The sequence below is a fragment of the Pseudoxanthomonas sp. GW835-FHT14C01 genome, from assembly GCF_058793715.1.
On record NZ_JBXAGB010000003.1, the window covers coordinates 53,309 to 108,238 of the forward strand.

Consider the following 54,930-nt stretch of genomic DNA (forward strand, 5'->3'; position numbering starts at 1 on the left):
GGCGTCGCGCTGCAACAGGGCCTCGCCGAATTCGCCCATGCCGTCCGGCGGCGCGATCGCCTGCAGGCGCAGCAGTTGTTCGATGGCCGCATCGAACCAGGTATCGGCATTGTCTTCGCTGATCACGTGCGCCAGCGTCGGGCCGCCGAGATCTTCGAGCAGCAGAAAGCCGAGCTCGGTGTCGATGGCCAGCACGTCCGGCACGCGCACGTCGCCGCTGAGCAGCAGGTCGCGCATCGCCAGCCACGGCCGCACGTCTTCGAGCCCCGGCGGGGAGTCCATCACGATCCGTCCGGGACCATCGCCCAGGCTGCGCCAGTAACTGCGGTAACCAGCATCCATCGAGGCGCGTTCCAGCTGCGCATACGGGTCGCCGAGCGCGCCACGCGCCCATTCCAGGCGCTGGGCACCCCGCCCGGAAGGGTCCTGAATCGTCGGGTTCATGCAGTTGCGGCCACGCGGAGGCGATAAGGGCTACAGGGTAAACTGGCGCCCTACCGACTTGCGAGGCTTGCATGGCCAGACTCCAACCCGTGCTGCTGTCCGGCGGCTCCGGCACGCGACTGTGGCCGTTGTCGCGCGAGGCCTATCCCAAGCAGTTCCTGCCGCTCGCCGGCGACGACACGATGGTGCAGGCGACGTGGCGCCGTGTGGAGGCCATCGCCGAACTCGCGCCCATCGTGGTCGCGAACGAAGAGCACCGTTTCCTGGTCGCCGAACAATTGCGGCAGATCGGTGCGCCGGTGCCCGCCATGCTGCTGGAGCCCGTCGGCCGCAACACCGCGCCGGCGATCGCGGCGGCGGCGTTGCAGGCGATGTCCGACGGTGACGATCCGCTGCTGCTCGTGCTGCCGTCGGATCATGTGGTCCGCGACGTGGCCGGTTTCCAGCGCGCTGTACGGGACGCGTCCGCGGCGGCGGAGGCCGGCGCGCTGGTGACGTTCGGCATCGTGCCCGATGCGCCGGAGACGGGCTTCGGCTACATCCAGGCCGAGGCCGGCGACGGGCTGCGCAAGGTATCGCGCTTCGTCGAGAAGCCGGATGCCGCCACAGCCCAGTCGTATCTCGATGCGGGCGGTTACTACTGGAACAGCGGCATGTTCCTGTTCCGCGCCAGCCGCTACCTCGAAGAACTCGCGCGCTTCCGGCCGGACATCGTCGACGCCGTGCGCGCAGCGCACGCGGACGCACGGCACGATGGCGATTTCGTACGCTTGGACAAGGCTGCCTTCGCAGCCTGTCCGTCGGACTCGATCGACTACGCGGTGTTCGAGAAGACCGACCATGCCATGGTGCTGCCGGTCGACATCGGCTGGAACGATGTCGGCAGCTGGTCGGCGCTGTGGGATGTCGCCGATCGCGACGCCGACGGCAATGCGCACCATGGCGACGTCATCGCCGTGGACAGCCGCAACAGCTATGCCTACGCGCAGCGGTTGGTCGCGCTGGTGGGCGTGGACGATATCGTGGTAGTCGAGACCGACGACGCCGTACTGGTCGCGCGCAAGGACCGCGTGCAGGAGGTCAAGCAGGTGGTCGCGCGACTGAAGAAGGAACAGCGCAGCCAGGCGGTCCTGCATCGCGAAGTGCACCGTCCGTGGGGCAGCTACGACTCGGTCGACAATGGCGGCCGCCATCAGGTGAAGCGCATCAAGGTCAAGCCGGGCGCGTCGCTCAGCCTGCAGATGCACCACCACCGTGCCGAACACTGGATCGTCGTCAGCGGCACCGCCAGGGTGACGCGCGGCGACGAGACGCTGCTGCTGTCGGAGAACGAAAGCACCTACATACCGCTGGGCGTGAAGCATCGCCTCGAGAACCCGGGCAAGGTGCCGCTCGAGCTGATCGAAGTGCAGTCCGGCAGCTATCTGGGCGAGGACGACATCGTGCGCTTCGAGGATGTCTACGGCCGCAGCCAGTAAGCCGGCCTGCGGGTCAGGGCGTGGACGTCACGCGCCGCCAGACTTCGCGCTCGACGCGTCTGTCGCCCTCATGGCGTTCCAGCGTCCAGGTGTCGCCTTCGAGCGTGTAGCGGAAGCGTTAGCTGCCGCCATCAACCACCGGGTAGGACGCCATGCGTGGCGTCTCCACATAGGTGCCGGCATCGGCCGTGAAGGTCCCCGAGCCAGCCGCCCAGAAGCGCCCCTCCTGCGTGGTGGTGAAGGAAAAGTGGCCATCCGCCAGCAGCTTGGTGCCCTGCAGTTTCAGGCTGCCGTAGTCCTTTTCCTGGCCTTGTTCGTCGACGAAGCTGCCGGACGCAAGGCGCCATGCGCCATCCAGCGGCGATGCTGCCCCCGCCGATCCGGCCAAGAGGCAGGACATCGCAACGAGCAGGCGGAAGATCGACACGGACATGGACGCTCCTGGGCCGCGGCCTGGAGAAAAAAGAATGCCCCGCGAGGGGGCATCCAGTCGCGTTGTCGCACGGAGGCGTCAGCGCTTCTTCCTGACCACCGCATAGATGACCAGCAGCACGATGGCGCCGACGACGGCGGCGATGAAGCCGGCCGGTTCGCCGGGACCGTACCAGCCGAGCTGGACGCCGACGAAGCGCGCCAGCAGCGCGCCCAGGATGCCCAGTACGATGGTCATGAAGAAGCCGAGCTTGTCGTTGCCGGGCTTGATCGCCCGTGCGAGCAGGCCGGCAAGGAAGCCGATCAGCAAGGTCCAGAGAATACCGCCACCAAAGATCTGTTCCATCGAAGCACTCCGGTTGGGAAAATGGGGGCCTGCGCAGCGTAACCCAGCCATCGGCCGAACGGGCATCGGCGGTGGCCGGGACGAAGCAGCCGGCGGTCGACGGAAAGTATCGTGGAGCGCCCTGTCGAGGCGACGTGAGCTGCGACGGATTCTCCATGGAGCTCTTGTGCCCGTCGTCCTTGCTGCCCGTCCTGCAACGACGAAGGCCGGGTTGCCCCGGCCTTCCGCGTGCGGCAACACCCCTGTGCGGATCAGCAGCAGCCGTGGTCGCCGTGCTGTTCGCCGCCCGCCACGGCAGCCACCCCCGTGGTCTCGCCACGTACGCTGGCCGCGTGGTGTTCGGCGATCACCCGCGCCACGCACGCGGTGACCTTCTTGCCCATCGGGATGTGCAGGAATTCATTCGGGCCATGCGCATTGGAGTGCGGGCCCAGCACGCCGGTTATCATGAACTGCGCACCGGGGAACTTCTCGCCCAGCATGCCCATGAAGGGAATCGTGCCGCCTTCGCCCATGTACATCGCGGGCTTGCCGAAGAACTCGCGGCTGGACGCGTCGATGGCATTCTCCAGCCACGGCGACATCGCCGGCGCATTCCAGCCGGTGCTCGCTTTTTCCAGCTCCAGAGTGACCTGCGCCCCATTGGGCGGATCCTTTTCCAGCAGGTCTTTCAGCAACTGGCCGGCCTGCTTGCCGTCCAGCGTCGGCGGCAGGCGCAGCGACAGCTTCACCGAGGTATAGGGGCGCAGCACGTTGCCAGCCGACGACAGCGGCGGCATGCCGTCCACGCCGGTCACTGACAGCGCCGGACGCCAGGTGCGGTTGAGCACCAGTTCGGCCAGGTCTTCCGCCATCGGCGTCATGCCCGGCAGGAAGGGGAACTTGTCGAACACCGCCGTATCCAGCACGCGCGCCGCTTCCTTCGCCTGCGCCAGACGGGCGTCGGGAATCCCGACCTGCAGGCCATCCGGCAGGATGCGGCCGGTCTGTTCGTCCTCCAGCCGCGACAGCAGCTGGCGCAGCAGGCGGAAGCTCGAAGGCACGACGCCCGACGCGTCGCCCGAATGCACGCCTTCCTCCAGCACCTTGACCGTGAAGTTGCCGCCGGCCAGGCCGCGCAGCGAGGTAGTGCACCACAGCTGCTCGTAGTTGCCGCAACCCGAATCCAGGCAGACGACCAGCGACGGCTTGCCGATGCGGTCGGCCAGATGGTCGACGTAGGCGGGCAGGTCGTAGCTGCCGGATTCCTCGCAGGCCTCGATCAGCACCACGCAACGCGCATGCGGTACGCCCTGCTGCTGCAGGGCCTGGATGGCGGCCAGCGAACCGAAGATCGCATAGCCGTCGTCGGCGCCACCGCGGCCATACAGTTTGTCGCCCTTGATCACCGGCACCCAGGGGCCGAGGTCGTCGTCCCAGCCGGTCATCTCCGGTTGTTTGTCCAGATGACCGTACAGCAGCACGGTGTCGGCGCCGGTTTCCGGTCCGCTGGCGGGAATCTCGATGAGGATCAGCGGCGTACGGCCTTCCAGGCGCACCACCTCGACCTGCATGCCCGGGACGGACTGCGCCTTCGCCCAGCGCTCCATCAGCTGTACGGCCTGCTCCATGTAGCCATTCGCCACCCAGTCCTTGTCGAACATCGGCGACTTGTTCGGGATGCGGATGTACTCGACCAGCTGAGGGACGATGTCGTCATCCCATTTCTCGGCAACGTAGCGGTCGACTTTGGCGGTATCCATGGCAACTCCGGGTACTGAAAGGCAGGCCGCCATTCTACGCCCTGGTCAGGCGTAGGACTTTTCCTACATCCAATCGGGGTGTTTACGGGCAGATTCGCCCGCGCATGGGCGATACCTTGGCCTCCGTCGGAATTGGACACTTTCCCTACCGTCGCAGCCCATCCGGCGCCGACGGAAACATGACGGATGCCAGGACGTATCCGCCATGCATGGAGAGTCCAATGCCACAAGGAGAGTCGTCATGAAGTCGTTCATCCACATCGTGTTTGCTGCCGCCCTGTCTCTGCTGTTCGCCGTGCAGGCGCTGGCTGCGGAGAAGGTCAACATCAACACCGCCGATGCCGCCGCGCTGGACCGCGTGCTGATCGGCGTGGGGCCTGCGAAAGCCGCCGCCATCATCGAGTACCGGAAGGCCAACGGACCGTTCAAGAGCGCCGAGGAACTGGCCATGGTGAAGGGCATCGGCCTGAGCACCATCGAGCAGAACCGCGATCGCATCGAACTGCGCACCGGCACGGCACCGGCAGGCAAGCCGGCGGCCGCCGCGTCGACACCCGCGAAGCCGGTGGCGCGACGCTGATCGAATCCCGTGCAGGGCGCTCCCACAGGAGGTGGGGCGCCAGGCACAGGGGCAGGAAGCCAGGGGAAACAGGCGGGAAGCCGACAAGGACGTATCCATACTGCGCCAAGTGCGCAAAGGTCGGGAACAGGCAGGAGCCTGTACTGGCAGGATGCCGACACGGATGTGGACATCGCCCGGGAGTGCAGGACGCACGCCCGGGCGACGTCGTTTGCGTTCCGCGCGTTTCGCGTCGCCGAAGGAGGGAGCGGCTAGAATCGTGCCGCGCCTTGACACGGAGATACCATGCCGCCACCGTCACGCCTCATTCCCGCGAACGAGTACCGGCGGGAGCGCTGGAAGAACGGCCTGGGCTGGACGCGCGAGATCGTGAGGGTGCCGGACAACGATGCCTGGGACTGGCGGCTGTCGATCGCCGAGATCGAACGTGATGCAGCGTTCTCGTCGTTTCCCGGCGTGGATCGCGAGCTGGTGCTGCTCCGTGGCAACGGATTGCGACTGACGTTCGACGATGGACGCGCTTTCGATCTGATGCCACCGCACGACCGCCTGCGTTTCGCCGGCGAAGACGTGGTGACCGGCGAACTGATCGATGGCACGACGCACGACTTCAACCTGATGTGGCGTCGCGGCCGTGTCCGCACCGAGCTGTTGCATCGCCCGCTGGTCGGTCCGATGCTGTTCTTCACCGAGCCGGGCGTGCACTGGGTCATCCATCTGATCGCCGGGCAGGCGACGTTCGATGCCGGCAGTGGTCTCGGCGCGCTATGGAGTGGTGACACCGCCATTCTCGTGCCGGGCGAGGCGCGCGCGCGCTATGCCCTGCAGGGGGGTGGAGAGCTGCTGGCCATCCGGATCGAGGCGGAAGCCGGCTGACGGTTTCGCCTCAGTAGACGTCCCGGCGGTAGCGGCCGTTGCCGCGCAGCGTCTCTACCCGTTCCTCACCCAGGATGCCACGCAGCGCGGTGTCCACTTCGGGTGCCATGCCGGCAAGGCTGCCGCACACGTACACGGCAGCACCCTCGTCGACCCAACGACGCAACCGGCCCGCCTGTGCCAGCAGCGCATGCTGGACGTAGCGGTGTTCGCCGCCGTCGCGCGAGAAGGCCAGGTCGAGGTGTTCGAGCAGTCCCTGCGACTGCCATGCGAGTACGTCGTCGGCGTGGAAGAAATCACGCGCTCGCTGCCGCTCGCCGAACAGCAACCAGTTGCGCGTGGCGCCGACCTGCATGCGTGCCTTGAGGTGGGCGCGCAGGCCGGCGAGGCCGGTGCCGTTGCCGATCAGGATCATCGGTGTGTCGGCCGCCGGCGGGTGGAAGTTGGGATTGCGCCGTATACGCAATGCGATGGCGTCGCCGGGTTGCGCATGGGTGCAGAGCCAACCGCTGCCCAACCCGGGGGTGCCGTCTGCGCGCCGCATCAATCGCACCAGCAGGTGCAGCGCACCGTCGGCAGGCGTGGAGGCGATCGAGTACTCGCGGTGCGGAAGCGGCGTACAGGCGTCCGCCACTGCCTGCGCCTCCGCCGGCTTTGCCACCGACGCGAGGTCGGGCCAATGGCTGCGCGCGAGCACGTCCGCCAGGGTCCGTGTTTCCTGTTGCCACCGGACCGTCGCATCGCCCTGCGCTCCGGTGCGATGCAGGAAGTCCTCCACGTCGCCGGCGGCATGCTGTGGTCCGATTTCAGCGATGTCGCCGGCTGTCCAGGCCGGAAGACGGCCATCCTCCGGCTCCAGCGCGAGATGGAAAGCGGGTCCGCCCACGCTGCCGGGATTCAGCTCCCTGCGTTGGCGCAGGCGCCACGATTCGTAGCGGGGCGCCGACCAGTCCGCAGCCTCGCTCCCGTCGCCGAGTTGGCCGATGTGGTGCTGCCAGTGGCGCAGCGCGCTGTCGTCCGCATTGTCGACTTCCACCAGATCGAACAACGGTTTCGCGCCCTGGTGCCTCAGCCAGTCGTCGAGCTGGTGGCCGAACGCGCAGAACCGCGCATACTCGCTATCGCCCAGCGCCAGCACCGCGTACTGCAAGTTCTCCAGTGCGAGCGTCTGCGCCATCACCTGACGCACGAAACCCATCGCAAGATCGGGCGGATCGCCTTCGCCGGTGGTGCTGACCACGAACACCGCGCGCTCGATGCCTTGCAGTCGTGCCGCGTCCAGATGCTCGAGGCCCGCGCGGTGCACGCTCACGCCGCCCTGGCGAAGCGAGGCGGCGGTCATGTCGGCAAGTTCCATCGCGAAGCCGGTCTGGCTGGCGTGCACGACCCATACCGCATTCTGCGCGGCCACCGTCGCCGGGTGGTTCACCCGATCGCGCACGTGCGCGCGGTACAGGAACGCGGCCACAAGCCCGGCATAAGCGAACATCGCTGCAACGGCGGCCCGGATCCGCATCGTCGAAGGCGTGGCCTGCCACCAGTCGCCCTCGTGCAGGCCGGCGAGCAGCCCGGCGCCTATGGCCAGCATCAGCATTACCGCGAGGTTGCCTGCCAGCGGGAGGCGTCCGCGTGATGCGGCGGGAGCCGACGTGCTCATGCGGCGAGATACGGCTCGAAGGCAGGCGTCATCGTTTCCCTCAGGCCGTCCGCCGTGCGTTGCAGAAAGCGCGCGGCCAGTCCATGTCGCGTCGCGAATGCATGTCCACGGACGGCCCCCATCACGGTCAGAGCGGTGGCCCAGGCATCGGCATGCATGGCATTTGCGGCGACCACGGTGACAGCGGCGGCCACTTCGGTCACGGGCTCGCCGTTGCGCGGGTCGATCGTGTGCGAATAGCGCCTGCCATCCTGCGCGTAGGCGTGCCAGCGATCGCCCGACGTGGCGACGGCGATGCCGTCCAGCGCCAGGACGCGTGGCTCGAGGCCGTCGCTGTCGGCCTCCTCGTCGGGCGAGGATTCCACCAGAACCCGCCACGACTGTCCGTCAGGCTTCTGGCCGTAGCCATAGAGCTCGCCGCCGACCTCCACGAGGGCGGCATCGATGCCGCGAAGCCGAAGCAGGGCGGCCACCACATCCACGCCATAGCCCTTGGCGATGGCAGAAAAATCCAGCATCACGCCACCGGGCTGCAGGAGGCGGCGATGGTCGGGATCGACGCGCAGTTGCCGCCAGCCCACGCGGGAGCGCGCTGCGACCAGATCCACATCGGCCGGCCGGCCGCGTCGGCCGGCGTGCGCTCCGAAACCCCAGGCCGCGACGAGCGGCGATACGGTGGGGTCGAACGCACCTTCACTGGATGCCGCGATGTCGAGCGCCGTCGTGAGGACCTGCAGGAAGTCATCCTGCAGCGTGAACCATGTGTCCGCCTCACTGCGGTTGAAACGCAGGATGTCCGCATCCGCATCCCACGTGCTCATCTGCGCGACCACCTGGTCCAGGCGCGCCTGCACGGCACCGTGCAACGCGTGCGCATCGATGCGGGTCGCAGTCGCATACCGGACGGACCAGGTGGTTCCCATGGTCTGCCCATGCAACGCATGCACGGCATCCGCTGACGCGGAGGTTGGAGGAGGGAAGGTATTCATTCCGTTGCGCGCCGCGGGCGTGCACCCCGCGGCGCGGCGCAATCCTACTGCGGCAGCACTTCCAGCGTGGCCACGTAGCTCAGGCGGCGCTGCTTGGCCTGCGGCACGGTGGTCTTCTCGTCCTGTGTGCCCGTTTCCAGCCAGTACATGCCGGCCTCGGGCCACGTCACGCTGAACTCGCCATTGGCGTCGGTGGTGACCTTGATCTCTTCCTGCGCGTTGCGATAGCGCGTGCCACCGCGGGTGATCTCGAACTCCAGGCCAGCGGCCGGCTTGCCGTCGACCAGCATCCTGAACTTCGCCGGCTCACCAGCGAACAGATCGTTGGGATGCGTCACCGGCAGCAGCTCGATGCCTTCGCCCGTCGCCTTCAGAGCGGTGTCGTTCGGCGAGCCGTTGGTCACGAAGGTTTCGACGCGACCGATGGACTGCGATACCTGCAGGTTCTTCACGTCCTTCGGCACCTTGGTCGCCAGGTCTTCCGGCTTGGCGCCGCGCAGGCCGCCGGGCTTGCCGTCCGCGCCTTCCCAGCGAACCATCAGGTTCTTGCTGACGGTGGCGATGCGGTAGGTGCCCTGCTGCTTCAGCTCGATGTCGAACACCGTGCGGTACTTGCCTGTCGCCAGGTTCTGCGCATCGACGGTGCTGCCGTCCGGCGCAGTGATCACCAGGCCTTCGGTGCGCAGCGGCACGTGGTTGAAATAGAACAGGTCGTTCGACACCGCGGCGTCCACCGTGATCCACGGATTGGTACCGGCGATGACGGTCTGCGACGGCTGCAGCCAGGCCTTGTGGGCGAGCGCGGTGACGGGGACGACGGAGGCCAGGGCGATGGCCACGGCAAGGGAACGCTTCATCGGGATCTCCAGCTTCGTAAGGGGATGGAAAGGGATATCAGGGCTTGACGGTGAGCGTGACGGCACCGAGTTCGGTACTGCCCTGGGCCTTGCCCGACTGAGGCGCGCCCTTGGCGGGCCAGGTGAAGGGGATCTTCAGCAGCTCGCGGCCACCGACTTCGCGCGCGGCCTCCACGACGAGCGTGTACTCGCCCGGTGCGAGCTTCGCCAGGTGTTGCTTGTCGGTGAAGCTCAGTGCGTGCTTGCCGGCCGGCTTGGTCGGACCGGTAACGCCGTCGACCGGCACCTGCAGCGAACGGCCGGACTTGCGCCACCACTGGCGCATGTCGGGCAGCCACTTCGTACCATGGCCTTCCGAATTGCTGGTCTGCTGGTACCAGACGGACAGGTTGGCGGCGACCTTCTGGTCGGCGCCTTCGATCCACACCGCGACGTAGGGACGGTGGTATTCGGCGACGTTGAGCTTGGGAATCTCGACGTTGACCTCCAGCGTGGCGGCGTACGCCGGTGTGGCCAGCAGGCCGCTGAGCGCGATGGTCAACGTGGTGTGGACGGCGATCTTGGACATGCGGTCACTCGCGTTCGTGAAGGGGAATCAATGGATGAAGAGCAGGGCGATCAGCAGGGGAACCAGCAGGCCCAGGCCGACCATCGGCCAGGTCATGCTGCGCTGCCGCCCGTGCAGGTAGAGCAGGAACAGGCCGGTGATGCAGAACACCAGGCAGGCCAGCGCGAAGATGTCGAGGAACCATCCCCATGCAGGGCCCGCATTGCGGCCCTTGTGCAGGTCGTTGAAGTAGGAAATCCAGCCGCGGTTCGTGCGCTCGTACTCGACCGCTCCGGTCTCGCGGTCGATGCTCAGCCACGCGTCGGTACCGGGGCCCGGCATCGACAGGTAGAGCTCCACGTCGGACCATTCGGCCTCACGACGGCCGATGGCGACAGACAGCTCCTGTTCCAGCCACTCCGCGACCGGGCCGGGCAGCGGCGCCTTGCCTTCCTGCCGCTCCCCCAGCGTTGCCAGGATCGACGCGGGGACCGTGGCGGTGACGTTGGCGACGTCGGGCGTTGCCTCGATCTTCGAGGCGTGGTTCAGCGTGATCCCGGTGATCGCGAACAACAGCATGCCGATCAGGCAGACCGCCGAACTGATCCAGTGCCACTGATGCAACGTGCGCAGCCAGAAGCCGCGGCGTTGTTGCTGGAGGGCAGGGGAAGCGGAAGAGGACAACGGCGGTCTCGACGCAGGCTGGAGCGGTTCGCCATTACATCACAAATGAGAATGGCTCTCAATTGACAGGCGTTCCCACCCCGTCGCGAGGTGGGAACGCCTGTCGGGCTCAGAAGTTGACGTTGAAGCTCACCCAGAGGCTGCGCGCCTTGTCCTTGTTGTTGTAGTGGTCGAAGAACAGGGCCTCGTTGCGTCCGCTGCCACCGACGTTGACGTCGAGATAGTCGCCGTCTCCGTTGAGGTCGCGGAACTCGGCATCGTAGGTGGTGAAGTCGCGGTCGAGCAGGTTGTTGATGCGCGCGTTGATGGTCAGCCATTCGGTCGCCTTGAATGACGCGCCGAGGTGAAGGACTTCGTAATCCTTGTAGTACAGCTCTTCGCGCGTGATGGCATGCAGGCCGCGGTACCGCTTGGAGCGCGCTTCGACCGACAGGAAGACGTTGAACCGTTCCGATGTCTGCCAGTCCAGCGTGGCATTGGCCATGTGGCGCGCGCTGTTGCCCAGCGGCAGGCCCGCCTCCACGCCGCTCTTCTGTTCGCTGTCGGTGTAGGTGTAGTTGGCACGGAAGCCCACGGACGAGGCGATCTTCCAGCGGCCCGCCAGTTCGGCGCCCTGGATCACCACCTCGTCGATGTTGACGGTCTTGCTGTTCGTCGCGTAGCCCAGCTCGGCATAGTCGCCGGTACTCGAACACGCCAGCGTGGTGCCCGGGCCGCAGGGTTGGCTGGCGATCTTGTCGTCGAAGGTGTTGTGGAAGAGGGTGGCGTTGAAGCCATGGCCGTCGGGATGCTGCCAGTACACCGCCAGCTCGTTGCTGGTACTGGTTTCCGGTCGCAGATCCGGATTGCCGAACATCGGTGACACGCCCTGGCCGCCGAATCCGGTGACGCCGTCGTACAGCTGGGTGGTCTTCGGAGTCTTGAAGCCCGTGCTCACGCCGCCCTTGACCGTCCACCGCTCGTTGATCGTGTAGACGCCATACAGGCGTGGGCTGACTTCGCTACCGAACACCTTGTGGTCGTCGTAGCGCAGGCCGGCGGTGATCGCCAGCGGTGCGACGACATACCACGTGTCCTCGGCGAACAGCGAGTACATGTCGTGCTTCTGCACGGCGCTGGGCGTGCCGTTTTCCATGCCGAACACGCCATCGGTCAGCTCGCCGCGGATGACTTGCGCGCCGATCACGGCGGTGTGGTCGCCTGCCAGCTGGTACGGAATATCGAGCTTCGCATCCAGCGTGTACTGCGCGCTTTCCAGTGTGCGCTTGGGGCGTGGCAGGAAGGTCTGCGCGGCGATCTCGCGGCGCTGCGCGGTGGTCAGGCCGGCGTAGGGGCCGGTGCCATCCCACATCTGCTGGAGATGGTTGCGCTCGGCGACGGTAAAGGGCAGTGTGCGGCCGTCATTGTTGGTGGCCACGTGCGACAGCGAGACGAAGCTGTTGCCGAATCCCCATTTGCCTTCATGCGTCAGCGACCACGCGTCGCGGGTGAACGCCTGCGTCGGGCTGTAGCCCACTTGCGGCGCCACGCGGGTGACACCATTGACGTTGGCCGCGCGCCAGATCGAATTGATGTTGTCGACCGTGCCGACCGGGTATTCCTGCGCGCCCGAATCGTTGGTCTTGATCGCGTTGTCGTATTCCTGACGCGATGTGTCGTAATCCAAGGTTACCGTCTGTGCGTCGGTCGGCGTCCACGTCAGGCTGACACCGCCGGCCTTGTTGGTGTTGTCGACGGTCTTGCCGCCACCGCCGAAGCCCAGCGGGCGCGGGTGCTCCCTGCCGCTCGGGTCGGTCAACGTTTGGTAGGTCGGATTGGAGGCTTTGCGGTCGTACCAGCTGCCGCGCGCGCTGAGGTCGAGCTTGCCCGCGACCAGCGGGCCGGTGACGAAAAAGTCGAACGTGGAGTCGTCACCGAACTCGCTGGCTTCGAACGTGCGGCCCACGCTGGCCGATCCATGCCAGCTGTCGAGCGAACGCTTGGTGATGATGTTGATCACGCCCCCCATGGCGTCGGCGCCATAAAGCGTGGAAGCCGGGCCGCGGATGACCTCGATGCGCTCGATCGCATCCAGCGGCGGGATATGGTTGAACTGGTTGCCGCCGAAGTTGTTTGGATAGATGTCGCCGTGGTTGTTCTGGCGCTTGCCGTTGACCAGGATCAGCGTGTAATCGGACCCCATGCCGCGCATGGAGATGGTGCCCTGGCCCGTCTTGTCGCGTGTTTCGCCCACGTCGACGCCTTCGATGTCGCGCACGGCATCCAGCAGCGTCATGTAGGGGCGCTGGCTGAGGTCCTCGCGCGTGATCACGCTGATGCTGGCGGGAGCGTCGGTGATCTTCTGTTCGAAGCCGGCGGCGGTCACGACTACCGTATCGAAGTCGGTGGCGCCTGCGCCATTGGGGGCTACTTGCGAGAATGCCGGTGCTGATGTCAGGGCGAACACGGCGAGGGCGAGGCGATGGCGGCGCAGGCCGCCGCGCCCGGAGGTGCGGGTGTGGGTCATGGAGCTCACGAAGGCAAGAAGAAGGAGATGACGTAACGCAACCGGCAGCGGCCGGCGCGACGGGAGAAGTCAAAGAAGGTGAGCCAGCTCAAGGCTGGCTGCACGCATCAGGCAGCGTCGGGAGGCGCCTGACCCGGATGCAGGCGAAGCGCAGGGTCATCGCGATGCAAGCCCCAGACCGAATCGATGTGGGGGATGAAGATGCGCGGAGCACGCGTGGCATCCGCTGCATACAGAAGGAGCGACACTGACGATGCGGAATCTTTGGTCGGCTCCGTCTGGATCAGCAAGGCCTTCAAGCGGGGCTTCTTCGCCGGTGACTCCCGGAATGCGGGATCCGGCGGGGGATCGCCATCGCTCAGGTCATGCTCGACTGCACTCGGCCCCGCGACGGCGGCTGGCGTTGCCTGACCGTCGGTCCGCCGCGTCGCAGCCATCGAAAGCAGCATGGCAAGCATCAGCAGGGCCAAGCCCCCGATGATCGCCGCACGCCAAGCCTTGGATGCGCGAAGCCGAGAGGCGCGCGCAGGAAGGCTGGAGCTGGGCGATGGATGAATCAAGCAGGTCCCCTGGCCGGCCATGGTGGCGGGCTGACGGGACATATTTTAAATGAGAATACTTATCAAGTGCAAACAAGGACGAATCGTATTTGAGGCGACTCAGACGTCACTCCACTGTCTCAGTAGATTGTGATACACGCCAGTGAGTTGAACCAAGGCCGGGTGCTCCGGCACGTCCTGGGTCAGGCGCCGGATCGAGACGTCCAAATCGAACATCAGCCGGCGGTGTCCGTCATCACGCACCATGCTCTGTAGCCAGAAGAACGACGCCACACGTGCGCCGCGGGTCACCGGGGTGACCTTGTGCAGGCTGGTGCCGGGATACAGCACCATGTGGCCGGCGGGCAGCTTCACGGTCTGCGTACCGAAGGTATCCTCGATGATCAACTCGCCGCCGTCGTACTCGTCGGGCGCACTGAGGAAGAGGGTCGCCGACAAGTCGGTGCGCACGGGATCCACGCCTCCCCGGCTGCGGTCGTAGCGGATGGCATTGTCGACGTGGTAGCCGAACGACTGGCCACCGGCGTACCGGTTGAAGAGCGGCGGGTAAATACGTTTGGGCAGCGCGGCAGAGAAGAACGTGCTGTTGCGGGACAGGGCATCCAGTATCACCGCCCCGATTTCGCGTGCCTCGGGAGCATCTTCCGGTAATTGCGCGTTGTCTTTGGCCTTCGCCGATTGGTAGCCAGCGGTGATGCGGCCATCGGCCCAGTCGGCGGCGTCGAGTCTGGCTCGCGCATGCGCCACCTGGACGGGGGTGAGGACATCGGGAATCGCCAACAACATATCGGTCGACCTCGTAATCGAAACGCCCCGCCCATTGTGCACGGGCGGGGCGGAGAGGAGCTACGGCATCGTTCGGATCAGAACTTGAATGTCGCCGTCAGTACCGCAGAGCGCGCATCGCCGGGCGTCGCCCAGCCATTGTTGCGGATGCGTGTGTAGTACTCCTTGTCGAACAGGTTGTTGACGTTCAACTGCAGTCCGATCTGGCTGCTGATCTGGTAGCCCACCATGGCGCGATGGGTGACGTAGTCGGGTGACTTGTACAGCACGGCCGGCGTGGTGTTGCTGATCGGGTTGGTGGCCGGCAGGACATTGTTGTTGAGGTAGATCTCGCCGAGGTAAGTGACGCCATAGCCGAATGTCCAACTCCCCAGTTGATAGGTCGTCCAAAGATTGGCGGAGTGCTCGGGCGTGGCCGTCAACGGATTGCCCTTCAACGGATCGGGGAAATGCGTGCTGTTGCTGCAGTTCACGTTATCCGCATTGACAGGGCCGCCGTTGAGGAGGTGATTGTTGGGATTGGCGGCGCAGTAATCGGACACGCCATTCAGGACTTCGCTGTCCAAGTACGTGTAGTTGGCGAAGATCGACCACTCACGCGTGATGTTGCCGGCGACGCCAAGCGCGACACCCTGCACGCGCGCCTTGCCATCCAGCTGTTGTTCGCCGGAAGGATTCAACGGATTCGCCGGGTCGGCGACCTTGTAGTTCTGACGCTCATTGCGGAACAGCGCTGCCGTCAGCGCCAGACGGTTGTCCAACAGGTCCCATTTGGTACCCAGTTCGATGTTGACGGCGGTTTCCGGATCCACTTCACAGGTCTGCGCTGTGCAGGCGCCGTTGACTGAGGCCTTCGACGGCGTCTTGGCGTTGGCGTACGACAGATAGATCGAACTGTTGGCGGTAGGCTTGAACACCAGTCCGGCACGGTAGGAGAACAGATCGTCTTCGTTCCTGAAGGTCGTACCCTTGCTCAATACGTTGCCGATGCCCGTGTTGTCAGGGTTGGGGTTTGCTGTCGTGGGGGCCGTGTACTGTTTGATGTTCCACGAGGCCGTGTCGCCTTCATTGCGCTCATAACGGGCGCCCAGATTGAGCAGAAAGCGCTCGCCGAATTTCAGGGTGTCGAATACGTAGACCGCCTGATTGCTCAACGTGCCTTCCGTGCGACCGGTCAGGGTGTAGTTGACCGGCCCGGTCCAGGTCGAGTCGGGGTTGTAGAGATCCATCCTCGGCAGGGTCGCGGGAACGCCAGCTGACGTGCGCAGCAGGCTGCCGACATCGAGATCGAACGTTTCGCGCGAGAACGAAACGCCCGCCACCAGGGCATGTTCGACCGCGCCCGTGTTGAAACGGGTGGTGAGGTCGGTCTGGCTGATGGCGATGGCGTTGCGGGTGTCGCGCGAGTAGCCGCGCGGGCCGCTCGGCTGGTACGTACCTGTCGGCGTGCACGTGGCGCCAGTGGCGGGATTGATGCCGTTCGCTAGGCACCAGGTGCCTTGGGTGGCGTCCACCACCGAGAGTTGATCGACCTTCTGGAAGCGGGCGAGGCTACGCAAGGTGGTCGCGCTGCCGAAATCGCGCTCGAACACGCCGGTCACCATGTCCACATCGATCTCCTGCTCATCGATGTTGTGGTAGCCGTAGTAGTTGCGGGTATCCAGCCGGGGCAGCGGACCCTTGTTGAATGCGTTCATGTAGTACGGCACGCCGTACTGGGGCAGATTCTCATCGTGCTGGTGGAAATAGCTCAGCATCAGCCGGGTGTCCGAGCCGATGCCGAAGGCCACGGACGGCGCGAAGCCCCAGCGCTTGAACTCTTCGTAGTCGCGGCCCGGCGCGTCGTTCTGGTGCGCCATCGCATTGAGGCGCACGGCAACGCCATTGTCGAGGGAGAAGTTGCTGTCGGCGGTTGCTCGCCCGTAACCATCGGTGCCGGCGCCGAGCGTATAGGTCTGGAAGTCGCCTTCGCGCGCAACCTTGCTGGCAAGATTGATGTTGCCGCCCACCGAGCCCGCACCGGACATGGCCGAGTTGGCGCCATTGATCAATTCGATGGCGTCCAGATTGAAATTGTCCGTACGGGTGTACTGCGCGCTGTCGCGCACGCCATCGGTCGTGATGTCGCTGCTGGCGGTGAAGCCGCGCAAGTTGATGCTGTCTCCGTAACCGCCACCGCCCTCACCGGCGCCGAACGTGATGCCCGGCAGGGTGCTGAGCACGTCGCGCAGCCCCAGCAGGTTTTGCTGTGCCATCACTTCGCTGGTGACCATGGTGATGGTCTGTGGGGTGTCGACCAGTTCTTCGGTGTACTTGGGGGAACTGGCCTTGCGCACGCGTTCGCCGTGGACTTCAACGGTGTCGAGCTGCTTGGCCTGGCCCGAAGCATCGGCGGGCGTGTCGCCGGCGGGAGCGGCAAAGGCAGGGGCGGCGATGGCCAGCATCAGCGCGGTGGCAAGCGGGGAATGACGAAGGTTCATGAGCATCCTCAAGGTGATGGAAACACCCGTTGGCGAAGGCTGGCGGGAGAAGGGGGAATCGCTGGCACGGCCGCGATCGAACGACGACCGAGGGGAAAGACGGATCAGGAGGCAACGCGAGCGCGCACGTCGGCGACGTGCGTGGACTTCAGATCACGCGCGGGGGGCCACGACCCAGGGGCGTGTCGCGGCGTGCAGCACAGGTGGCATCTTGGAGGCTCGCTGGCATGCAGGGTGCCAGTGCGCTTCGCACGAGCCTCGGGCTGTCGAGCGAGAGCTCGGGCTCCGCTTCGGCTTTTGCAATCTCGGAGTCGGGGATCTGCTGGATCGCCGGCGTCTTCGAGCAGGACGCATCATCGCGATAGGCGTGACCTGGTTCCTCGAACGCCATCGCTGACGTGGACGACAGGACGGCTGGCGTCCCTGTGGCACCGGTGCTGCCAGCGGCCGTCACTACCCCGGCCACGACCAGCAGCACCCAGCCAAGCAGCAGGCGGGTGGCAATCCGGGCAGCGAAGGCGGGGAGAGGGGTCAAGCGGATCCAGGCACGGGGCTGCGACGGTCGGTCGCAGGCGGGGCGCCAGAATAATGAGAATTATTCGCGATTGCAACGGAACTTTTACAAGCCGTCCGGGCGGGTCCCCAGCCGTGGGCGGCTCAATCGCGGTCGTCGCGCGTCCAGATCCCGCCGTGTTCGTGCTTGGTGGGGAATTTCGCCACCGGCGAGTAGGCCGGCGCACACAGGGCCCGCCCGTCCCGGACATCGAAGCGCGCGCCATGCAGCACGCATTCGATGCTGGCCTCCGTCGGGTCGTAGCTGCCGGAGGAGAGCTCGAAGTCCTCGTGGCTGCACTTGTCCTCGAGTGCGTACAACTGGCCATCGTGGTTGACGACGAGAATGGGCGTCCCGGTGACCTCGTCGAAGACGGTCTTCATTTCACCCGGCAGCAGTTCCGCGACGGCGCAGACGAAGGTCCAGGTACCGCTCATGCCACGCCTCCCGCCAGGGTCTTTTCCAGTACTTCGAAGCGAAGATCGTCGCGCTTGGGGATGCCGTAACGATCGTCGCCGTACGGGAACGGCTTCTTGATGCCGGTTCGCACGTAGCCGCGGCGCTCGTAGAACGCGATCAGTTCGTTGCGGATGTCGATCACGGTCATCCGCATGGCAGGCAGTTCCCACTCCTGGCTGGCGACGCGCTCGGCTTCCGCCAGCAGCGCCTTGCCTGCGCCGCCGCCCTGCAGGTCGGGACGGACGGAGAACATCCCGAAGTACCCCGCGCCGTCCTCTTCCGCCACGTGCGCACAGGCCAGCAGCACGCCGTCGCGTTCGGCGATGATGATCCGGCTACGGGGGCGCTCGATGTCGTGGCGAAGCACGTCGGGATCGATACGCTGGCCGTCGAGCATGTCGGCCTCGGTGGTCCAGCCCTGCTTGCTGACGTCGCCACGGTAGGCGGACGTGACCAGGGCGACAAGGGCCGGAATATCGCCGTGGACGGCGGGGCGGAAGGTCAAGGGTTCCATGCCGCCCATTGTAGGGCGGCAGGGCGTTCCGCCGCAGCGTCAGGCCAGCAGGCTGCGCGCCTTCTTCAGCGCGGCGATGAAACGTTCCACTTCCTCGTGCGTGTTGTAGAACGCGAACGAGGCCCGCAGCGTGGCGGCAACGCCATAGAACTGCAGCAGCGGATGGGCGCAGTGCTGGCCGGACCGGACGGCGACACCCTCCAGGTCGAGCAGAGTGGCCAGGTCGTGCGCGTGGGCGCCTTCGATCAGGAAGGAAATCACCGCCGCCTTTTCGGGCGCCCGCCCGAAGATGCGCACGCCGTCGATCCGGTCCAGTTCCTCGGTGGCATGCGCCAGCAGGTCGGCTTCGCGGGCCTCGACGTTCGCCATGCCCAGCGCGTCCAGGTAGTCGACGGCCGCGCCCAGGCCGATGAAGCCGGCGATGTTCGGCGTGCCGGCCTCGAACTTGTGCGGCGCGTCGTTGAACACGGTGCCGTCGAAGCTGACCTCCTTGATCATCTCGCCACCGCCGATGAAGGGCGGCATGGCCTGCAGGTGCTCCTTGCGTGCCCACAGCGCACCGGTACCGGTCGGCCCGCACATCTTGTGGCCGGTCAGTGCGTAGAAGTCGCAGCCGATCGCGGCGATGTCGACGGCGCGGTGCGGTACGGCCTGTGAGCCGTCCACCACGGTGACGACGCCGCACTTGCGTGCCTCGCGGCAGATATCGCGGACGGGATTCACGGTCCCGAGGACGTTCGAGGTGTGGGTGATCGCCAGCAGCTTCACGTCGCCGGTCATCGCGGCGACCAGCGCGTCCAGGTCGAGCGTGCCGTCCTGGTGGATCTCGGCGACCCGGACCGTGGCGCCAGTGCGTTGCGCCACCAGTTGCCACGGCACGATGTTGGCGTGGTGCTCCATGCGCGAGACGAGGATCGTGTCTCCGGCCTTCAGGCGCGGCAGCGCCCACGAATACGCGACCAGATTGATCGCGAATGTCGTACCGCTGCACAGCACCAGTTCGTCCGGCCGAACATTGAGGAAGCGCGCCAGCGTCCTGCGAGCGCCTTCGTAGGCCTCTGTGGCTTCCGTGCCCAGCGTATGCACGGCGCGGCTGACATTGGCGTTGTGCTGGCGATAGAAATCGTCGACGGTCTGGATGACCGACGCCGGCTTTTGTCCTGTGTTGGCGCTGTCAAGATAGACCAGCGGCTTGCCATTGACCTGGCGCGCCAGCAGCGGGAAATCCGCGCGCACACGCGCCCAGTCGATGGTGCTTTCCGACACCGGTGCGTGGACGGCATCGTGGTTCATGCGGCGCCCAGTGCCGCCAGCGCGGCGTCCACGCGGGATACCAGCAGCTCGCGCAGGCCGGGCTCCTCGATCGCGGACAACGGCTCGCGGCAGAACGCGGCGGTCAGCAGTTGCTGTGCTTCGGCCTGCGGCAGACCGCGCGAGCGCAGGTAGAACATCGCTGTCGCGTCGAGCTGGCCGACGGTGGCGCCGTGCGCCGCTTTCACCTCGTCGGCGTGGATCTCGAGCACCGGCTGGGTGTCGATTTCCGCGTTGGCCGACAACAGCAGGTTCTTGTTCGACAGTGCCGCGTCGGTGCCGTCCGCGCCTTCGCGGATCAGGATGCCGCCATGGAACACGGCGCGGCCACGGTCCGCCCCCAGTCCGCGCCACGTCAGCTCGCAGGCCGTGTCGCGGCCGATGTGGTCGATGCCCAGACGGGTGTCGACATGGCGACGGCCATGCGCCAGCAGCACGCCGTTGGCGACCAGGCGGGCGTTGTCGCCTTCCAGACGGACATTCAGTTCGTGCCGCGACAGGGCGCCGCCGAGCTCCAGGTCGACGCGACGGTATTCGGCATCACGGGCGAGCACCGCATCGGTACGCAGCAGCGTGGTGGCGCGCTCGCTGTCAGCCTCAACGCGCGCGTGCGTCAGTCGTGCATCCTTGGCCAGGTGCACGTGGCTCAGGGCATTGATGAAATGGGCGTGCCTGTCGAGCGCCAAGTGATGCTCGACGACCGTCAGCGCGGCGCCGGCGCGCAGTTCGATCAGATTGCGCAGGTGCCACGCACGGTCCGCGCCGTCGGCGATGCCGATGAAGACCAGATGCAACGGCTGTCGGCTACGGGCCTCCGGTTCGGCGCGCAGCAGCACGCCTTCGGTGGCCAGCGCGGCATTGAGGCGCGCGAATACCTCGTCGCTACGCTCGAAGCGGCGTTGCAGGAAGCGCGCCGCATCACCGCCGTCGGCCAGCGCCTCGGAAAGCAACTGCAGGCTGACGCCGTCCGGCAGGTCGGTGGTCAGCGACAGTGCCACCGAGTAGCGGCCATTGACGAACACCGCGCGTGGCGCCGGGATGTCGGCCAGCAGCATCGGGTCCAGCGCCGGCAGCGCGTCGACCGGCTGGAAGCTGCGACGCTCCAGCTGGCGCAGCGAGGTGTACTTCCAGGCTTCGGTCCGTGGGCCGGGCAGGCCGTCGCGCAATGCCTCGTCCAGCACCGCACGGCGCGCAGCGTCGCCGTTGAAGCCCGTCGACAGGGAATCCAGCAGCGCGCTCATCACGCTGCCTGCTCCGGCGCCACGCGGTCCTTGATCCACGCATAGCCGTGCTGTTCCAGTTCGAGCGCCAGTTCGGGACCGCCGGTCTCGACGATGCGGCCGCCAGCCAGCACGTGCACCACGTCCGGCTTGATGTAGTCGAGCAGGCGCTGGTAGTGGGTGATGACCAGGAAGGCGCGGTCCGGCGAACGCAGCGCGTTGACGCCGTCGGCGACATTCTTCAGCGCGTCGATGTCCAGGCCGCTGTCGGTCTCGTCCAGGATCGCCAGCTTCGGTTCCAGCACGGCCAGCTGGAAGATCTCGTTGCGCTTCTTCTCGCCGCCGCTGAAGCCTTCGTTGACGCCGCGGTGCAGCAGCTCGTCCTTCAGGTGCAGCACGGCGAGCTTGTCGCGCACCAGCTTCAGGAACTGCATCGAGTCCAGCTCCGCCTCGCCACGTGCCTTGCGCTGCGCATTGAGCGCCGCGCGCAGGAAGTAGGTGTTGTTCACGCCGGGGATCTCGACCGGGTACTGGAACGCCAGGAACACGCCCGCGGCGGCCCGCTCTTCCGGCGCCAGTTCCAGCAGCGGCCTGCCGTCGAACTCGACGCTGCCGGCGGTGACCTCGTAGCCCTCGCGGCCGGCCAGGATGTTGCCCAGCGTGGACTTGCCGGCGCCGTTGGGTCCCATGATGGCGTGCACTTCGCCGGGCTTCACTTCCAGCGTGAGGCCCTTGAGGATGTCCTTGCCGGCGACGCTGGCGTGGAGATTGTCGATCTTGAGCATGTTCGTTTCCGTTTGATTCTTTTGTGCCCCTCTCCCATCGGGAGAGGGGGTGGGGTGAGGGTTGGACGGAATCATCGGCGGTGAATCCTCACGATGTCCGTCGCACCCTCATCCGGCGCGTCGCGCCCCCTTCTCCCGGAGGGGGGAGCAGCGATTATCCGACGCTGCCTTCCAGCGACACTTCCAGCAGCTTCTTCGCTTCCACCGCGAACTCCATCGGCAGCTCGCGGAAGACCTGCTTGCAGAAGCCGTCCACGATCATGCTGACGGCGTCTTCCTGGCCGATGCCGCGGGCGCGGCAATAGAACATCTGGTCGTCGCTGATCTTGGAGGTGGTGGCCTCGTGCTCCAGTGTCGCCGTCGGGTTCTTCACCTCGATGTAGGGGAAGGTGTGCGCGCCGCACTTCTTGCCGATCAGCAGACTGTCGCACTGCGTGTGGTTGCGCGCGCCATCGGCGTTGCGGTCCACCTTCACCAGGCCGCGGTAGGTGTTCTGGCCACGGCCGGCACTGATGCCCTTGCTGACGATCTTGCTCTTGGTACGCTTGCCGACGTGGATCATCTTGGTGCCGGTGTCGGCCTGCTGCCGATGGTGGGTCAGCGCGACCGAATGGAACTCGCCCACCGAGTCGTCGCCCAGCAGTACGCAGGACGGGTACTTCCAGGTGATCGCCGAACCGGTTTCGACCTGCGTCCACGTCACCTTGCTGCGCGCACCACGACATTCGGCGCGCTTGGTCACGAAGTTGTAGATGCCGCCGCGACCTTCCTCGTCGCCGGGGTACCAGTTCTGCACCGTGCTGTACTTGATCTCGGCGTCTTCCAGCGCGACGAGCTCGACGACGGCCGCGTGCAGCTGGTTCTCGTCGCGCATCGGCGCGGTGCAGCCTTCCAGGTACGAGACGTAGGCCTTGTCCTCGCAGATGATCAGCGTGCGCTCGAACTGGCCGGTGTGGCCGGCATTGATGCGGAAGTAGGTGCTCAATTCCATCGGGCAACGCACGCCCTTGGGGATGAACACGAAGCTGCCGTCGGAGAACACGGCCGAGTTCAGCGCGGCGAAGTAGTTGTCGCCGACCGGCACCACGCTGCCCAGATACTGTTTCACCAGTTCCGGATGTTCCTTGATGGCCTCGCTCATCGAGCAGAAGATCACGCCCTTCTCTGCCAGCTCCTTGCGGAACGTGGTACCGACGGACACCGAGTCGAACACCGCATCCACCGCCACGCCGGCCAGCTTGGCGCGCTCGTGCAACGGCACGCCCAGCTTGTCGTAGGTGTCCAGCAGTTCCTGCGGCACTTCGTCCAGCGAGGCGTACTTGGCCTTCGGCGCGGAGTAATAGCTGACGGCCTGGAAATCGATCGGCGCGATCTTCAGCTTGGCCCAGTGCGGCACCGGCATGGTCAGCCAGTGGCGATAGGCCGCCAGGCGCCATTCGGTCATCCACTCGGGTTCGTCCTTCTTGGCCGACAGCGCGCGCACCACCTCCTCGTCGAGGCCGGGTGGCAGCGAATCGGATTCGATGTCGGTGATGAAGCCGGCGTCGTAGCGACGTCCCAGCTGTTCCAGGATTTCAGCGTTTTCGGTGGCCATCGGGCTGCCTAAGGTTCAACGGGTCGCGACCTGCACGGCGATGGGGCGCCTGCGCACGTCGTCGGAAGAGGAGGGGGGCGGGGCGAGCATCTGGGCGAGGGTGAAACCGCGCAGGGCGTCGGCTACCACGTCGTTGATCAAGCGCCAGTTGGCGCGGGCGCCGCACTGGTGGGCGATGCCGCACTGGCTCTCGCTCTGGCTGCACTCGGTCATCGCCAGCGGACCTTCCATCGCCTCGACGATCTCCACCAGATTGATGTCGGAGGCGTCACGGCTGAGGCGGTAGCCGCCATGCGCACCACGCAGGCCTTCGACCAGTCCGGCCTGGGCGAGCGGTTTCAGCACCTTGCTGACGGTGGGCGTCTCCAGGCCGGAGTGATCGGCCAGGTCGGACGCGCTGAGCACCTCGCCCGGACGTGCGGCGAGCACGGTCAGGACCACGGTGGCGTAGTCGGTGAGCTTGGTGACACGAAGCATGGGGAGGGAGGTCCGTAAAACGTACCGAAATTGTACGCTTTCGCGCCGTCCGGCTCAAACCCCGGGGTTTTCCCTGTTCAGGGGGCGGCTCCGGGCTGACGAATGTCACCCGCGATGGCTGATGGCTGCGACTGATGCGGGACGGGGCGGATCGGGAACATGGGCCCCGTCCACTCCGGACGCCCTTTTCGAGGATCGCCACCATGAGCACCACCCACTCCGCTTCCGCCCCGACCGACCGCGGCCCGATGGACCAGCGCTTCCTGTGGCGCGTGCTGCTGGCCATCGGTGGCGTCTACCTGGCGGTGAAGCTGTTCCGCGGTCTGGGTCAGGTGTTCTGGACGGTGTTCGGCCTGGCGTTGGGCCTGGTATGGATGTTCAACGGTCGCCTGCTTTCTTGGGGCTGAGGCGGTGCCGGCCGCTCACTTCGCGGCCGGTGCCTCTGGGGTGGCCGGCAGCACCATGCCCAGGTAAGGCGCCGGGGGTGTCGTTCCCGGCGGCAGTGCCTCAGGCGCCGGCTGGCCCGCCGCACCCAGCGCATGCACGAAGCGGTAGATCGCGCGGCGGTCGTCTTCGCTCATCGCGCGGACAGCGAAGTCCGGCATCATCGGGCGCGTGCGCAGGGTGGCGCTGTATTCCATCCATTGCGCTTCAGTCAGCTGCTGCATACGCAGGCGCAGGTTGCTGGGGTAGGTGGTTCCCCAGGGTCCGTTGAAGCCCATCGGCGAGCCGACCAGCCAGGTGTCCTTGCTGGCTGTGCCGCCGGATTCCGCGTAGCCCGGCGTATGGCAGTCGTTGCAGCCCGTGATGCGTACCAGGTACTCGCCGCGCGCCAGCAGATCGGCGTCCGACGGTTTTGCGGCAGGCAGCGCTGTCTGCGCATGCGGTGATTCCGGCTGGCAGGCGGCCAAGGCCAACGCCAGGACGGGGATGAACAGGGAACGGATAGGGTGCATGGCGAGGGCTCTGCGAGGGGAATCCGCCATCGAACGGGCCGCCTCACGCAGACCGGCCATGTCGCGATCGGCACCCCCAGGTCGCGGATTTGGGAATCCTGCAGGCTTGGGCGAGAATCCCCCTTTCGCTCCCCCTGCTCCCATTGGATACCGCATGCCCCGCAAGATCGAAGCCCGCCAATCCGACATCCACGGCAACGGCGTGTTCGCCATCGCCCCGATCGAGAAGGGCGAGCGCGTGGTGGAATACAAGGGCAAGCGCCGCACCCACGAGGAAGTGGACGAGGACGATACCGGCGACGTCGATTCCGGTCACACCTTCCTGTTCACGCTCAACGACGACTACGTCATCGACGCCAACCACAAGGGCAACAAGGCGCGCTGGATCAACCACAGCTGCGATCCGAACTGCGAAGCCGTCATCGAAGAGCACGATGGCAAGAACCGCAAGAAGGACAAGGTCTTCATCGAGGCCATCCGCGCGATCAAGCCCGGCGAGGAACTGACCTACAACTACGGCATCGTCCTGGCCGAACCGCACACGGCCCGGTTGAAGAAGATCTGGGCCTGCCGGTGCGGCAGCAAGAAATGCACGGGCACGATGCTGCAACCCAAGAAGGGCCGCTGATCCCGGCCAACCCCCTTCGCAGGCACGGATGCCGCAGCAAGCACGAAGGTTGAAATGACCGAAGGCAGGTGTGGTCCGTCCCGCACGTCGCTACCTTGCGCGCACCGGACCACCCCCTCGCTTGCCATGACCCTCTTCCGCTTCGCCTGTGCGCTCGCCCTGGTCGCCCCCTGCAGCCTCGCCCACGCCGTCGAGATCGACGGCCGCATCGACCCCGCCGAATGGCAGGGCGCGCGCCACGTCACCGATTTCCGCAAGACCCAGCCGCTGACCGGCGAGCCCGGCTCGCTGCCGACCGAGGCCTGGATCCTTGCCACGCCCGACGGCCTGGCGATCGCCTTCCGTGCGACGCAGCCGGCCAGCGTGCCGCGCACCCGGCAGAAAGTGCAGCGCGACTTCGATGCGCAGGTCGACCGCGTCAACGCCTTCATCGACTTCGATGGCGACGGTCGCACCGGCTACGCCTTTACGGTCAGCTCCACGGGAGGCATCGCCGACGAGATCATCACCAACGAGAACCAGTTCAGCAACGACTGGGATGGCCAGTGGCGACACGCCGTCAGCGAGGACGATCAGGGGTGGTCGGTCGAACTGCTGATCCCGTGGCACACCGCGCCGATGCGGGATGGCACCGACGGCCAACGCACGTTGAAGGTGTTCCTGGCGCGCGTCATCGGGGCTACCGGCGAGCGCATGGCGTGGCCGCAGGCCAGCTTCGAGCGTCCCCGCTTCCTGTCGGACTTCGCGGCGGTCACGGTCCCCCGGTACGACCAGTCGTTGCTTGCGATCACGCCTTACGTATCCGGGCTGTACGACAACGGCGGCGGGCGCAGCGACTTCAATACCGGTGCGGACCTGTTCTGGAAGCCGAACGGCCGCTTCCAGTTGACCGCCACGCTGAAGCCGGACTTCGGCCAGGTGGAGGCCGACGACCTGGTCGTCAACTTCAGTGCTACCGAGACCTTCATCAGCGACAAGCGTCCGTTCTTCACCGAGAACCAGGGCATCTTCGAACTGACGACGCCCTCGGACGACAGCCAGCAGCTGTATACGCGCCGCGTGGGCAGCACCGGCGACATCACCGCGGCGGTGAAGTTGAACGGCAGCCTCGGCCAAGTGAACTACGGCCTGTTCTCCGCCGATGAGGACGGCACCACCGGGCGCAGCTACCATGCGCTGCGGCTGGTGCGCGACTTCGAGACGCAGAACCTCGGTGCCATGCTCACCCGCGTGGATGATCCCTGGCGCGACCGCGAGGCGACCGTGCTGGGCGTGGACCACAACTGGCGGCCGACCGCGCGATGGAACATCCGTACCCGCTTGCTCGGCAGCCGCATCGACCAGGCCGGGACCGAGACCGACGATGTCGGTGCGACCGTGTGGGCCGACTACGAAATGGATCGCGGTTGGCGCCAGCAGTGGATCGCCATGCATTTCGGCAACGACCTGCAGCTCAACGACTTCGGCTACCTGTCGCGCAACAGCACCAACTACCTGCACTGGGAAGTACGCAAGCGCTTCACCGACCTGCCGGAAGACTCGCGCTACTCCTCCAAGGACTGGCGCTGGCGTGTCAGCAGCAGCCACAACAACCACGGCGACAAGCTCAACGACCAGTTCCGCGTCAGCCGGCAGGGCCAGTTGCGCAACGGCAGCTACGAGTACGGCCAGATCAACGTCAACAGCGCCGGCCTGAGCGACATGCTCCTGCGGGGCAATGGCGTGGTGCGGGTGCCGGCGAACTTCAACACGTATTTCGAGTACGAGCGGCCTCGCAAGGGCGACTGGGCGCACGAGACGGAAATGGAGGTCGTCAGTGGCGGGCTGGCGGGCAACCGCAAGCTCGGCGGCGGTGCCGGCTACACCGGCACTTACTTCATCAACGATGCGTTCAGCGTCTACGGCGGCTTCTACGCGCTCTACACCCCCGACTGGCTGGTCTGGCAACGCGAAAACCTGGTGGGCGGCTTCAAGCGGCGCCAGGTGAGCCTGGATGCCGGCGTGGACTGGGTGATCGATCCGCGCCACGAGTTGCGGGTGAAGATGCAGGCCATCGGTCTGGACGCGCGCGTGCAGGATGCCTGGCGCTTCGATGCGCAGGGCCATGCCCTCGCTGCGAGCGATACGGTGGACGACTTCAGCGTGCGCAACCTCGGCTTCCAGATCCGCTACCGCTACGAGCTGGCGCCGCTGTCCTACCTGTACGTGGTGTATGCCCGCGGCGGCTATGAGCAGCGCAGCGGCACCGAAGGCGTCGACGGGCTGCTGCAGGACAGCCTGCGCCTGCGCGACGACGAACAGCTGGTGGTCAAGCTGAGCTACCGCTTCGAGATCTGACTGCCCCGCCGTCGCGAGGCGGCGAGGCGTGCTTGCGTTCCCTGGCTCAGGGCGTGGCGGCCGCGCCCAGCGTGAGTTCCACCTGACCATCGCGGATGCGCAGCGACTCGGCTGTCAGTGTGCCGGGAACCTGCGCCAGGTCCTCGTCCGTCAGCCGGTAGAGTGGCCGGCTGTTGGCGTATTCGCGGATCAGGTCCTGCAGCACCTCGCGCGAACCGCCCGGCAGGCCGCGTCCGGCCGCACCGGTGCCGATGTGTTCCAGCACCGGATCCACCAGGTGCAGACCCCGGGTGGCCGGGTCGTACCGCAAGCCGCTGCTGACCACCACGTTGCCGTTCTCCAGCCGCTCACCGTTGGCCAGCTGGATGCCGTAGTTCAAGCGCAGGTTCAATCGTTCGCCGGGCGCGGGGATGCGTACGTCCGGATCGCTCAGCGTGAGCGAGGCGAAGCCCTCCAGCAATGCGTGCTGCATCGGGAAGCCGGTGCGCGCCGCGCTCTGCAGCTGCGCCGCGTTGAAGCGCAGTGTGTTGGACGCATCGGCCATGGCCAGGACGGGCAGGGCGCAGAGGGCCAGCAGCGTCAGGCGGGGGAACAGGGGATTCTTCATCGTCGTCCTCACTGCAGGTGGATGACCACGCGGCCGTTGTCGATCTGCGTGCTGCCGATGCGCTTGCTGGCGGGCAGGCGCTTCAGCACGTCGCTGTCGATGCGGTAGACCGGCTCGCTGCGCGCGTATTCGGTGAGCACGGTATTGACCAGCTGGCGCGTGCCGCCGGACATCAGCGAGCCGGAACCGGGCACGTCCACCGACAGGATCTCCGGATTGTCCAGGTGCAGGCCCTGGGTGGCAGGGTCGTAACGCAGCCGGCTGGCGAGCGCGAAGTGCCCGCGGCTCACGTCCCGCGCGCCGAGCGCGCTGACGCCGATATCGAAGTCCAGCCGCAGGCGGTCGTCCCCCGACGGAATGCTCAGGCGAGGATTGGTCAGCGTGGCGGAGACGAGTCCGCCGAGCTTGTCGAACTCGCGCGGGAAGCTCTGGTTCAGATAGCGCTGCAACTGCGGCTGGGTGAAATTGATCTGGTTGCCCAGCAGGCCGGACACGGCATTGAGTGTGCTGCAGCCGGCCAATGCCAAGGTGGCGCCGGCGGCGAGGGTGGCGACCAGGAAACGGCGGCGTGTACGCATGGACGGCTCCGGAAGGAATGCCGCACCTTAGCCGGCGCCGCCTGTCCGAAACCTAACCGGCCACTGCTGAAGGGATGTCGCTTCCGCTCTTCTTCGTAGTGCTACCACGGCCCCGGATCGCCGCCTTCCATCAAGCGCGCGGTCGCGATGAAGGCATCGCACACGCAAGGATCGTGGCGCTGGCCGGTGTTAGCGTCGAGACGTGCATTCAACGCGTCGGGATCCTGGCCCAGCAGGTCGCGCGGGGATGCGATGCGGGGGCCGCGCAGGTCGTGGGCGATGGACAGGCCGATGTCGGGAATCTGCTCCAGCGACTGCGCGTCGGTGGCGCCTCCGGACTGTCAGCCGGCGTCGCGGGTGCGCTCCTTGAGCGCGGCGATGAACGTGCCCATGTGCGGGCGCAGCGGGGCGAACAGATCATCGGCGTCCTTGCGATGGTCCAGCATCAGTCCACTGAGCAACTTGGTACCGACCACCAGCGCGGCACGCTCGTCGCCGCTCAGGCCGCGCTGGCGCTGGATGGCTTCGAGGATGCGCATCCAGTCGTCGTGGCAGGTGTGCTCGAATTCGATGGTGCAGCGGCCGTTGCACTGCAAGCCGTCGTCCTCGATCGGCGTGACGGTAATGCGGTAGCGGTGGGCGTCGTTGGGCATGGCGGCGGGGAGGCGCGGTGGGGACCGGGTCAAGATAGGCCTGCGCACCCGGGTGAACGAGGGCCTTCGCCGCGATGGACTGTTCCGTCCGATGCCGCTGCGGTTCAGTCAGTCGTTCACCGTCGAAGCCGTGTCCGCCCTGAACAGCGGCAACGGATCGTAGGCGCCTTCTGCACGATAGATGCCGTAGTGCAGGTGCGGTGGCGTGCCCTGTGCGTTGCCGGTGGTGCCGACGAACCCCAGGACGTCGCCCGGCTGCACGACCTGTCCGGTGGACAGGTCCGCCGCCCAGTCGTCGAGATGGGCGTAGTAATGCCGTTCGCGGCCCGGGCCGAGCACCCACACCTGGCGGCCGCCGAGGCCGCCGTCGCGAACCGACACCACGACACCGCGTGTGGCGCTGATGATCGGCGTGCCGCGCTTGGCGAAGATGTCCACGCCCTGGTGCGTGCGATCGCGTCCGCGAGGTGCGCCGAAGGTGTCGGCGATCTGGCGCGCACGCACGCCCTGCACGGGCACCGGCAGCGAGGTCGGGGGCGGCGCGCGCGAGATGTCCCACATCATGCGTGCGGAGGCCATGAACGGCTGTCCCCACGCCCATGCCAACAGCGCGCCCAATGCCACCAGCCACAGCAGCGTCCAGGCTATCCGGCGCAGGCGGCGTGCGGCCCGACGCATCGGTCAGGACTGCGGCGAGGACGGCATCTGCGCCAGCTGGCGTTCCAGTTGTGCCTTCAGTGAAGGGTCCAGCTTCAACTGCTTCGCCAGTTCGTCCAGGTAGGCGCGTTCCATGAAGCTCTGATCGTCGGCCACCATCAGGCTGGCGAGATACATCTCGGAGGCGATCTCGGGCGTGCTGCCGGCGCGCGCGACCTCGGCCGGGTCCAGCGGCTTCTCCAGTTCGGCATGCAGCCACTGCTGCAGGTCGCTGTCGGTATTGATGCGGGCGAACTCGCCTTCGATGACCTGGCGCTCGCGTGCGTCGATATGGCCATCGGCCTTCGCCGCCGCGACCAGCGCGGTGAGGATGGCCTGGCTGTGCAGTTCCACCTGCGGCGGCGGCAGGCGGTCGACGGTCTGCGGCGTGGCGCCGGCAGCGAAGCCGCCCTGCTGTTGCTTGTATTCGCCGTAGGCGCGGTAGGCCATCACGCCGATCGCCGCCAGGCCGCCGTACGTGGCCAGCTTGCGCGTGGTCTTGTTCTTGCCGAGCAGCAGGCCCAGTGCGCCACCGGAAATCGCCCCCTTGCCGAAATCGGCATTGAGTACGCTGCCGGTGCCGCTGGAGGATTTCAGCAGATGGTCGAGGAAGCCCTGGATCTTCATGCGGTCGATGCCTTGCGTGGGAGGACGTCCCATCGATCTGAGGGCAACCCGCCGTCAGGACAAGGGTGACGGATGGCAGGGGCGGCGTAGAGTCGAGCTTGCCCGACGGCCTTTGCCGGCTTCCGCGTACCGGCCCGAAAAGCAGCAGAGCAAGCTCTGCTCTACCAAGGCAAAAAAGAAGGGACGGCCAGGCCGTCCCTTCTCGCAATCATGGAAAGCGCAGCGATCAGGCCGCGGCGTCCTTCAGCTTCTTCAGCGGGCGCACCTTGACCTTCACCGAGGCGGGCTTGGCGGCGAACCACTGCTCTTCCTTGGTGAACGGATTGATGCCCTTGCGCTTCGGCTTGGCCGGCACGTTGACGGCGCTGATCTTCAGCAGGCCCGGCAGGGTGAAGGAACCGGCGCCCTTCTTGTTGACGGAGGCGTGCACGGCGCTTTCCAGCGAGGCCAGCACAGCGCGGACGTCCTTGGCGGCGACGGCGGTGGCTTCGGCGATGTGGGCGACGAGGCCCGACTTGCTCAGCGCTTCCTTGATCGGCTTCGGCGCGGCCGGCTTGGCGGCGGCCTTCGGTGCAGCTTTCTTGGCGGCCTTCTTCGGCGCGGCCTTCTTGGTGCTCTTTGCCATGTGTCCTGTCTCTACTGTCGAGTGGTTGGGTAATCGGGCCGATCGCATCGGCAAGCGAAATGTAGGGCAAAGAACTGGCCGCGCCAAGGGCAGATGGACCCCGAAACGCCTTTTTTTTCGCTTTTTTCGTGTTTTTCGATCACCGCGCGTCGGAAATCGCCCGGCGGCATGACGAAATCACCTCTCGCATATGCACCGGAAGCAGCGTCCGGCACGCGTCGCGCGACCGGATGCCGCACCCCCGTGATGCTCAATCCTCGTCGTGCCGCGGCCGGTATGCGTCCACCAGCTTCTGCTGCACACCGGGCGGTACCGGTTCGTAGTGGCTGTAATCCAGGCTGTAGCGGCCCTGGCCGGCGGTCATGGATTTCAGTTCGGCTGCGTAGCCTTCCAGTTCCGCCAGCGGCACCTGCGCCTTCACCACGATCTCGCCGCGCACCGCGTCGGTGCCGTTGATGCGGGCGCGCTTGCCGGCCAGATTGCCGGTGATGTCGCCAACCTGCGCTTCCGGTACCGCCACCTCCAGGTCGACCACCGGCTCCAGCACCTGCGGCCGTGCCTTGGCGATGGCGTCGAGGAAGGCCTTCCTGCCCGCCGCGACGAAGGCGACTTCCTTGCTGTCCACCGCATGATGCTTGCCGTCGTGGACGACGACGCGGATGTCCTGCAGCGGATAGCCCGCCACCGCGCCGCTGCCGAGTACCTGGCGCACGCCTTTCTCCACCGCCGGGAGGAATTGCCCGGGAATGGTGCCGCCCTTCACTTCGTCGACGAATTCGAATCCCGCGCCGCGCGGCAGCGGCTCGATGCGCAGGGCGACCTCGCCGAACTGCCCGGCGCCTCCGGTCTGCTTCTTGTGCCGATGATGGCCCTCGGCCTTCGCCCCGATCGTCTCACGGTAGGCGATCCGCGGCGGTCGCGTCTTCACCTCCACCGCATGCCGGTCCTTCAGTCGTTCCAGCATCACCCGCAGGTGCAGGTCGGACAGGCCGCGGATGACGGTCTCGTTCAGTTCGGGCTGGTGTTCGACGACGAAGGCAGGGTCTTCCTCAGCCAGCTTCTGCAGCGCGATCGACAGTTTCTGTTCCTGGCCCTTGCTCGCGGCTTCTATCGCCAGGCCGAACATCGGCTTGGGAAACGCCACCGGCGCCAGGTGGATGTGGTCCTCGTCGTGGCTGTCGTGCAGCACCGCATCGAAATGCAGGTCGTCGACCTTGGCCACTGCGGCGATGTCGCCCGGAATCGCTTGGTCGACTTCCACGTGGTCCTTGCCCTTGAGCTTGAACAGGTGGCCGACCCTGAACGGCTTCTTGCCGTCGTCGACGAACAGCTGCGTGTCCTTCCTCAGCGTGCCCTGGTAGACGCGGAAGATGCCCAGCTTGCCGACGAAGGGATCGTTGACGATCTTGAAGACGTCGGCGATGACGTGCGCGCGCGGATCCGGGACGGCTTCGATCGGTTGCGGGCCGCTGCCATTGGACTTCACGAACGGCGGCGGATTGGCTTCGGCCGGGTTCGGGAACAGACGCTCCGCCACGTCCAGCAGTTCCTTCACGCCCGTCCCGGTGCGCGCGGACACGAAACACACCGGTACCAGGTGGCCTTCGCGCAGGCACTGCTCGAAGGCGTCGTGGAGTTCCTCGCCGGACAGGCCGCCTTCGCCCAGGTCCAGGTAGTGCTCCATCACCGTTTCGTTGATCTCGACGACCTGGTCGATGATCTTCTGGTGCCAGTCGGCGACCGGTCCGAGATCGGAGTCGCCGGCGGCCTGGCCGAAGCAGTCGATCACCGCCTTGCCGCCGTCCGCGGGCAGGTTGAGCGGCAGGACTTCCGGCCCGAACGCCTCGCGCAGTGCGGCCAGCACGCCGGCACAGTCCGCGCCTTCATGGTCGATCTTGTTGACGACGATGGCGCGGCACAGGTTGCGTTCGCGCGCACGCTCCATCAGCCGGCGAGTGCCGTGCGCGACGCCGGCATCGGCATCGACGACGATCAGCGCGGTTTCCACCGCGGACAGCGCCGACAGCGCCGGGCCGCGGAATTCCGGATAGCCGGGCGTGTCGATCAGGTTGACGTGCATGCCGCCGTGGTCGGTGCTGGCGATGGCGGTGTCGATGGAGTGGCCGCGGGCCTTCTCGATCGGATCGTGGTCCGAGACGGTGGTGCCGCGTTCGATGGTGCCTGCCACCTGGAGGGTGCCGCCGGCATGCAGCAGGGCTTCGAACAAGGTTGTTTTGCCGGCGCCGGGGTGGCCCGCCAGGGCCACGTTGCGGATCTGTTGCGTGCTGTACGACATGAGGCCGTTCCTCCCGAGGGTGGGGGTCGAAGGGCCGTCATGGCTGTCCGGGCCGAGCGCATCCCGTGAGCGTGGCGCTCGGCGGGCGGTCATGGCGGACGGCCAGCATCGGCACGCGGGTGGGCGGGGTCAAGCCGCACTGCGGTACATGCCGTGAACATCCCCGGGTGTACCCTGCGTTCCCCTGACCCGATGGAGCACGACCATGGCTTTGAAGCGTTATGCGGATGCGGTGTGGAGCGGCGACCTGCAGTCCGGCAAGGGCACGTTGAGCACGCCGCAGAGCGGACTGTTCGAAGGACAGAACTATTCCTTCAAGACCCGTTTCGGCGACGAGAAGGGCACCAACCCGGAAGAACTGCTGGCGGCAGCGCATGCCGGCTGCTTCACCATGGCGCTGTCGGCGGTGCTGGGCAAGGCCGGGTTCACCCCGGACAAGCTGCAGACGCGAGCCGAAGCCACGATGGAGCCGGGCATGGATCCGGGCCCGACGGTCACCGGCATCAAGCTGACGGTGTCGGCGAGCGTGCCGGGCATCAGCGCGGCACAGTTCGAGGAGATCGCACAGCAGGCGAAGGCGGGCTGCGTGATCTCGCGCGCGCTGTCGGTGCCGGTGTCGCTGGAGGCGACGCTGCTTTGACGGCGCTACGGGCCGCGCTGCTGGTGCATGGCGCCGGCGGTGGCGGCTGGGAATGGAACATGTGGCGTGGCGTGTTCGAGGCGGCGGGCATTGCCGTGGCCACGCCCGATCTGCAACCGGTGGCCGCAGGACTCGCGGCCACCGGGTTCGACGACTACCTCCAGCAGGCGCGCGATGCGCTGCAGGCGTTGCCGCGTCCGCGCGCCGTGGTCGGCGCCAGCCTGGGTGGCCTGCTCGCGCTGGGCATCGCCGATGCCGCCGACGCGGTGGTGTTGGTGAATCCGCTGCCGCCGGCGCCGTGGCATGCGTCGCTGCCGGCGCGGACATGGCCCGACGTCGTGCCGTGGCGTCGCGATGCACGGCTGGACGGCACGCGTCGCGCCCTGCCCGATGCGGATGAGGCGACGACGCTGCTCGCGTTCCGTCACTGGCGCGACGAATCGGGGTCGGTGCTGCGTGCCGCTTACAGCGGTGTACCCGTGGTGCGTCCATCGTGCCCGCTGCTGCTGATCGCTTCGCGCGAAGACAAGGATGTGCCGCCCGCGACCGTGCAGGCGATGGCCGCCGCATGGCAGGCCGAGGTGCTGCAAACGCTTTCACCTTCGCACGTCGGTCCTTTGCTGGGACGCGACGCCGCCGGCATCGCCGGACAAGCTGTCGAATGGCTAAACCGCACGGTTCAGTCCGGTTGAGTTCAGCCCGATTTCACCCGACGGGGCCGAGCATGCGCTCACGCCAATCCGGCGTGGGGGAGTACCCGACATGAAGCGTCTTTCCGCTGCCGTGCTGGCCGTGAGCCTGTTTGCCACCGGCGTGGTCTCCGCGCAGTCCACCCGGCACTACGGCACGTCCGACCGTTACGGCGACGAGCCCTATTACGACTACGCGCGTGTCGTCCGTGTCGATCCCGTCATCGAGGGCGGCTATCGTGAGCCGGGCCGCACCACGCAGCAGCAGTGCTACTACCGCGACGCAGACGACGTGTACGCACGTGACGGGTATCGCGACGATGTGTATTCGAATCGCGGCTACGACGACGTGTACGACAACGGCGACTATCGTGATGTCTATGGCCAAGACGGCTACGGCCAGCGTCGCACGTCCACGGGTGGCGCCGAGGCCGGACGTACCGTGGCCACGGTGATCGGTGGCATCGCGGGTGCGGTGTTGGGCAGCAAGGTCGGCGACGGTAGCGGCCGTTATGTCGGCACCGCAGTCGGTTCGATGGTCGGCGGCATGGCCGGCCGTTCCATCTATGACAACAACCAGCGCAACCGTCAGGTGCAGCGCGGCCAGGTGCGTGTCTGCGATCCCGTGCCGGTGAGCGACGGCCGCTATGGCGATGATTACTACGGCGACGGGCGTGTATCCGGTTACGACGTCACCTATGAATACGGCGGACGCACCTACCGCACCCGTACCGGTTATCACCCCGGCGAGCGCATGCGCGTCCGCGTGGATGTGCGGCCCGAGTGACCACCGCGTTGCGCGGAAACCCGGGGCGGTAAGCAACGAATGCCGCGAAAGAGGCCGCTAGGCCCCTTTTTTGCGCCCGTTGCCGTCGCGCGCGCCACCGCGCATAGTCCGCCGCTGGATCAGCGCGGGAGCGAGGCATGCGGTATCTGGCATGGGGAATGGGTGGGCTGTTGTTGTGTGCGGGTGCCGTGCAAGCACAGGTCCAAGTGGTGACGGCGGCGCGCGTGCACACCTCCGATCCTGCGCAACCTGTGGCAGAGGCAGTGGCCTGGGACGCGCAGGGCCGTATCCTGGCGGTCGGTGGCACCCGCGAACTGTTGGAGCGCTATCCCGGTGCGACGCGCATCGACGCCGCCGGCAAGACAGTGATTCCCGGGCTGATCGATGCGCATGGTCATGTCATGGGACTGGGTTACGCGCTGATGCGCGCGGACCTGGTCGACGCACGGGACAAGGCGGACGTGGTTGCGCGCCTGCGTGCATTCGAAAAGCAGCTGCCGCCGAATGCCTGGTTGCTGGGTGGCGGCTGGGACCAGAACGACTGGCCGGAGAAGGTCTTTCCGACCGCCGCAGATCTGGATGCCGCCTTCCCGGATCGCCCGGTCTGGCTGGAGCGCGTGGACGGCCATGCCGGCTGGGCCAACAGCGCCGCCCTGCGCGTGGTCGCGTCCCATGCCACGCGTTCGATGGATGGCGACTGGCAGCCGGAGGGTGGACGTATCGAGCGTGTCGATGGCAAGCCCAGCGGCGTATTCGTCGATGCGGCGATGTCGCTGGTCAACAGGGTGGTGCCGGCGCCCGACGCGTCCTATCGGCGGCAGGCGTTGGAAAAGGCGACGCAGGCCGCCGTGCGGAACGGCCTGACCGGCGTGCACGACATGGGCGTGTCGCGCGAGGACCTTGCGCTGATGAAGCAGTTCGCCGACGAAGGTCGCCTGCCGCTGCGCATCGACGCCTACGCCGACGGCGATGGCGCCGCGCTGGCCGATCTGTGCGCGCAGGGGCCCTACCGCCATGCCGGCGGGCGCCTGCAGATGTCGGGCGTGAAGCTGTACGCCGATGGCGCACTGGGCAGCCGTGGCGCGGCACTGCTGGAAGACTACAGCGACGATCCCGGCAATCGCGGCCTGCTGGTGACCGAGCCCGCAGCGCTGGAATCGGCGATGCGCAAGGCGCGCGGCTGCCAGGTGCAGGTGGCGACGCATGCGATCGGCGATCGCGGCAACCGCCTGGTACTTGATGCCTATGAACGTGTGCTCGGCGACGGGTCCAAGACCGACCACCGCTGGCGCATCGAGCATGCGCAGGTGGTGGCGCCGGAGGAGTTTCCACGCTTCGCCGCGCTCGGCGTGATCGCGTCGATGCAACCGACGCACGCCACGTCCGACATGCCGTGGGCGCAGGACAGGCTGGGGCCTGTGCGCATCACCGGTGCCTACGCCTGGCAGCGCCTGCAGGGGAGTGGCGTGAAGCTGGCCCTGGGTTCGGATTTTCCGGTGGAGTCGGTCGACCCGCGGCGCGGCCTGCATGCCGCGGTGACGCGGCAGGACGGAAAGGATCATCCCGACGGTGGGTGGATGCCGGACCAGCGCCTGAGTGCCGTCGAAGCGCTGCGAGGATTCACCGCGGACGCCGCATGGGCGGGCCACGACGAGGCTGACGTGGGTCGGCTCGCTCCGGGGCTGCGCGCGGATTTCGTGATCCTCGACGAAGATCCGCTGGCGATCCCGGGCGAGCAACTCGATGACCTGCACGTCCGTTCGACGTGGGTGGATGGAAAGCCGGTTTACGAGGCCGAGTAGCCGTTGCTTCGTGTAGGAGCGACGTCAGTCGCGATCACGGATATCGAGGACTCTTATCCATGATGTGTGCATTGCCTACACACATCAGGCTGTAAGGGAGCGGAAGTCTCCGGGTCGCGACTGACGTCGCTCCTACAGTGAAAGCGAGCGTCACCAGTCGATCCGGCCGGTGACGATCGTGCGCACATGCCCGCCTGACCATACATCGCCGGCGTTATCGACGCGCAGTTGCAGACGCGCGTCGTAGCCGACTTCGCGCCCCTGGCTGACGACGTAGCGGCCGTCGCGGCCGGGCAGCGCGTCGCGCGATGCCAGCCAGGCGGCCAGCGTCGCGTTGGCGGCGCCGGAGGCCGCGTCTTCGAACGCCGCCGGCGCGCCGACGAAGGCGCGCACGGCGAGGTCGTAGGACTGTCCCGGTGTGCGGGCATAGGCGCACACGCCCATGCTCTCGGTGGCACGGGCAAGGGCACCGATGGCATCCCAGTCCGGTGTGGCACCACGCAGCGTGGCTTCGTCGCGCACTTCGGCCAACCACCACCGGCGGCCGCCATCGACCAGGGCAGGCGGCAGGGCGCCGGCGGGCAGGGCCGCGAGCGCCGCGCGCAGGCCGTCATCGTTCACGGGATCGCCCACTTTCACCACCTGCGCGCGCGGCGTGCGCACGGCGATCGTGCGCATGGTGTCTTCATCATCCACCCGCAATGGCAGCACGCCGACGGCGCCTTCCTGCATCAACAGGCCGTCGACAGGTGCGGCAAGCCCCGCATCGAGCACGACGTGCGCGGTGCCGACGCTGGGATGGCCGGCGAACGGCACTTCGCGGCGCGGGCTGAACATGCGTACGGCATAGCTCGCGCCCGGCTGCGTGGGGGCGAACACGAACGTGGTTTCCGGCAATCGCGTCCAGCGGGCGATGGCCTGCATGGCGGCGTCATCGAGACCGGCAGCGTCGAGCACGACGGCCAGCGGATTGCCGGCGCCAGGGCGGTCGGCGAATACGTCCAGCTGGACGTAGCGGCGGAGGGTCATGGGGGGCGTTGTCGCGTGGGGGTCGGGCAGCTTACCAAGTCGCGGGCCGGGCGACGGCGGGCTCGCCCCGGCCTTCGCGCTCCACAGGGTGCGCGGAACCGATTCGTTGCATGCGGTACGGTCCGGTCGCGCGTGGGGGCTTCGGCTAGAATCGGCGGTTCACGCCCGAAGGGTTCGGGCATTCCACTTCATTACTCTCCATGCCCTCTGCCACCCCCGCGTCTGATCGTTGGATCGTCCTCAAGTTCGGCGGCACCTCGGTGTCCCGCCGCCATCGCTGGAACACGATCGGCACGCTGGCGAAAAAACGGGCGGAAGAGAACGAGGCCCGTGTTCTGGTGGTGGTGTCGGCCCTGTCCGGCGTGACCAACGAACTGACGGCCATCGCGGACGGCGCCGCTGACAGCGGCGAGCGCGTGGCCAGGCTGGAGCGGCGGCACCGCGAGTTCCTCGCCGAACTGGAACTCGACGCCGACGCCGTGCTGGGCGATCGCCTGGCCGCGCTGCGCAACCTGCTCACCGATCCGCGGGCCGCGAGCCGTGCGCTGGACTGGCAGGCCGAGGTGCTGGGGCAGGGCGAACTGCTCTCTTCGACGATCGGCGTCGCCTACCTGCGCGCGCAGGGACTGGACTTCGGATGGGTCGATGCGCGCCACTGGCTGCAGGCGAACTTCCTGCCTAACCAGAGCCCATGGGCGCAGCGGCTGTCGGTCTCGTGCAACACCGCGCCCGACCAGGACTGGCGCCGCGCCTTTGCCGGCCAGCCGGCGGCGATGCTGCTGACGCAGGGCTTCATCTCACGTCATGCCGATGGCGGCACCGCCATCCTCGGTCGCGGTGGCTCGGACACCTCGGCCGCGTACTTCGGCGCCCTGCTGGGTGCGCAGCGCGTGGAAATCTGGACTGATGTCCCCGGCATGTTCAGCGCGAACCCGCGCGAGGTGCCGGATGCGCGCCTGCTGACGCGCCTGGACTATTACGAGGCGCAGGAAATCGCGACCACCGGCGCCAAGGTGCTGCATCCGCGTTCGATCAAGCCCTGCCGCGATGCCGGTGTGGCGATGGCGATCCTGGACACCGAGCGCCCCGAACTGCCGGGCACCACCATCGACGGCACCGCGCTGACGGTGCCCGGGGTCAAGGCGGTCAGCCGCCGCAACGGCATCGTGCTGGTGTCGATGGAAGGCATCGGCATGTGGCAGCAGGTCGGCTTCCTGGCCGACGTGTTCGCGCGCTTCAAGAAGCACGGCCTGTCGGTGGACCTGATCGGTTCGTCGGAGACCAACGTCACCGTGTCGCTGGATCCCAGCGAGAACCTGGTCAACACCGACGTGCTGGCCGCGCTGTCGGCCGACCTGGCGGAGATCTGCCGGGTCAAGGTGATCGCGCCGTGCACGGCGATCACCCTGGTCGGCCGTGGCATGCGCTCGCTGCTGCACAAGCTGTCGGACGTCTGGGCGATGTTCGGCCGCGAGCGCGTGCACCTGATCTCGCAGTCGTCGAACGACCTCAACCTGACCTTCGTCATCGACGAGGCCGATGCCGACGGCATGTTGCCGCTGCTGCACGAGGCGCTGATCGAAAGCGGTGCGATGCCGGCGGATGAGGCCAGCGTCTTCGGCCCGAGCTGGCGCGAGATCAACGGCGCGGTCCGCCAGCGTGGCGTGCGCTGGTGGAGTGCGCCCGCGGCGCGGGAACGCCTGTTGTCGCTCGCGCAGGGCGAGACGCCGCGGTACGTCTACAACCTGGACGTGGTGCGCGCACGGGCGCGCGCGCTGACGGGTATCGGTGCGGTGGACCGCCGCTTCTTCGCCATCAAGGCCAATTCGCATCCCGACATCCTGCGTACGCTGGTGGAAGAGGGATTCGGCCTGGAGTGTGTCTCCCGCGGCGAACTCGAGCGCGTGTTCGAGGTGGCGCCGTCGCTGCCGATGGAGCGCGTGCTGTTTACGCCGAGCTTCGCGCCGCGCGCGGAGTACGCCTTCGCGCTGGAGCGCGGCATCAACGTCACGCTCGACAACGTCGAGGCGCTGCAGCAGTGGCCCGAGGTGTTCCGTGGCCGCCGCCTGTGGCTGCGCGTGGACCTCGGGCGCGGCGACGGCCACCACGACAAGGTCAAGACGGGCGGAAAGAGTTCGAAGTTCGGCCTGCCGCTGGCCAAGCTGGACGAATTCCTCGCCGCCGCGCGTGCGATCGACGTGCGCATCACCGGCCTGCACGCGCACTTGGGCAGCGGGGTGGAGAGCGCGCAACACTGGAACCAGATCGCCGATGAACTGGGTGGACTGGCCGACCAGATCGGCACCATCGAGACCATCGATATCGGCGGCGGCCTGCCGATTCCGTACGCGGAAGGCGACGAACCGTTCGACCTCGCCGCGTGGGGCGAGGGGCTCGCTGCGATCAAGGCCGCTTACCCGGCCTACCAGCTGGTGATCGAGCCTGGCCGCTACCTTGTCGCCGAATCGGGCGTACTGCTGGCACACGTCACCCAGGTCGTCGAAAAGCTCGGCATCCGGCGTGTCGGCAGCGATGCCGGCATGCACACGCTGATCCGCCCCGCGCTGTACGACGCCTGGCACGACGTGGCCAACCTGTCGCGACTGGACGACACGGCACAGGAGCCGTTCGATGTGGTCGGCCCGATCTGCGAGTCGAGCGATATCTTCGGCAAGCGCCGCAGGCTGCCGTCGGCGACGGCGGAAGGCGATGTGCTGCTGTTCTCCGACGCGGGGGCCTACGGGTTCGTGATGGCCAGCCACTACAACCTGCGCGGGCTGCCAGGGGAAGATGTAATGGAAGGGGTAACGGGCGATGTCGCCGCGGGCTGAGTTCATCGGATCCAGCCTGCTGGTGGCGGTAGTGCTGACCGTGGGCGTAGCCCTCGTGCTTGGCGCCGGGCCTTACGTCGGGGGGCGGGGCATACTGTCCGCGCTGCGGATGGCGCCTGCGGTGCTGCTGGCGTCGGGCATGGCCGCATGGTGCGTCGTCCGCTGGCATGCGCGTGCCGCGGCGAACGGCCGGCACTGGCGTGCAGGAGGCATGACGCTACGCACCTTGCGGGTGGCGTTCCTGTTGTTTCCGCTGATGCTGGCTGTATGGGCGGGGATCGCACTGACCCTCGATCAGGTGGCCGCCACTGCGCCCGGCGGCTTGCGCGATGCCCTAGCCTGGTTGCCCCTCGCTGTTTTCTATGGCTCGCTGGCCGTGATCGTGTTCGGCGCTGTGCCCGCTTTCCTCCTTGAATACTTCGCCTGCCGGCGCTACCTGCGACGCGAGGCCGTTCCTTCCCTGGATCACGCATGACGAATTTCGACAAATCCACCATCCGCACCTTCCGCTTCGTCCGCTGTTCCTTCGAGGCGGAGACGGGTGTCGCGCGGTTGGTGTACGCCTTCGATGAAGGCCCGGAGCTGACGGAAACCGTCACGGTTCCCGGTGCCCCCTTCACCCTCGACGCCGCCCGGGCGCAGGCCGTCGAACAGGCGGTGCGGTTGCTGCACCTCATCACCGGCGTCAGCTACTACAAGGCGGCGGTGCCGAACGAGATCCGTATCGAAGGCTATGCCATCGATGCGGCGACGGCGGTGCTGCTGGAGCAGGTCTACGTGCACGGGCTGGGCGAGTTCGCCTACCGCAACGGCCTGAGCCTGCATGGCCGCGTGCGCTTCCCGGTCGGCGCACCGGCGCGGGCCGTCGCACCTGCTGCGGGACTGCACCCGCACGCGCTGGTCGCCATCGGCGGCGGCAAGGATTCGCTGGTCAGCATCGAGGCGCTGCGTGGCGCCGGTGTCGAACAGACGGTCACCTGGATCGGCGGCTCGCAGCTGATCGCGGCCTGTGCCGCGCGCACCGGCCTGCCCACGCTCAACATCGGCCGGGCACTGGCCCCGGAGCTGTTCGATTACAACCGCCAGGGCGCGTGGAACGGCCACATCCCGGTCACTGCGATCAATTCGGCGATCATGGTGCTGGCCTCCCTGCTGCACGGCGTGGACCAGGTGGTGTTCTCCAACGAGCGCTCGGCCAGCTACGGCAGCATGATCGCCGGCACCGGCGAGGTGAACCACCAGTGGTCGAAAGGCTGGGCGTTCGAGCAGGCATTCGGCGACTTCGTACAGTCGCATGTCGCCGCCGACCTGCACTATTACTCGCTGCTGCGTCCACTGTCGGAACTGGCGGTGGCGCGGCAGTTCGCGCGTACCGACCACTACGACGCGCATTTCTCCAGCTGCAACCGCAACTTCCACCTGCTCGGCGAACGCCCGACCAACCGCTGGTGCGGTGTCTGCCCGAAATGCCATTTCGTGTTCCTTGCGCTGGCGCCGTTCATGCCCAAACCGCGGCTGGTCGGCATCTTCGGTCGCAACCTGCTGGATGATGTGAACCAGACGGCCGGCTTCGATGCGCTGCTGGAGTACCAGGATCACAAGCCGTTCGAATGCGTCGGCGAAGGCCAGGAGTCGCGTGCGGCGATGGCCACGCTGGGCGACCGGCCGGAGTGGCGCGAGGATGCGATCGTCGCGCGCTTCAACCAGGAGATCCGCCCGCAGCTCGATGCCGCCGAACTGGCGGTGGCATCGCTGCTGGAAATCGGCGGCGAACACCGCGTTCCCGCCGCGCTGTGGGAGCGCCTGCGTGCGAATTTCGCAGCTTGAGGGAAGGCGGGTCGCGCTGTGGGGCTGGGGCCGCGAAGGTCGTGCCGCCCATCAGGCGATCCGTGAGCGACTGCCGGTGCTGCCGCTGACGCTGTTCTGCAACGACACGGAGGCGGTCGATGCCGCCGCGTTGGGCGATGGGGGCCTTTCCATCGAAACGCAGGTGACGGCCGAGCGGCTGTCGGCGTTCGAGATCGTCATCAAGTCGCCGGGCATCAGTCCCAACGGCCCCGCGGCATTGTCGGCTGCAGCCTCCGGGGCGCGTTTCGTCGGTGGCACCAGCCTGTGGTTCGCCGAGCATGCAGGCGACGACGGGATCGTGCCTCATAGCTTCTGTGTTACCGGCACCAAGGGGAAAAGCACGACGACCTCGCTGCTGGCGCACATCCTGCGCGCATCCCGTCGTCGCACCGTGCTGGCCGGCAACATCGGCCTGCCGCTGCTGGAGGTGCTGCACCCGCGACCGGCGCCCGATGCGTGGGCCATCGAGCTGTCCAGTTACCAGACCGGTGATGTTGCGGCGAGCGGTGCGCATCCCGATGTCGCGGTGGTGCTGAACCTGTTCCCCGAGCATCTGGACTGGCATGGCAGCGAGGCGCGCTACATCGAGGACAAGCTGAAGCTGGTCACCGACGCGCATCCGCGCGTCGCGGTGCTCAATGCCGCAGATCCGCGACTCGCCGCACTGGAGTTGCCGCGCAGCGATGTGCGCTGGTTCAATCGTGCGGACGGCTGGCATCTGCGCGAGGACGATCTTTACCGTGGCGACACGTTCGTCATGGATACACGGCCGTTGCCGCTGCCCGGCCGCCACAACCGCGGCAATCTGTGTGCCGTGCTGACCGCCCTGGAAGCGGCGGGAATCGATGCCTTGCCGCTGGCGCCGCATGCGCAGTCGTTCCGCCCGCTGCCGAATCGCCTGCAGACGATGGGGGCGCGCGACGGGCTCACCTGGGTCAACGACTCGATCAGCACCACGCCGCACGCGACGCTGGCTGCACTGGACTGCTTCGCGGGCCGGCGCATCGCGCTGCTGGTCGGCGGACATGACCGCGGCGTGGACTGGTCGGATTTCGCCGCGCACATGCGCATCGATGCACCCGCCACGATCATCACGATGGGGGCCAACGGTCCGCGCATCCACGCCTTGCTCGCGCCCCTGGCGCAGGAGGCCGGCTTCACGCTGATCGCCGCCGAGACCTTGCCGCAGGCTGTCGCCGCTGCGCGCACCGCGCTGGGAGACGAAGGCGTCGTGCTGCTGTCGCCGGGTGCGCCCAGCTTCGGCCAGTACAAGGACTACGTGGCGCGTGGCCGCCATTTTGCTGAACTGGCGGGCTTCGACCCGGATGCCATCACCGCGATCCCCGGTCTCGGAGTCGCCTGACACGCAGTCTCTCGACACCGGCTTGCACGCCCCGCCGTACACTCGGCCAGTCCCCTACGAGGAGATCCGCCATGCGCCGTCGCCTGTTGCTGTCCTGCCTGCTGTCCCTGTTGTGGTCGCCCGTCCTGCTGGCGGCTCCTGTCGCCAAGCCGATCGAATGGAAGATCGGTGGCGACACGTTCTCGGGATATCTCGTCTACGACGACAGCGTGACGACGCCGCGCCCGGGATTGGTGATGGTGCCCAACTGGAAGGGCGTCAACGAGTCCGCCATCGAGAAGGCGCATCTCGTCGCGGGTGACGACTACGTGGTGCTGGTCGCCGATGTCTATGGCAAAGGTATCCGCCCGAAGACCGACGCCGAGGCAGGCCCGGTCGCGACCGCGATGCGTGCCGATCGCCCGAAGCTGCGCGCCCGGGTGCAGAAGGCAGTGGAAGTGCTGAAGCAGCAACCGGGCACGCTGGTCGATCGCGCGCGCATCGGCGCGTTCGGCTACTGCTTCGGCGGCAGCACGGTGTTGGAACTGGTGCGTGCAGGCGACACGCTCGCCGGCGTGGTCAGCCTGCATGGTGGCCTGGCGACCGACCTGCCGGCGGCGGGCGCGGTGAACTCGCCGGTGCTCGTGCTCAATGGCGCCGACGACACTTATGTGTCGGCCGCGGAAATCACCGCGTTCCAGGACGAGATGCGCAAGGCCGGGGCCGACTGGCAGTTCGTGAACTTCAGCGGCGCGGTGCACTGTTTCGCCGAATCCGATGCGCAGAACCCGCCCGGCTGCGTCTACCACGAGCGCTCGGCCAAGCGCGCCTATCGGATGATGGCGGACTTCTTCAGCGAGGTCTTCGCGAAATGACGTGCGGCGCGGGTCAGTGCCCGCGCTCCACCGCATAGCGTGCCAGGCCGCGCAGGGCGGCCAGCGCATCGGATTCGGGCAGGCCATCGAGGGCCTGTTCCGCCAGCGCAGCATAGTGATGCGCGCGCTCGCGGCTGTATTCCAGTCCGCCGGTCGCACGGATGGCGGTGAGCACTTCGGGCATCGCGGCGGCATCGCCTTCCTGCACGATGGTGCGCAAGCGGTCCGCAACGATCGCGTCGGAATGGCGGATGGCATGGATCAACGGCAGCGTGGCCTTGCCCTCGGCCAGGTCGTCGCCCAGATTCTTGCCGAGCGCATCGGCGTCCGCCGTGTAGTCGAGCACGTCGTCGGCGATCTGGAAGGCGTAACCCAGTGCCATGCCGTAGTCGTAAAGCTTCTGCTGGGTCTGCGCATCGGAACCCGAGGCCATCGCGCCAAGCTGCGTGCCGGCAGCGAACAGGACGGCCGTCTTGCGTTCGATCACGCGCAGGTAGGCGGCCTCGTCCGTGTCCGGGTTGTGGACGTGAAGCAATTGCAGCACTTCGCCTTCGGCGATGCGGTTGGTGGTGTCAGCCAGCAGGCGCATCACGTCCATGCGGTCCAGTTCGACCATCAGCTGGAAACTGCGCGAATACAGGAAGTCGCCGACCAGCACGCTGGGCGCGTTGCCCCACAGCGCATTGGCGGTGCTGCGGCCACGGCGCAGGTCGGATTCGTCCACCACGTCGTCGTGCAGCAGGGTGGAGGTGTGGATGAACTCGACGATCGCCGCCAACTGGTGGTGGTCCGGCGCGGTAGGGCCGCAGGCTTGTCCGGCCAGCACCACCAGCATCGGGCGCAGGCGCTTGCCGCCGGCGGAGATGATGTGATCGGCGATCTGGTTGATGAGTGCCACGTCCGACGCCAGCCGCGCCCGGATCAGGGCGTCGATGGCGGCCATGTCGGCCTGGGCGAGCGACTGGATGGCGGGCAGGGTCAGGGCGGTGCGGGGGGAGTCGACGACGGACATGAGGCAAGAGGCCGGAAAGTCACGGAATTATAGGGGCTGGCGTGCGGCAATGCCCTACATGTGAGCCGGCTGGAGGCCGATGGCGGGGGTCCGGCGGGTATACTCCACTGGTCTTTGCCCGCGCTCGGCGGGCATCCCTGAACGGATATCGATATGGCCCGCGGCATCAACAAAGTCATCCTGGTCGGCAACCTCGGCAACGACCCCGAAACCCGCTACACGCAGGGCGGCATGGCGATCACCCGGATCAGCCTCGCCACCACCAGCGTGCGCAAGGACAAGGACGGCAACCAGCAGGAACGCACCGAATGGCACCGTGTGGTGTTCTTCGGCAAGCTCGGCGAGATCGCTGGCGAGTACCTGCGCAAGGGCAGCTCGGTGTACGTGGAGGGCTCCATCCGCTACGACAAGTACACCGGCCAGGACGGGCAGGAGAAGTACTCCACCGACATCATCGCCGACGAGATGCAGATGCTCGGCGGTCGCGAAGGCGGTGGCGGTGGCGGTGGCGGTGGTGCGGGCGGTGGTGATCGTCCGGCCCGTGCCCCGCGGCAGGACTACGGCAACCAGGGTGGTGGCCAGCGTCGCCAGGCACCGGCACCTGCCTCGCAGCCGCCGGCGATGGACGACTTCGCGGACGACGATATTCCGTTCTAGGACCTACCTCAGAATCTTATGTTGCATTTCATCAGAGGCCCGCTTTTTAGCGGGCCTTCTGATTTTAAGGCGTGACTTTTTCTATTATACGGTCTAGGTTATAGCTACCGTGACGCAAATGTTGCGAATAGAGGTCGTCCATGAGCGTGCGTGACTTCTCGATCCCATTTGTCGTTTTTCCCGATGGCGAGCGATTTCCAATGCTGGTCGATGCCACGGGATCACCAAATTGGTACTCGACGCTGTTCGCGACAACGCAACTTCGAAATTCCAGTCAAGCCGCCAATACGATTCACGCCGCGCTTTCTTCGGTTAGACATCTCTTTACGTGGGCGGAGCAGAACGCAATTGATATCGAGGAGCGCTTCGCATCACGTGAGTATCTGACTTTCGGTGAAATTGAGGCGCTCTCGGCACATGCGCAGAAGCGGGTCTCTGAGACCGAACAGGGTGCTGGTGTAGTCATTCAAATGCATGTCAGCCCAAATCGAGTTGGGGCGCGATTCAATTCGCCAGTTAAGAGAGTGTCGTCTAAAACACAGTACAACCGCCTCTCATACATGGCGGAATACCTGGAATGGTTTGCTATATACGTTCTCGAACGTGAATCCCGGAATGTTGATGCAGATACTCTAAAAGCAATCAAGCTGATGAGTAGCAGAATTCATTCAAAGCGGACAAGAAGAAAAAAATCAATAGTCAATGCAAAAAAAGGGCTGAGCAAAGAGGGTCAATTTGAACTACGTAATGCAACGCGCGTTGGCTCTGGCAAGAATCCTTTCACTGGTGCAGTCCAATCAAGAAACGAACTGATCGTCAATTTATTCGCTTTGGGTTTGCGCTCTGGAGAGCTGCTTGCGCTGCAGGTCCCAGATTTTGATTTTCAGAAGAACGAAGTTCTGGTGGCGCGAAGACACGATGACAAGAGTGATCCAAGGGCAAGGCAACCGGTCGCGAAGACTCGTGACCGAGTGCTTCCGATGACTGAAGCGCTCTCTCGTAAAGTCTACGAATATGTCATGGCAGTCCGCAGGAGTTTTCCGGCGGCGAAACGACATAAGTTTCTGCTGGTGACCCATCAAGCAGGGCCATATCAGGGCGCTCCGTTGTCCGCGAAAGGGTTGGGAAAAATATTCCGGGTTATCAAGAGTGTTAGTTCTGATGCTCTGAAGGATCTGTCTCCACATGTGTTGCGTCATACTGCAAATGATGAGCTATCAGAGCTAATGGATGAGGCTCATGTTAAGCCGGCCGATGAAGAAAAGATGCGTTCATACATGATGGGCTGGCGCGAAGGATCGGGTACTGCAGCGACATATATCAGGAGGCACACGCAGAAGAAGGCTCGCGAAGCATCCCTCAAGCTGCAGCAGAGAATCGGAGGTAACAATGATTCCGAAAAATGATGAGAGGGACAAGGGCTCGATTTTATCTCGCGAGGGTTACGAGATCAGCATAGTTAGCTCAAGATGGAGGCTCTCTCGCGACGTAATCGTTGGGCTTGAGTGGGTAGCGGATCTCTTGGATGAGAGGCTGCAAGAGAGCTATATTTCCTTGATGGCACATTACGCTGCCAAATTTGCGCCAGGGACTACCGAAGCAGCTAACTCGTCCTTCAAGGCGTTCGCGAGACACGTGGTTTCAAGTCGTGGTGCTATCGGCGTGATAACGCCTTATGACCTTATCAATTACCGTAGCGCAATCGGTGCGACTGCTGAGCCGCGTCTGGGAGTTCTCGGGACACTACTCAAAATTTGGTCGAATCTCGATCTGCCGGGAGTGGATGGCGAGGTGCTGGAATTGCTGGAAGGCTGGCGAATAAAAGGTTGGCGCAAGGGTGTGGCTGTGCAGACCATGTGTCCGCTAACAGGACCACTAAGTGAGCTCGAGTACGAGGCACTCTGCTTTAGTTTGGTCGACGCCTTTGAAGCAGATAAAATTAGTCTTGAAGAATTCGTTCTAGTCGACTTATTCATCGCTACTGGGCGAAGGCCGGTTCAGTTGGGTGATCTGAAGGTGCGGGACATCATATGCGCGGACAATGATGTCGAGGTGAAAGAAGTAATCCTGAATGTGCCAAGGCGAAAGCAAGGAGATCCGTGGCGCACTGAGTTCAAGCCTATTTATTTGACTCCCGAGAAGGGGGTGGCAGTCCAATTGCTTGTAGAAGAAAGCATTACAAAATTTCGACATAAATATCCGTTCATTATTAATGAAGATGTCGGGGATATTCCATTATTTCCCAGTTGGAGAAAGGTCGCGGCTGTGGCCGAAGAATCATCCGATCTTGTTGTGAGATTGCTGCCAACTGAGATGTTTCATCTAAATACCTCTACGATCAGTTATCGTCTTGAAACCATCATTGAAAGCCTCGATGTCTCATCAGAGAGGACAGGAGAGCGCCTTCGCGTTTTCCCTCTTCGCTTACGTCGGAACGTCGCAACTAGAGCGGCGAGACAGGGATACGGGACGGTAGTTATTGCCGAGTTGCTCGACCATACGGATGACCAGAATGCCAGGGTGTACACAGAGAATGTTCCCGAGCATGTAGATGCGATCAACGAGGCAGTGGCTAGGCAGTTGGCGCCAATCGCCCAGGCGTTCTGTGGAATTCTCGTGGATCACGAATCTCATGCCATTAGAGGTCAGGATCCAGCCAGCCGAATTAGAGCTGACAATGGCACTGGAGTGGGTACATGCGGAATGCATGGTTTCTGTGGCGCGCTAGCTCCGATAGCTTGCTATACATGCAAAGCTTTTCAGCCTTGGCTAGATGGGCCCCACCAAGAAGTAATGGATGGACTCCTGTATGAGCGCGAGAGAATTTGTGAGCTGACGAGGGATGAATCGATGGCCGCAATCAACGATCGTACGGTTGTTGCCGTGGCAGAAGTGATTCGCCGTTGCGAGGAGAGGCGGAGGGAGTTGGACGCTGAGGTGGTGAATGGCTGAAATATTTCACTTCAGTTCTCGCGCGGATCTCGACGCCGCGGATACTTTAGATCTCTTCATCCAACGCTGCCGAGAAGATCTCAAGGTCTTCGGCCGTGATCTCGACTGGGAAGCTAATTACTGGACTCGGGCAGGCGTTGCGTTCGGAAACATCGACCATAAGGCGAGGGTACTTAAGGATGAGCATGTCCTGCGGAAACCCTTCTTGGATTTCGCCAAAGCGTACTTCCGCTACCAACAAGGACATAAGCCAACCGGTGCAAAGAATGAGATGCGTGCGCTGAAGGCCCTTGAGCGAGCATTGATAGAGCGTACCGGGGGGGCATGTGTGTCTGAAGTCGACCATGGCACATTTGATCTTGCTGCTGTTCTGGCTCGTGATGCGTACTCTCCTGGGATGAGCTATCACGCAGGTCGGGAACTAGAGCGTCTAGCAAGATTTCTCGTTAAGTTTCGTTTAATTTCGCGTCAACTTCAGTGGGTAAGCCCCATCCGGCGCCCCGTGGATACGGTCAGAACTGGAAAGACTGCGCGTGCAGAACGAGAACGGAAGCTGCCTTCCGATGAGGCTCTGGATGCACTCGCAGAGATATTTTCACGAAATCCTGATTGCAATCGCGACATTTTCACAACGAGTACAACGGCGTTACTGCTTAGCGCGCCATCTCGCGTTTCAGAGGTGCTGGCTTTGAGTGTCAACTGTGAGGTTGATGAGCCCAAGGCTGATGGAACGCGTGCTTATGGGTGGAGGTTCCTTCCGGGGAAAGGTGCTGCACCCATGATCAAGTGGATTCCTGATGCCATGGTCTCTGTGGCAAAAGAGGCGATACGTAGAGTCCGCATCCTAACAGCGGATGCGCGCTGGCTGGCCCGCTGGCTGGAAGATAGGCCAACAGAGTTTCCTCGGCATACTCTTTGCCCTGACGTCTCTGAGGATGCGCCGCTAACTCGTGTTGAAGCGGCGCGAGCAATAGGCATTGATACCGAAGATGACAAGTACCGCTCCAGTGAATTGACTCGCCTTGGCCTTTCACGTGTCGATGGTGGAAATACACTGAGATCGTTGAATGTATGGGTGCGATCACAGCTTCCTGAAGACTTCCCTTGGTATGACCGAAGTCGAGGAATTCGGTTCGCGGATGCCCTGTACTGCATGACGGCTAGGCGGCTTGACACCATTCGAAGGACATCTCCAGTTATCCTCTGGAAGGTTACGGCCAACATTCTAAACAGTGATCTGTGTTCTCGCGAAGTCGGACGAGCACAGCTTGCTCCATCAATTTTCGACAGGCACGGCTTTAACACAGGTCTGCGTTCCCGGCTGAAGATAACGTCTCATCAGTTTCGCCATTTGCTTAACACGCTGGCGCAGCGAGGAGGGCTTGGTCAGGCGGAAATTGCAAGGTGGTCGGGTCGCGTTGATGTAGGTCAGAATCGCGATTACGATCATATGTCAGAGTTTGAGATCGTTGACATGCTTAGGGCGCATGATCCTTCGCTTCGACTGGATCAATCACTGCGAGAGCTTGTTGATGAGATTTCCAAGAAGCTTCCAATAACTCGGGAAGAATTCGAGCTGCTCGTAATCCCGACGGCGCATATTACGGAATACGGGTACTGCGTCCACGATTACGTGATGTCACCATGTCAGCGTTATCGTGATTGCTTGAACTGCAGCGAGCAAGTGTGCATTAAAGGCGATCACAGGATTTCCAGGCTGAAGCAGCGCTTAGAACTGATCCGTCAGCTCATCGCTCGCGCGGAAGCGGAGATCGCTGATGGTGTCGCCGGTGCGGATCGATGGTATGAGATTCACAAGCTGACGGAGTCTAGGCTCAGTGAGCTGATCGCGATTATGGAGGATCCGTCTGTCCGAGATGGAACGATTATTCGTTTGCGTAACGAAGCTGAGTTCAGTCCACTGCGGCGGGCTCTTAACATCAAGCTTTTGGGTGGGGCTCAGGCGCTTGGGCCGGCGTGCTCTAGTCTTAAGCTGGCGGGGAAGTATTGATGGGTAAGCACTTGTCTGATCGCGACATCGATAAGGTAGTCGGAGTGCTAGACGGGTGGCGCGATGAGCTCACATGGGAGTTGCTGTGCTCTGCCTGCCATAGTGTGATTGGAACGACGCCTGTGCGCCAGACTCTTTACCGAATCGAGCGTATTAGACACGCATACCTAGCCGCAAAGGAGCGCGTTAGGAATAGCGCTGGGAATTTGCCAATCCCTGCCTCTTTACGGATAGCGGCTGAGCGTATTGCGCGGCTTGAAAGCGAGAACCAAAGACTGAAGCGAGAGCAGGCCGCCCTGCTGCATCAGTTTGTTGTGTGGCAGTACAACGCCCATGTTAAGGGCCTTACAAACGTTGACTTGAATAGAGCGTTGCCAACCATTGATCGAGGTAAAACCGAAGTAGATTAGGCCTTAAGGCCCGAAGTTTTGGGGATTCATGGCTGGTTTCCGACTCGAATCTACCTCACGCGCAACAGGTCGCTCCACTTCGTCGTATACGCAGGCGACAATGCCCGCAGCGTGGGGCGCCAAAGCACTTCCTTCGTACCACGCCGGCTCTCTTGTGGACTGACGCCACCTACGCGCCAGCCGACGGTGCCGACACCCATGGTCCCGCGGCCCCATTTGGCGTTGATCTTATCCAACACCGCCATGGCGCGTTCGGCTTTTTCATCGGGCCCGAAGAAGAGGTCCGCTTGTCGAGCGTCGGCGCACACAAGATCGGTCAGGCCAACGCCGCCGCGCTTGAAGGCTTGCGCATTGCGACGCTTGCCCGCCTGATCCATGATCGACTTGGCCAAGAACCGGACAGCCCGCAGCACTTCTGCCGTGTCCTGAGTAGGGAAGGGGAAGGGCACAGCACGGCTGGCGTGGAAGGTGTCGCCCTTGAATGGATTGCCATCCAGCCACACCCACAGGGCGCCCGCTGCAAGGCCACGCTTGCGCAGCTTTTCGCACGCCACGGTGGTGAAGGTCGACAGCGCCTCCATCGGGTCTACAACGACCCGTCCGAACGTGCGGCTCACTACCAGTTGCTTGCGTTCGGGCTCTTCCAATTCCAGATCGCCGCACGGTACGCCACTTAACTCCGTGGCGGTGCGCGCCAGCACCACGCCATAGCGGGCGCGCACATGGTCAATCGGTAGGGCGGCCAGGTCGGCCGCCGTCTGTACCCCTTCGGCATTCAGTCGGGTCGCGTAGCGCCGCCCGACACCCCACACGTCCTCGATTGTAAGCGCGTCGATGTTCTGTGGGGTGGCATGAAACACGGCCAGGCGCCCCGCGTTCGTGGCGCGTTTGGAGCGGTCTTTGGCCATTTTGTTGCCAGCCTTTGCGAGTGTGCGAGTGACGCCTAAACCGGCGCAGCAGGGAATGCCCACCCACTTCAAGATACGTTCGCGCGCTTCCAGACACGTGGCGAATGGATCTTTTAGGCCTTCCACGTCCACGAAGTTTTCATCGATTGAGTAGACCTCCACGCGTGGAAACAGGTCCGTCAGTATCCGCGCGATCCGAGCCGACAGGTCACCATACAAAGCGAAGTTGGCGGACCTGACTTGGACCTGCGCGCGAATGTCTTTGGGCACCTGAAAGATAGGCGTGCCGATCTTCAAGCCCAACCGTTTGGCCTCCGATGACAGGGCAATGCAGCACCCGTCGCCATTGCCCAACACCACCGTGGGTTTGCCGCGCAATGAGGGGTCGAACACCCGTTCGCACGACACATAAAACGTGTTGCCATCGATCAAGGCGAAGCGTGGAGGTTCGGGTTCAATCGGCGCGATCATGTAAGCGCATGATCAGAGGTGGAAGTGGACGTTGGAGCGCACCACGCCCCAGACATCGAGTTCGATGTCTTCCGGCACGATGATGGGCGGGTAGCCCGCGCCACTGGCCAGCACGATCCGGTTGCCCCGCACGTACAGCTTCTTGCACACGAACCCACCTTCCCACAGCGCGATCACTGTGTGGCCTGGGCGAGGATTGATGGCGCGGTCGACGATGAGCAGATCCCCGTCCTGGATCCCGTAGTCGACCATTGAGCCACCGCAGTCCGCCTTCATGAGGAAAGTGGCGGGCGGGTTGGCGATCAGGCGCTCGTTGAGGTCCAGTCGATCGTCTTCCCGAAAGAAGTCTTCAGCCGGGCTGGGAAAGCCACAGGCGGCGCGCGTGCCCAGCAAGGGCAGGGTGCGGGCGGTCAGCGTGGCGACGGGGCCCAGGAACGTAGGGGGATGGGGAATGAACTTGGCGAGCATGGCGGCACTTTCGGGTTGGTCTGACTCACCCGGTGAGAACGCACCAGAACAGTCTGGTCGCCGTCGCCGGGGTGGAAGGATAGCCCCGGAAGTAGTAAAAATACTAACAACTTGATTTGACTGGCCTTGGGCCAGTCTGAATAGGCTACCGGCCCAAACGAGGTCCCAGTTCGTGGATTTGCCGATACAACGGACCCGTACGCTCAGGGTCATAGATCAGCCCAATCCAGGCGATCCCCATGGCGGCCACGCCACTCATGCGCTGCACGTTGTCCAGCAGCAGCAAGATCTTGCCGGCGTCGTAGTCCGGCACCAGGT

The 54,930-nt window shown here is 65.2% G+C and carries 54 protein-coding genes (2 of these 54 only partly in view); 19 read left to right on the forward strand and 35 right to left on the reverse strand.

Features of this window, described 5'->3' with window-relative positions; all coding sequences use genetic code 11:
* Positions 1-444, reverse strand: partial view of an aminoglycoside phosphotransferase family protein gene (locus tag AC1Q5B_RS13620; protein WP_492632150.1) — the start only. 573 nt of this gene lie to the left of the window's left edge; only the first 444 of its 1,017 coding nucleotides appear in the window; the start codon lies at positions 442-444; its stop codon lies beyond the left edge, outside the window.
* Between the two features lie 71 nt (positions 445-515).
* On the opposite strand from AC1Q5B_RS13620, the gene AC1Q5B_RS13625 reads away from it, so the two are divergent.
* Positions 516-1,922, forward strand: a complete 1,407-nt coding sequence (locus AC1Q5B_RS13625; RefSeq protein ID WP_492632151.1) for a mannose-1-phosphate guanylyltransferase/mannose-6-phosphate isomerase — start codon at positions 516-518, stop codon at positions 1,920-1,922.
* 118 nt (positions 1,923-2,040) lie between these two features.
* Here AC1Q5B_RS13625 and AC1Q5B_RS13630 read toward each other — a convergent pair whose 3' ends face one another.
* The 3 genes from AC1Q5B_RS13630 to AC1Q5B_RS13640 all read right to left on the reverse strand — a co-directional run bounded on the left by AC1Q5B_RS13630 (position 2,041) and on the right by AC1Q5B_RS13640 (position 4,442).
* A complete protein-coding gene (locus tag AC1Q5B_RS13630; protein ID WP_492632152.1) occupies positions 2,041-2,355 on the reverse strand; it encodes a hypothetical protein in 315 nt (104 codons plus the stop codon).
* 78 nt (positions 2,356-2,433) lie between these two features.
* Positions 2,434-2,700, reverse strand: a complete 267-nt coding sequence (locus AC1Q5B_RS13635; protein ID WP_492632153.1) for a GlsB/YeaQ/YmgE family stress response membrane protein — start codon at positions 2,698-2,700, stop codon at positions 2,434-2,436.
* A 251-nt stretch (positions 2,701-2,951) separates the two neighbouring features.
* Positions 2,952-4,442, reverse strand: a complete 1,491-nt coding sequence (locus AC1Q5B_RS13640) for a M20 family metallopeptidase (protein WP_492632154.1) — start codon at positions 4,440-4,442, stop codon at positions 2,952-2,954.
* A gap of 241 nt (positions 4,443-4,683) precedes the next feature.
* Here AC1Q5B_RS13640 and AC1Q5B_RS13645 point away from each other — a divergent pair, with 241 nt between their 5' ends.
* Both AC1Q5B_RS13645 and AC1Q5B_RS13650 read left to right on the forward strand, forming a co-directional pair.
* Positions 4,684-5,022, forward strand: coding sequence for a ComEA family DNA-binding protein (locus AC1Q5B_RS13645; RefSeq protein ID WP_492632155.1), 339 nt, complete (start codon positions 4,684-4,686; stop codon positions 5,020-5,022).
* 285 nt (positions 5,023-5,307) lie between these two features.
* Entirely contained in the window at positions 5,308-5,898 is a 591-nt protein-coding gene (locus AC1Q5B_RS13650) for a HutD/Ves family protein (RefSeq protein ID WP_492632156.1), read from the forward strand.
* A gap of 10 nt (positions 5,899-5,908) precedes the next feature.
* Here AC1Q5B_RS13650 and AC1Q5B_RS13655 read toward each other — a convergent pair whose 3' ends face one another.
* The 17 genes from AC1Q5B_RS13655 to AC1Q5B_RS13735 form a co-directional block, all read right to left on the reverse strand.
* Positions 5,909-7,486, reverse strand: coding sequence for a sulfite reductase subunit alpha (locus AC1Q5B_RS13655; RefSeq protein ID WP_492632157.1), 1,578 nt, complete (start codon positions 7,484-7,486; stop codon positions 5,909-5,911).
* 65 nt (positions 7,487-7,551) lie between these two features.
* Positions 7,552-8,478, reverse strand: a complete 927-nt coding sequence (locus AC1Q5B_RS13660) for an FAD:protein FMN transferase (RefSeq protein WP_492632158.1) — start codon at positions 8,476-8,478, stop codon at positions 7,552-7,554.
* A 110-nt stretch (positions 8,479-8,588) separates the two neighbouring features.
* Entirely contained in the window at positions 8,589-9,401 is an 813-nt protein-coding gene (locus AC1Q5B_RS13665) for a DUF4198 domain-containing protein (RefSeq protein ID WP_492632159.1), read from the reverse strand.
* A 37-nt stretch (positions 9,402-9,438) separates the two neighbouring features.
* The gene (locus tag AC1Q5B_RS13670; protein WP_492632160.1) at positions 9,439-9,969 is read right to left on the reverse strand and encodes a DUF2271 domain-containing protein; all 531 of its coding nucleotides are present in this window, start codon (positions 9,967-9,969) and stop codon (positions 9,439-9,441) included.
* 27 nt (positions 9,970-9,996) lie between these two features.
* A complete protein-coding gene (locus AC1Q5B_RS13675; protein WP_492632161.1) occupies positions 9,997-10,632 on the reverse strand; it encodes a PepSY-associated TM helix domain-containing protein in 636 nt (211 codons plus the stop codon).
* Positions 10,633-10,741: 109 nt separating this feature from the next.
* Positions 10,742-13,138: a TonB-dependent receptor domain-containing protein gene (locus tag AC1Q5B_RS13680; protein WP_492632162.1), complete on the reverse strand. Its 2,397-nt coding sequence runs from the start codon at positions 13,136-13,138 to the stop codon at positions 10,742-10,744.
* 107 nt (positions 13,139-13,245) lie between these two features.
* On the reverse strand, positions 13,246-13,608 hold the full coding sequence (locus AC1Q5B_RS13685; protein WP_492632163.1) for a hypothetical protein: 363 nt from the start codon (positions 13,606-13,608) through the stop codon (positions 13,246-13,248).
* 189 nt (positions 13,609-13,797) lie between these two features.
* Entirely contained in the window at positions 13,798-14,484 is a 687-nt protein-coding gene (locus AC1Q5B_RS13690) for a Fe2+-dependent dioxygenase (RefSeq protein ID WP_492632164.1), read from the reverse strand.
* A gap of 77 nt (positions 14,485-14,561) precedes the next feature.
* A complete protein-coding gene (locus AC1Q5B_RS13695; RefSeq protein WP_492632165.1) occupies positions 14,562-16,964 on the reverse strand; it encodes a TonB-dependent receptor in 2,403 nt (800 codons plus the stop codon).
* 148 nt (positions 16,965-17,112) lie between these two features.
* A complete protein-coding gene (locus tag AC1Q5B_RS13700; protein ID WP_492632166.1) occupies positions 17,113-17,499 on the reverse strand; it encodes a hypothetical protein in 387 nt (128 codons plus the stop codon).
* 122 nt (positions 17,500-17,621) lie between these two features.
* Positions 17,622-17,954: a non-heme iron oxygenase ferredoxin subunit gene (locus tag AC1Q5B_RS13705; RefSeq protein WP_492632167.1), complete on the reverse strand. Its 333-nt coding sequence runs from the start codon at positions 17,952-17,954 to the stop codon at positions 17,622-17,624.
* Positions 17,951-18,490: a GNAT family N-acetyltransferase gene (locus AC1Q5B_RS13710; protein WP_492632168.1), complete on the reverse strand. Its 540-nt coding sequence runs from the start codon at positions 18,488-18,490 to the stop codon at positions 17,951-17,953. The genes AC1Q5B_RS13705 and AC1Q5B_RS13710 overlap by 4 nt, the downstream gene beginning before the upstream one ends.
* A 39-nt stretch (positions 18,491-18,529) precedes the next feature.
* Positions 18,530-19,783 (reverse strand): cysteine desulfurase, encoded by a 1,254-nt coding sequence (locus AC1Q5B_RS13715; RefSeq protein WP_492632169.1) that lies wholly within the window; start codon positions 19,781-19,783, stop codon positions 18,530-18,532.
* Positions 19,780-21,042 (reverse strand): Fe-S cluster assembly protein SufD, encoded by a 1,263-nt coding sequence (gene sufD, locus AC1Q5B_RS13720; RefSeq protein ID WP_492632170.1) that lies wholly within the window; start codon positions 21,040-21,042, stop codon positions 19,780-19,782. The genes AC1Q5B_RS13715 and sufD overlap by 4 nt, the downstream gene beginning before the upstream one ends.
* Positions 21,042-21,806, reverse strand: coding sequence for a Fe-S cluster assembly ATPase SufC (sufC, locus tag AC1Q5B_RS13725; RefSeq protein ID WP_492632171.1), 765 nt, complete (start codon positions 21,804-21,806; stop codon positions 21,042-21,044). Before sufC ends, sufD begins: the two co-directional genes overlap by 1 nt.
* Before the next feature lie 154 nt (positions 21,807-21,960).
* A complete protein-coding gene (gene sufB, locus AC1Q5B_RS13730; protein WP_492632172.1) occupies positions 21,961-23,400 on the reverse strand; it encodes a Fe-S cluster assembly protein SufB in 1,440 nt (479 codons plus the stop codon).
* 15 nt (positions 23,401-23,415) lie between these two features.
* Positions 23,416-23,877: an SUF system Fe-S cluster assembly regulator gene (locus AC1Q5B_RS13735; protein WP_492632173.1), complete on the reverse strand. Its 462-nt coding sequence runs from the start codon at positions 23,875-23,877 to the stop codon at positions 23,416-23,418.
* Between the two features lie 203 nt (positions 23,878-24,080).
* Between AC1Q5B_RS13735 and AC1Q5B_RS13740 the strand changes: the two genes are divergently transcribed.
* Positions 24,081-24,284 (forward strand): hypothetical protein, encoded by a 204-nt coding sequence (locus tag AC1Q5B_RS13740; protein WP_492632174.1) that lies wholly within the window; start codon positions 24,081-24,083, stop codon positions 24,282-24,284.
* Between the two features lie 15 nt (positions 24,285-24,299).
* Here the strand turns inward: AC1Q5B_RS13740 and AC1Q5B_RS13745 are convergent, their stop codons facing one another.
* A complete protein-coding gene (locus tag AC1Q5B_RS13745; protein ID WP_492632175.1) occupies positions 24,300-24,833 on the reverse strand; it encodes a cytochrome C in 534 nt (177 codons plus the stop codon).
* 154 nt (positions 24,834-24,987) lie between these two features.
* On the opposite strand from AC1Q5B_RS13745, the gene AC1Q5B_RS13750 reads away from it, so the two are divergent.
* Both AC1Q5B_RS13750 and AC1Q5B_RS13755 read left to right on the forward strand, forming a co-directional pair.
* A complete protein-coding gene (locus tag AC1Q5B_RS13750) occupies positions 24,988-25,461 on the forward strand; it encodes an SET domain-containing protein (RefSeq protein WP_327483568.1) in 474 nt (157 codons plus the stop codon).
* Positions 25,462-25,587: 126 nt separating this feature from the next.
* The gene (locus tag AC1Q5B_RS13755; protein ID WP_492632176.1) at positions 25,588-27,798 is read left to right on the forward strand and encodes a DUF5916 domain-containing protein; all 2,211 of its coding nucleotides are present in this window, start codon (positions 25,588-25,590) and stop codon (positions 27,796-27,798) included.
* A gap of 46 nt (positions 27,799-27,844) precedes the next feature.
* Here the strand turns inward: AC1Q5B_RS13755 and AC1Q5B_RS13760 are convergent, their stop codons facing one another.
* The 8 genes from AC1Q5B_RS13760 to fusA all read right to left on the reverse strand — a co-directional run bounded on the left by AC1Q5B_RS13760 (position 27,845) and on the right by fusA (position 33,880).
* On the reverse strand, positions 27,845-28,405 hold the full coding sequence (locus tag AC1Q5B_RS13760) for a YceB family lipoprotein (RefSeq protein WP_492632177.1): 561 nt from the start codon (positions 28,403-28,405) through the stop codon (positions 27,845-27,847).
* Between the two features lie 8 nt (positions 28,406-28,413).
* Positions 28,414-28,983, reverse strand: a complete 570-nt coding sequence (locus tag AC1Q5B_RS13765; protein WP_492632178.1) for a DUF1439 domain-containing protein — start codon at positions 28,981-28,983, stop codon at positions 28,414-28,416.
* 101 nt (positions 28,984-29,084) lie between these two features.
* Entirely contained in the window at positions 29,085-29,294 is a 210-nt protein-coding gene (locus AC1Q5B_RS13770) for a helix-hairpin-helix domain-containing protein (RefSeq protein ID WP_492632800.1), read from the reverse strand.
* A gap of 30 nt (positions 29,295-29,324) precedes the next feature.
* The gene (locus tag AC1Q5B_RS13775; protein WP_492632179.1) at positions 29,325-29,636 is read right to left on the reverse strand and encodes a DUF3861 domain-containing protein; all 312 of its coding nucleotides are present in this window, start codon (positions 29,634-29,636) and stop codon (positions 29,325-29,327) included.
* A 108-nt stretch (positions 29,637-29,744) separates the two neighbouring features.
* Entirely contained in the window at positions 29,745-30,314 is a 570-nt protein-coding gene (locus AC1Q5B_RS13780; protein WP_492632180.1) for a M23 family metallopeptidase, read from the reverse strand.
* 3 nt (positions 30,315-30,317) lie between these two features.
* Entirely contained in the window at positions 30,318-30,992 is a 675-nt protein-coding gene (locus tag AC1Q5B_RS13785) for a tellurite resistance TerB family protein (RefSeq protein ID WP_492632181.1), read from the reverse strand.
* 193 nt (positions 30,993-31,185) lie between these two features.
* A complete protein-coding gene (locus tag AC1Q5B_RS13790; RefSeq protein WP_056878154.1) occupies positions 31,186-31,584 on the reverse strand; it encodes an HU family DNA-binding protein in 399 nt (132 codons plus the stop codon).
* 250 nt (positions 31,585-31,834) lie between these two features.
* Positions 31,835-33,880: an elongation factor G gene (gene fusA, locus AC1Q5B_RS13795; protein WP_492632182.1), complete on the reverse strand. Its 2,046-nt coding sequence runs from the start codon at positions 33,878-33,880 to the stop codon at positions 31,835-31,837.
* 205 nt (positions 33,881-34,085) lie between these two features.
* Here fusA and AC1Q5B_RS13800 point away from each other — a divergent pair, with 205 nt between their 5' ends.
* The 4 genes from AC1Q5B_RS13800 to AC1Q5B_RS13815 all read left to right on the forward strand — a co-directional run bounded on the left by AC1Q5B_RS13800 (position 34,086) and on the right by AC1Q5B_RS13815 (position 37,798).
* Positions 34,086-34,520, forward strand: coding sequence for an OsmC family protein (locus AC1Q5B_RS13800; RefSeq protein WP_327483558.1), 435 nt, complete (start codon positions 34,086-34,088; stop codon positions 34,518-34,520).
* Positions 34,517-35,212 (forward strand): alpha/beta hydrolase, encoded by a 696-nt coding sequence (locus AC1Q5B_RS13805; RefSeq protein WP_492632183.1) that lies wholly within the window; start codon positions 34,517-34,519, stop codon positions 35,210-35,212. Before AC1Q5B_RS13800 ends, AC1Q5B_RS13805 begins: the two co-directional genes overlap by 4 nt.
* 70 nt (positions 35,213-35,282) lie before the next feature.
* Positions 35,283-35,996, forward strand: a complete 714-nt coding sequence (locus AC1Q5B_RS13810; RefSeq protein WP_492632184.1) for a glycine zipper 2TM domain-containing protein — start codon at positions 35,283-35,285, stop codon at positions 35,994-35,996.
* A gap of 137 nt (positions 35,997-36,133) precedes the next feature.
* A complete protein-coding gene (locus tag AC1Q5B_RS13815) occupies positions 36,134-37,798 on the forward strand; it encodes an amidohydrolase (RefSeq protein ID WP_492632185.1) in 1,665 nt (554 codons plus the stop codon).
* A 150-nt stretch (positions 37,799-37,948) separates the two neighbouring features.
* On the opposite strand, the gene AC1Q5B_RS13820 is transcribed toward AC1Q5B_RS13815, so the two are convergent.
* Positions 37,949-38,827 (reverse strand): PhzF family phenazine biosynthesis protein, encoded by an 879-nt coding sequence (locus tag AC1Q5B_RS13820; RefSeq protein ID WP_492632186.1) that lies wholly within the window; start codon positions 38,825-38,827, stop codon positions 37,949-37,951.
* A 200-nt stretch (positions 38,828-39,027) separates the two neighbouring features.
* Here AC1Q5B_RS13820 and AC1Q5B_RS13825 point away from each other — a divergent pair, with 200 nt between their 5' ends.
* From AC1Q5B_RS13825 to AC1Q5B_RS13845, 5 genes are all read left to right on the forward strand, one after another.
* On the forward strand, positions 39,028-41,658 hold the full coding sequence (locus AC1Q5B_RS13825) for a bifunctional aspartate kinase/diaminopimelate decarboxylase (protein WP_492632187.1): 2,631 nt from the start codon (positions 39,028-39,030) through the stop codon (positions 41,656-41,658).
* Positions 41,642-42,133 (forward strand): hypothetical protein, encoded by a 492-nt coding sequence (locus AC1Q5B_RS13830; protein ID WP_492632188.1) that lies wholly within the window; start codon positions 41,642-41,644, stop codon positions 42,131-42,133. Before AC1Q5B_RS13825 ends, AC1Q5B_RS13830 begins: the two co-directional genes overlap by 17 nt.
* A complete protein-coding gene (gene murL, locus AC1Q5B_RS13835) occupies positions 42,130-43,485 on the forward strand; it encodes a UDP-N-acetyl-alpha-D-muramoyl-L-alanyl-L-glutamate epimerase (protein ID WP_492632189.1) in 1,356 nt (451 codons plus the stop codon). Before AC1Q5B_RS13830 ends, murL begins: the two co-directional genes overlap by 4 nt.
* The gene (gene murD, locus AC1Q5B_RS13840) at positions 43,466-44,869 is read left to right on the forward strand and encodes a UDP-N-acetylmuramoyl-L-alanine--D-glutamate ligase (protein WP_492632190.1); all 1,404 of its coding nucleotides are present in this window, start codon (positions 43,466-43,468) and stop codon (positions 44,867-44,869) included. The genes murL and murD overlap by 20 nt, the downstream gene beginning before the upstream one ends.
* Before the next feature lie 71 nt (positions 44,870-44,940).
* Complete coding sequence (locus AC1Q5B_RS13845) at positions 44,941-45,723, forward strand: dienelactone hydrolase family protein (protein ID WP_492632191.1); 783 nt, start codon at positions 44,941-44,943, stop codon at positions 45,721-45,723.
* 13 nt (positions 45,724-45,736) lie between these two features.
* Here the strand turns inward: AC1Q5B_RS13845 and AC1Q5B_RS13850 are convergent, their stop codons facing one another.
* Positions 45,737-46,735 (reverse strand): polyprenyl synthetase family protein, encoded by a 999-nt coding sequence (locus AC1Q5B_RS13850; RefSeq protein ID WP_492632192.1) that lies wholly within the window; start codon positions 46,733-46,735, stop codon positions 45,737-45,739.
* Positions 46,736-46,888: 153 nt separating this feature from the next.
* Here AC1Q5B_RS13850 and ssb point away from each other — a divergent pair, with 153 nt between their 5' ends.
* From ssb to AC1Q5B_RS13870, 4 genes are all read left to right on the forward strand, one after another.
* Positions 46,889-47,392: a single-stranded DNA-binding protein gene (gene ssb / locus AC1Q5B_RS13855; protein ID WP_492632193.1), complete on the forward strand. Its 504-nt coding sequence runs from the start codon at positions 46,889-46,891 to the stop codon at positions 47,390-47,392.
* Positions 47,393-47,532: 140 nt separating this feature from the next.
* Complete coding sequence (locus AC1Q5B_RS13860) at positions 47,533-48,798, forward strand: site-specific integrase (RefSeq protein WP_492632194.1); 1,266 nt, start codon at positions 47,533-47,535, stop codon at positions 48,796-48,798.
* The gene (locus tag AC1Q5B_RS13865; protein WP_492632195.1) at positions 48,782-50,344 is read left to right on the forward strand and encodes a site-specific integrase; all 1,563 of its coding nucleotides are present in this window, start codon (positions 48,782-48,784) and stop codon (positions 50,342-50,344) included. The genes AC1Q5B_RS13860 and AC1Q5B_RS13865 overlap by 17 nt, the downstream gene beginning before the upstream one ends.
* Complete coding sequence (locus AC1Q5B_RS13870; RefSeq protein WP_492632196.1) at positions 50,337-52,355, forward strand: hypothetical protein; 2,019 nt, start codon at positions 50,337-50,339, stop codon at positions 52,353-52,355. Before AC1Q5B_RS13865 ends, AC1Q5B_RS13870 begins: the two co-directional genes overlap by 8 nt.
* Before the next feature lie 460 nt (positions 52,356-52,815).
* Here AC1Q5B_RS13870 and AC1Q5B_RS13875 read toward each other — a convergent pair whose 3' ends face one another.
* The 3 genes from AC1Q5B_RS13875 to AC1Q5B_RS13885 all read right to left on the reverse strand — a co-directional run.
* Positions 52,816-54,144 (reverse strand): Y-family DNA polymerase, encoded by a 1,329-nt coding sequence (locus AC1Q5B_RS13875; RefSeq protein ID WP_492632197.1) that lies wholly within the window; start codon positions 54,142-54,144, stop codon positions 52,816-52,818.
* Between the two features lie 12 nt (positions 54,145-54,156).
* Entirely contained in the window at positions 54,157-54,612 is a 456-nt protein-coding gene (locus AC1Q5B_RS13880) for a LexA family protein (protein ID WP_492632198.1), read from the reverse strand.
* 145 nt (positions 54,613-54,757) lie between these two features.
* Positions 54,758-54,930 carry the final stretch of a DUF6988 family protein gene (locus AC1Q5B_RS13885; RefSeq protein WP_492632199.1) on the reverse strand. The gene runs 466 nt beyond the window's last position, so 173 of the gene's 639 nt are visible here — the last part of the coding sequence; its start codon lies beyond the right edge, outside the window; its stop codon occupies positions 54,758-54,760.

What these genes read in the sequence shown, in the direction of transcription:
- AC1Q5B_RS13625 (WP_492632151.1), top strand. Translation starts at nt 516, where the DNA reads ATGGCCAGACTCCAACCCGTGCTGCTGTCCGGCGGCTCCGGCACGCGA.
- AC1Q5B_RS13630 (WP_492632152.1), bottom strand. Translation starts at nt 2,355, where the DNA reads ATGTCCGTGTCGATCTTCCGCCTGCTCGTTGCGATGTCCTGCCTCTTG.
- AC1Q5B_RS13635 (WP_492632153.1), bottom strand. Translation starts at nt 2,700, where the DNA reads ATGGAACAGATCTTTGGTGGCGGTATTCTCTGGACCTTGCTGATCGGC.
- AC1Q5B_RS13640 (WP_492632154.1), bottom strand. Translation starts at nt 4,442, where the DNA reads ATGGATACCGCCAAAGTCGACCGCTACGTTGCCGAGAAATGGGATGAC.
- AC1Q5B_RS13645 (WP_492632155.1), top strand. Translation starts at nt 4,684, where the DNA reads ATGAAGTCGTTCATCCACATCGTGTTTGCTGCCGCCCTGTCTCTGCTG.
- AC1Q5B_RS13650 (WP_492632156.1), top strand. Translation starts at nt 5,308, where the DNA reads ATGCCGCCACCGTCACGCCTCATTCCCGCGAACGAGTACCGGCGGGAG.
- AC1Q5B_RS13655 (WP_492632157.1), bottom strand. Translation starts at nt 7,486, where the DNA reads ATGCTGGCCATAGGCGCCGGGCTGCTCGCCGGCCTGCACGAGGGCGAC.
- AC1Q5B_RS13660 (WP_492632158.1), bottom strand. Translation starts at nt 8,478, where the DNA reads ATGGGAACCACCTGGTCCGTCCGGTATGCGACTGCGACCCGCATCGAT.
- AC1Q5B_RS13665 (WP_492632159.1), bottom strand. Translation starts at nt 9,401, where the DNA reads ATGAAGCGTTCCCTTGCCGTGGCCATCGCCCTGGCCTCCGTCGTCCCC.
- AC1Q5B_RS13670 (WP_492632160.1), bottom strand. Translation starts at nt 9,969, where the DNA reads ATGTCCAAGATCGCCGTCCACACCACGTTGACCATCGCGCTCAGCGGC.
- AC1Q5B_RS13680 (WP_492632162.1), bottom strand. Translation starts at nt 13,138, where the DNA reads ATGACCCACACCCGCACCTCCGGGCGCGGCGGCCTGCGCCGCCATCGC.
- AC1Q5B_RS13690 (WP_492632164.1), bottom strand. Translation starts at nt 14,484, where the DNA reads ATGTTGTTGGCGATTCCCGATGTCCTCACCCCCGTCCAGGTGGCGCAT.
- AC1Q5B_RS13695 (WP_492632165.1), bottom strand. Translation starts at nt 16,964, where the DNA reads ATGAACCTTCGTCATTCCCCGCTTGCCACCGCGCTGATGCTGGCCATC.
- AC1Q5B_RS13705 (WP_492632167.1), bottom strand. Translation starts at nt 17,954, where the DNA reads ATGAGCGGTACCTGGACCTTCGTCTGCGCCGTCGCGGAACTGCTGCCG.
- AC1Q5B_RS13710 (WP_492632168.1), bottom strand. Translation starts at nt 18,490, where the DNA reads ATGGAACCCTTGACCTTCCGCCCCGCCGTCCACGGCGATATTCCGGCC.
- AC1Q5B_RS13715 (WP_492632169.1), bottom strand. Translation starts at nt 19,783, where the DNA reads ATGAACCACGATGCCGTCCACGCACCGGTGTCGGAAAGCACCATCGAC.
- sufD (WP_492632170.1), bottom strand. Translation starts at nt 21,042, where the DNA reads ATGAGCGCGCTGCTGGATTCCCTGTCGACGGGCTTCAACGGCGACGCT.
- sufC (WP_492632171.1), bottom strand. Translation starts at nt 21,806, where the DNA reads ATGCTCAAGATCGACAATCTCCACGCCAGCGTCGCCGGCAAGGACATC.
- sufB (WP_492632172.1), bottom strand. Translation starts at nt 23,400, where the DNA reads ATGGCCACCGAAAACGCTGAAATCCTGGAACAGCTGGGACGTCGCTAC.
- AC1Q5B_RS13735 (WP_492632173.1), bottom strand. Translation starts at nt 23,877, where the DNA reads ATGCTTCGTGTCACCAAGCTCACCGACTACGCCACCGTGGTCCTGACC.
- AC1Q5B_RS13740 (WP_492632174.1), top strand. Translation starts at nt 24,081, where the DNA reads ATGAGCACCACCCACTCCGCTTCCGCCCCGACCGACCGCGGCCCGATG.
- AC1Q5B_RS13745 (WP_492632175.1), bottom strand. Translation starts at nt 24,833, where the DNA reads ATGCACCCTATCCGTTCCCTGTTCATCCCCGTCCTGGCGTTGGCCTTG.
- AC1Q5B_RS13750 (WP_327483568.1), top strand. Translation starts at nt 24,988, where the DNA reads ATGCCCCGCAAGATCGAAGCCCGCCAATCCGACATCCACGGCAACGGC.
- AC1Q5B_RS13755 (WP_492632176.1), top strand. Translation starts at nt 25,588, where the DNA reads ATGACCCTCTTCCGCTTCGCCTGTGCGCTCGCCCTGGTCGCCCCCTGC.
- AC1Q5B_RS13760 (WP_492632177.1), bottom strand. Translation starts at nt 28,405, where the DNA reads ATGAAGAATCCCCTGTTCCCCCGCCTGACGCTGCTGGCCCTCTGCGCC.
- AC1Q5B_RS13765 (WP_492632178.1), bottom strand. Translation starts at nt 28,983, where the DNA reads ATGCGTACACGCCGCCGTTTCCTGGTCGCCACCCTCGCCGCCGGCGCC.
- AC1Q5B_RS13775 (WP_492632179.1), bottom strand. Translation starts at nt 29,636, where the DNA reads ATGCCCAACGACGCCCACCGCTACCGCATTACCGTCACGCCGATCGAG.
- AC1Q5B_RS13780 (WP_492632180.1), bottom strand. Translation starts at nt 30,314, where the DNA reads ATGCGTCGGGCCGCACGCCGCCTGCGCCGGATAGCCTGGACGCTGCTG.
- AC1Q5B_RS13785 (WP_492632181.1), bottom strand. Translation starts at nt 30,992, where the DNA reads ATGGGACGTCCTCCCACGCAAGGCATCGACCGCATGAAGATCCAGGGC.
- AC1Q5B_RS13790 (WP_056878154.1), bottom strand. Translation starts at nt 31,584, where the DNA reads ATGGCAAAGAGCACCAAGAAGGCCGCGCCGAAGAAGGCCGCCAAGAAA.
- fusA (WP_492632182.1), bottom strand. Translation starts at nt 33,880, where the DNA reads ATGTCGTACAGCACGCAACAGATCCGCAACGTGGCCCTGGCGGGCCAC.
- AC1Q5B_RS13800 (WP_327483558.1), top strand. Translation starts at nt 34,086, where the DNA reads ATGGCTTTGAAGCGTTATGCGGATGCGGTGTGGAGCGGCGACCTGCAG.
- AC1Q5B_RS13810 (WP_492632184.1), top strand. Translation starts at nt 35,283, where the DNA reads ATGAAGCGTCTTTCCGCTGCCGTGCTGGCCGTGAGCCTGTTTGCCACC.
- AC1Q5B_RS13815 (WP_492632185.1), top strand. Translation starts at nt 36,134, where the DNA reads ATGCGGTATCTGGCATGGGGAATGGGTGGGCTGTTGTTGTGTGCGGGT.
- AC1Q5B_RS13820 (WP_492632186.1), bottom strand. Translation starts at nt 38,827, where the DNA reads ATGACCCTCCGCCGCTACGTCCAGCTGGACGTATTCGCCGACCGCCCT.
- AC1Q5B_RS13825 (WP_492632187.1), top strand. Translation starts at nt 39,028, where the DNA reads ATGCCCTCTGCCACCCCCGCGTCTGATCGTTGGATCGTCCTCAAGTTC.
- AC1Q5B_RS13830 (WP_492632188.1), top strand. Translation starts at nt 41,642, where the DNA reads ATGTCGCCGCGGGCTGAGTTCATCGGATCCAGCCTGCTGGTGGCGGTA.
- murL (WP_492632189.1), top strand. Translation starts at nt 42,130, where the DNA reads ATGACGAATTTCGACAAATCCACCATCCGCACCTTCCGCTTCGTCCGC.
- AC1Q5B_RS13845 (WP_492632191.1), top strand. Translation starts at nt 44,941, where the DNA reads ATGCGCCGTCGCCTGTTGCTGTCCTGCCTGCTGTCCCTGTTGTGGTCG.
- AC1Q5B_RS13850 (WP_492632192.1), bottom strand. Translation starts at nt 46,735, where the DNA reads ATGTCCGTCGTCGACTCCCCCCGCACCGCCCTGACCCTGCCCGCCATC.
- ssb (WP_492632193.1), top strand. Translation starts at nt 46,889, where the DNA reads ATGGCCCGCGGCATCAACAAAGTCATCCTGGTCGGCAACCTCGGCAAC.
- AC1Q5B_RS13860 (WP_492632194.1), top strand. Translation starts at nt 47,533, where the DNA reads ATGAGCGTGCGTGACTTCTCGATCCCATTTGTCGTTTTTCCCGATGGC.
- AC1Q5B_RS13865 (WP_492632195.1), top strand. Translation starts at nt 48,782, where the DNA reads ATGATTCCGAAAAATGATGAGAGGGACAAGGGCTCGATTTTATCTCGC.
- AC1Q5B_RS13870 (WP_492632196.1), top strand. Translation starts at nt 50,337, where the DNA reads ATGGCTGAAATATTTCACTTCAGTTCTCGCGCGGATCTCGACGCCGCG.
- AC1Q5B_RS13875 (WP_492632197.1), bottom strand. Translation starts at nt 54,144, where the DNA reads ATGATCGCGCCGATTGAACCCGAACCTCCACGCTTCGCCTTGATCGAT.
- AC1Q5B_RS13880 (WP_492632198.1), bottom strand. Translation starts at nt 54,612, where the DNA reads ATGCTCGCCAAGTTCATTCCCCATCCCCCTACGTTCCTGGGCCCCGTC.